This window comes from Methylobacterium ajmalii, from assembly GCF_036448855.1.
In the GTDB taxonomy this organism is placed as follows: domain Bacteria; phylum Pseudomonadota; class Alphaproteobacteria; order Rhizobiales; family Beijerinckiaceae; genus Methylobacterium; species Methylobacterium ajmalii.
The window spans coordinates 170,910-227,706 of the sequence record NZ_JAZFXT010000068.1 but is presented as its reverse complement, the minus strand read 5'-3'; the positions used below and the strand labels follow the sequence as shown (position 1 = coordinate 227,706).

The 56,797-nt window shown below is 72.0% G+C and carries 51 protein-coding genes and 1 tRNA gene (1 of these 52 running past the window's edge); 33 read left to right on the top strand and 19 right to left on the bottom strand.

Features of this window, described 5'->3' with window-relative positions; genetic code table 11:
• Positions 1-18 precede the first annotated feature (18 nt).
• The 5 genes from V3T34_RS28495 (at position 19) to V3T34_RS28475 (ending at position 4,799) form a co-directional block, all read left to right on the top strand.
• Positions 19-849, top strand: a complete 831-nt coding sequence (locus V3T34_RS28495; RefSeq protein ID WP_091747593.1) for a ParA family protein — start codon at positions 19-21, stop codon at positions 847-849.
• Positions 850-971: 122 nt separating this feature from the next.
• Positions 972-2,522, top strand: coding sequence for an RluA family pseudouridine synthase (locus V3T34_RS28490; RefSeq protein ID WP_305079463.1), 1,551 nt, complete (start codon positions 972-974; stop codon positions 2,520-2,522).
• A gap of 273 nt (positions 2,523-2,795) precedes the next feature.
• Positions 2,796-3,212, top strand: a complete 417-nt coding sequence (locus tag V3T34_RS28485) for a hypothetical protein (protein ID WP_305079464.1) — start codon at positions 2,796-2,798, stop codon at positions 3,210-3,212.
• An 89-nt stretch (positions 3,213-3,301) separates the two neighbouring features.
• Positions 3,302-3,964, top strand: coding sequence for an HAD-IA family hydrolase (locus V3T34_RS28480; RefSeq protein WP_305079465.1), 663 nt, complete (start codon positions 3,302-3,304; stop codon positions 3,962-3,964).
• A gap of 43 nt (positions 3,965-4,007) precedes the next feature.
• On the top strand, positions 4,008-4,799 hold the full coding sequence (locus V3T34_RS28475; protein ID WP_305079466.1) for an ATP12 family chaperone protein: 792 nt from the start codon (positions 4,008-4,010) through the stop codon (positions 4,797-4,799).
• Positions 4,800-4,870: 71 nt separating this feature from the next.
• Here V3T34_RS28475 and V3T34_RS28470 read toward each other — a convergent pair whose 3' ends face one another.
• Positions 4,871-5,176: a hypothetical protein gene (locus tag V3T34_RS28470; protein WP_305079467.1), complete on the bottom strand. Its 306-nt coding sequence runs from the start codon at positions 5,174-5,176 to the stop codon at positions 4,871-4,873.
• Between the two features lie 92 nt (positions 5,177-5,268).
• Complete coding sequence (locus V3T34_RS28465; RefSeq protein ID WP_060847964.1) at positions 5,269-5,556, bottom strand: hypothetical protein; 288 nt, start codon at positions 5,554-5,556, stop codon at positions 5,269-5,271.
• A gap of 489 nt (positions 5,557-6,045) precedes the next feature.
• Here V3T34_RS28465 and V3T34_RS28460 point away from each other — a divergent pair, with 489 nt between their 5' ends.
• From V3T34_RS28460 to V3T34_RS28415, 10 genes are all read left to right on the top strand, one after another.
• The gene (locus tag V3T34_RS28460) at positions 6,046-7,236 is read left to right on the top strand and encodes an aminotransferase class V-fold PLP-dependent enzyme (RefSeq protein WP_060847963.1); all 1,191 of its coding nucleotides are present in this window, start codon (positions 6,046-6,048) and stop codon (positions 7,234-7,236) included.
• Between the two features lie 169 nt (positions 7,237-7,405).
• Positions 7,406-8,344, top strand: a complete 939-nt coding sequence (locus V3T34_RS28455) for a D-2-hydroxyacid dehydrogenase (RefSeq protein ID WP_305079468.1) — start codon at positions 7,406-7,408, stop codon at positions 8,342-8,344.
• An 80-nt stretch (positions 8,345-8,424) separates the two neighbouring features.
• Positions 8,425-9,285: an NADP-dependent methylenetetrahydromethanopterin/methylenetetrahydrofolate dehydrogenase gene (locus V3T34_RS28450; protein WP_091883865.1), complete on the top strand. Its 861-nt coding sequence runs from the start codon at positions 8,425-8,427 to the stop codon at positions 9,283-9,285.
• The gene (gene fchA / locus V3T34_RS28445; RefSeq protein WP_060847960.1) at positions 9,285-9,923 is read left to right on the top strand and encodes a methenyltetrahydrofolate cyclohydrolase; all 639 of its coding nucleotides are present in this window, start codon (positions 9,285-9,287) and stop codon (positions 9,921-9,923) included. The genes V3T34_RS28450 and fchA overlap by 1 nt, the downstream gene beginning before the upstream one ends.
• A gap of 196 nt (positions 9,924-10,119) precedes the next feature.
• Positions 10,120-11,289: a malate--CoA ligase subunit beta gene (locus V3T34_RS28440; RefSeq protein WP_060847959.1), complete on the top strand. Its 1,170-nt coding sequence runs from the start codon at positions 10,120-10,122 to the stop codon at positions 11,287-11,289.
• A 14-nt stretch (positions 11,290-11,303) separates the two neighbouring features.
• Entirely contained in the window at positions 11,304-12,203 is a 900-nt protein-coding gene (sucD, locus tag V3T34_RS28435; RefSeq protein WP_060847958.1) for a succinate--CoA ligase subunit alpha, read from the top strand.
• A gap of 196 nt (positions 12,204-12,399) precedes the next feature.
• Positions 12,400-15,159 carry a phosphoenolpyruvate carboxylase gene (locus tag V3T34_RS28430; protein ID WP_305079469.1) on the top strand — a complete coding sequence of 920 codons (2,760 nt, stop codon included), beginning with the start codon at positions 12,400-12,402 and terminating at the stop codon, positions 15,157-15,159.
• A 217-nt stretch (positions 15,160-15,376) separates the two neighbouring features.
• A complete protein-coding gene (locus V3T34_RS28425) occupies positions 15,377-16,351 on the top strand; it encodes an HpcH/HpaI aldolase/citrate lyase family protein (RefSeq protein ID WP_305079470.1) in 975 nt (324 codons plus the stop codon).
• Between the two features lie 381 nt (positions 16,352-16,732).
• Entirely contained in the window at positions 16,733-17,953 is a 1,221-nt protein-coding gene (locus V3T34_RS28420; protein WP_305079471.1) for an efflux RND transporter periplasmic adaptor subunit, read from the top strand.
• A 1-nt stretch (position 17,954) separates the two neighbouring features.
• Positions 17,955-21,137 (top strand): multidrug efflux RND transporter permease subunit, encoded by a 3,183-nt coding sequence (locus V3T34_RS28415; RefSeq protein WP_305079472.1) that lies wholly within the window; start codon positions 17,955-17,957, stop codon positions 21,135-21,137.
• A gap of 3 nt (positions 21,138-21,140) precedes the next feature.
• Here the strand turns inward: V3T34_RS28415 and V3T34_RS28410 are convergent, their stop codons facing one another.
• From V3T34_RS28410 to V3T34_RS28395, 4 genes are all read right to left on the bottom strand, one after another.
• Positions 21,141-21,995 (bottom strand): alpha/beta fold hydrolase, encoded by an 855-nt coding sequence (locus V3T34_RS28410; RefSeq protein ID WP_305079473.1) that lies wholly within the window; start codon positions 21,993-21,995, stop codon positions 21,141-21,143.
• Between the two features lie 56 nt (positions 21,996-22,051).
• Entirely contained in the window at positions 22,052-22,447 is a 396-nt protein-coding gene (locus tag V3T34_RS28640) for a transposase (RefSeq protein ID WP_407942794.1), read from the bottom strand.
• 670 nt (positions 22,448-23,117) lie between these two features.
• Positions 23,118-23,193 (bottom strand) — tRNA-Ala (locus tag V3T34_RS28400).
• Between the two features lie 224 nt (positions 23,194-23,417).
• Positions 23,418-23,804, bottom strand: a complete 387-nt coding sequence (locus V3T34_RS28395) for a TIGR02300 family protein (protein WP_060849478.1) — start codon at positions 23,802-23,804, stop codon at positions 23,418-23,420.
• A gap of 171 nt (positions 23,805-23,975) precedes the next feature.
• Between V3T34_RS28395 and aroA the strand changes: the two genes are divergently transcribed.
• The 3 genes from aroA (at position 23,976) to V3T34_RS28380 (ending at position 27,855) form a co-directional block, all read left to right on the top strand.
• Complete coding sequence (aroA, locus tag V3T34_RS28390; protein WP_305079742.1) at positions 23,976-25,325, top strand: 3-phosphoshikimate 1-carboxyvinyltransferase; 1,350 nt, start codon at positions 23,976-23,978, stop codon at positions 25,323-25,325.
• An 8-nt stretch (positions 25,326-25,333) separates the two neighbouring features.
• Positions 25,334-25,960, top strand: a complete 627-nt coding sequence (gene cmk / locus V3T34_RS28385) for a (d)CMP kinase (RefSeq protein WP_305079741.1) — start codon at positions 25,334-25,336, stop codon at positions 25,958-25,960.
• A 272-nt stretch (positions 25,961-26,232) separates the two neighbouring features.
• Complete coding sequence (locus V3T34_RS28380; RefSeq protein WP_305079740.1) at positions 26,233-27,855, top strand: ABC-F family ATP-binding cassette domain-containing protein; 1,623 nt, start codon at positions 26,233-26,235, stop codon at positions 27,853-27,855.
• 85 nt (positions 27,856-27,940) lie between these two features.
• Here the strand turns inward: V3T34_RS28380 and V3T34_RS28375 are convergent, their stop codons facing one another.
• From V3T34_RS28375 to hrpB, 5 genes are all read right to left on the bottom strand, one after another.
• Positions 27,941-30,382 carry a sensor domain-containing protein gene (locus V3T34_RS28375; RefSeq protein ID WP_305079739.1) on the bottom strand — a complete coding sequence of 814 codons (2,442 nt, stop codon included), beginning with the start codon at positions 30,380-30,382 and terminating at the stop codon, positions 27,941-27,943.
• Positions 30,383-30,489: 107 nt separating this feature from the next.
• A complete protein-coding gene (locus V3T34_RS28370; protein ID WP_305079738.1) occupies positions 30,490-31,716 on the bottom strand; it encodes a peptide-binding protein in 1,227 nt (408 codons plus the stop codon).
• Positions 31,717-31,836: 120 nt separating this feature from the next.
• Positions 31,837-32,085 carry a helix-turn-helix domain-containing protein gene (locus V3T34_RS28365; protein WP_305079737.1) on the bottom strand — a complete coding sequence of 83 codons (249 nt, stop codon included), beginning with the start codon at positions 32,083-32,085 and terminating at the stop codon, positions 31,837-31,839.
• Between the two features lie 13 nt (positions 32,086-32,098).
• Positions 32,099-32,695 (bottom strand): hypothetical protein, encoded by a 597-nt coding sequence (locus V3T34_RS28360; RefSeq protein ID WP_305079735.1) that lies wholly within the window; start codon positions 32,693-32,695, stop codon positions 32,099-32,101.
• Between the two features lie 83 nt (positions 32,696-32,778).
• A complete protein-coding gene (gene hrpB / locus V3T34_RS28355; RefSeq protein WP_331369337.1) occupies positions 32,779-35,274 on the bottom strand; it encodes an ATP-dependent helicase HrpB in 2,496 nt (831 codons plus the stop codon).
• Between the two features lie 224 nt (positions 35,275-35,498).
• Here hrpB and V3T34_RS28350 point away from each other — a divergent pair, with 224 nt between their 5' ends.
• The 4 genes from V3T34_RS28350 to V3T34_RS28335 all read left to right on the top strand — a co-directional run bounded on the left by V3T34_RS28350 (position 35,499) and on the right by V3T34_RS28335 (position 38,397).
• Entirely contained in the window at positions 35,499-35,795 is a 297-nt protein-coding gene (locus tag V3T34_RS28350; RefSeq protein WP_091883838.1) for a hypothetical protein, read from the top strand.
• A gap of 220 nt (positions 35,796-36,015) precedes the next feature.
• Positions 36,016-36,510, top strand: coding sequence for a YbaK/EbsC family protein (locus V3T34_RS28345; protein WP_091747664.1), 495 nt, complete (start codon positions 36,016-36,018; stop codon positions 36,508-36,510).
• 154 nt (positions 36,511-36,664) lie between these two features.
• Positions 36,665-37,660 (top strand): magnesium transporter CorA family protein, encoded by a 996-nt coding sequence (locus V3T34_RS28340; RefSeq protein ID WP_060847944.1) that lies wholly within the window; start codon positions 36,665-36,667, stop codon positions 37,658-37,660.
• 11 nt (positions 37,661-37,671) lie between these two features.
• A complete protein-coding gene (locus tag V3T34_RS28335; RefSeq protein WP_060847943.1) occupies positions 37,672-38,397 on the top strand; it encodes an SOS response-associated peptidase in 726 nt (241 codons plus the stop codon).
• A 291-nt stretch (positions 38,398-38,688) separates the two neighbouring features.
• On the opposite strand, the gene V3T34_RS28330 is transcribed toward V3T34_RS28335, so the two are convergent.
• The 3 genes from V3T34_RS28330 to V3T34_RS28320 all read right to left on the bottom strand — a co-directional run bounded on the left by V3T34_RS28330 (position 38,689) and on the right by V3T34_RS28320 (position 42,177).
• Entirely contained in the window at positions 38,689-40,071 is a 1,383-nt protein-coding gene (locus tag V3T34_RS28330) for an MFS transporter (RefSeq protein ID WP_060847942.1), read from the bottom strand.
• A 199-nt stretch (positions 40,072-40,270) separates the two neighbouring features.
• Complete coding sequence (locus tag V3T34_RS28325; RefSeq protein ID WP_091883832.1) at positions 40,271-41,128, bottom strand: shikimate dehydrogenase; 858 nt, start codon at positions 41,126-41,128, stop codon at positions 40,271-40,273.
• 110 nt (positions 41,129-41,238) lie between these two features.
• Positions 41,239-42,177, bottom strand: coding sequence for a LysR family transcriptional regulator (locus V3T34_RS28320; protein WP_091883829.1), 939 nt, complete (start codon positions 42,175-42,177; stop codon positions 41,239-41,241).
• A 193-nt stretch (positions 42,178-42,370) separates the two neighbouring features.
• Between V3T34_RS28320 and V3T34_RS28315 the strand changes: the two genes are divergently transcribed.
• On the top strand, positions 42,371-42,961 hold the full coding sequence (locus tag V3T34_RS28315) for a DUF1203 domain-containing protein (protein ID WP_331369336.1): 591 nt from the start codon (positions 42,371-42,373) through the stop codon (positions 42,959-42,961).
• 97 nt (positions 42,962-43,058) lie between these two features.
• The gene (locus V3T34_RS28310) at positions 43,059-44,447 is read left to right on the top strand and encodes an HD-GYP domain-containing protein (RefSeq protein WP_305078340.1); all 1,389 of its coding nucleotides are present in this window, start codon (positions 43,059-43,061) and stop codon (positions 44,445-44,447) included.
• Positions 44,448-44,470: 23 nt separating this feature from the next.
• On the opposite strand, the gene V3T34_RS28305 is transcribed toward V3T34_RS28310, so the two are convergent.
• On the bottom strand, positions 44,471-44,842 hold the full coding sequence (locus tag V3T34_RS28305; protein ID WP_305078339.1) for a hypothetical protein: 372 nt from the start codon (positions 44,840-44,842) through the stop codon (positions 44,471-44,473).
• Between the two features lie 100 nt (positions 44,843-44,942).
• Between V3T34_RS28305 and V3T34_RS28300 the strand changes: the two genes are divergently transcribed.
• From V3T34_RS28300 to V3T34_RS28290, 3 genes are all read left to right on the top strand, one after another.
• On the top strand, positions 44,943-45,875 hold the full coding sequence (locus V3T34_RS28300) for a LysR family transcriptional regulator (protein ID WP_060847939.1): 933 nt from the start codon (positions 44,943-44,945) through the stop codon (positions 45,873-45,875).
• 114 nt (positions 45,876-45,989) lie between these two features.
• Entirely contained in the window at positions 45,990-47,153 is a 1,164-nt protein-coding gene (locus V3T34_RS28295) for a dimethylmenaquinone methyltransferase (RefSeq protein ID WP_305078338.1), read from the top strand.
• A 58-nt stretch (positions 47,154-47,211) separates the two neighbouring features.
• Complete coding sequence (locus V3T34_RS28290) at positions 47,212-47,586, top strand: VOC family protein (RefSeq protein WP_305078337.1); 375 nt, start codon at positions 47,212-47,214, stop codon at positions 47,584-47,586.
• An 8-nt stretch (positions 47,587-47,594) separates the two neighbouring features.
• Here V3T34_RS28290 and V3T34_RS28285 read toward each other — a convergent pair whose 3' ends face one another.
• The 4 genes from V3T34_RS28285 to V3T34_RS28270 all read right to left on the bottom strand — a co-directional run bounded on the left by V3T34_RS28285 (position 47,595) and on the right by V3T34_RS28270 (position 51,459).
• Positions 47,595-48,521: an MBL fold metallo-hydrolase gene (locus V3T34_RS28285; protein ID WP_305078336.1), complete on the bottom strand. Its 927-nt coding sequence runs from the start codon at positions 48,519-48,521 to the stop codon at positions 47,595-47,597.
• 369 nt (positions 48,522-48,890) lie between these two features.
• A complete protein-coding gene (locus V3T34_RS28280) occupies positions 48,891-49,934 on the bottom strand; it encodes a DUF2865 domain-containing protein (protein WP_305078335.1) in 1,044 nt (347 codons plus the stop codon).
• 144 nt (positions 49,935-50,078) lie between these two features.
• Positions 50,079-50,804: a sigma-70 family RNA polymerase sigma factor gene (locus tag V3T34_RS28275; protein WP_091883726.1), complete on the bottom strand. Its 726-nt coding sequence runs from the start codon at positions 50,802-50,804 to the stop codon at positions 50,079-50,081.
• A 373-nt stretch (positions 50,805-51,177) separates the two neighbouring features.
• Complete coding sequence (locus tag V3T34_RS28270; RefSeq protein WP_060847933.1) at positions 51,178-51,459, bottom strand: hypothetical protein; 282 nt, start codon at positions 51,457-51,459, stop codon at positions 51,178-51,180.
• A gap of 336 nt (positions 51,460-51,795) precedes the next feature.
• On the opposite strand from V3T34_RS28270, the gene pstS reads away from it, so the two are divergent.
• The 6 genes from pstS to phoB all read left to right on the top strand — a co-directional run.
• Positions 51,796-52,833 carry a phosphate ABC transporter substrate-binding protein PstS gene (pstS, locus tag V3T34_RS28265; RefSeq protein ID WP_305078334.1) on the top strand — a complete coding sequence of 346 codons (1,038 nt, stop codon included), beginning with the start codon at positions 51,796-51,798 and terminating at the stop codon, positions 52,831-52,833.
• Positions 52,834-53,056: 223 nt separating this feature from the next.
• Positions 53,057-54,031 carry a phosphate ABC transporter permease subunit PstC gene (gene pstC, locus V3T34_RS28260; RefSeq protein ID WP_060847931.1) on the top strand — a complete coding sequence of 325 codons (975 nt, stop codon included), beginning with the start codon at positions 53,057-53,059 and terminating at the stop codon, positions 54,029-54,031.
• Positions 54,032-54,057: 26 nt separating this feature from the next.
• Positions 54,058-54,975, top strand: coding sequence for a phosphate ABC transporter permease PstA (pstA, locus tag V3T34_RS28255; RefSeq protein ID WP_082742584.1), 918 nt, complete (start codon positions 54,058-54,060; stop codon positions 54,973-54,975).
• 119 nt (positions 54,976-55,094) lie between these two features.
• Positions 55,095-55,907, top strand: coding sequence for a phosphate ABC transporter ATP-binding protein PstB (gene pstB / locus V3T34_RS28250; RefSeq protein WP_091747710.1), 813 nt, complete (start codon positions 55,095-55,097; stop codon positions 55,905-55,907).
• 86 nt (positions 55,908-55,993) lie between these two features.
• Entirely contained in the window at positions 55,994-56,719 is a 726-nt protein-coding gene (gene phoU / locus V3T34_RS28245) for a phosphate signaling complex protein PhoU (protein ID WP_060847929.1), read from the top strand.
• A gap of 67 nt (positions 56,720-56,786) precedes the next feature.
• Positions 56,787-56,797, top strand: the beginning of a protein-coding gene (gene phoB / locus V3T34_RS28240; RefSeq protein WP_060847928.1) for a phosphate regulon transcriptional regulator PhoB. It continues 691 nt past the right edge of the window; only the first 11 of its 702 coding nucleotides appear in the window; its start codon is at positions 56,787-56,789; its stop codon lies beyond the right edge, outside the window.

The following is a 56,797-nucleotide window of genomic DNA, read 5'->3' as shown; positions in this document are numbered from 1 at the left end:
TCCGGGTCGGGAGCGGTGATGACCACACGCATTCTGTCCATCGCCAACTGCAAGGGCGGCACCGGCAAGACGACGACCACTGTCAACCTCGCGGCCGAGTTCGGCAGCCGGGGCTATCGTGTTCTGGTGATCGACCTCGATCCCCAGGGTCACAGCGGCCTCGGCTTCGGGGCGCTGGCCGAGCTCGGCCTGCCGAACGCCCACACGCCGCTGCGTCAGCGCGGCGGCGGCTTTTCCGGGGCGGTCCAGGCGACGGACGAGGACGGGGTGGCCATCATCCCGGCCGACCGCAGCTTCAACGGGCAGTTGGGCCACGACGACGGTCATTGCCTCGACGCGGCGCTGGCGCCGCTCCTGCCGGATTACGACCTCGTCCTGATCGACGTGCCGCCCTCCGCCCGGGCGGTGATGATCTGCGCGCTGCTGCCGAGCAGCGGCGTGGTGGTGCCGACCACCCTCGATCCCCTCGGCCTCGACGGCGTGCGCCAGTTCGCCCGCTCGTTCCACGACACGATGCTGCGCTTCCGCGCCGCGCCCCTCGGCCTCGCCATCGCGCCGATGCGGATCGATTTGCGCACCAACGTCGAGAAGGACACCCTGGCCCAGCTCCGCACCGGCTTCGGTCCGGGGCAGATGGTCCGCGGCGTGCGCACCGACGTGGCGGTGAGCGAGGCCTTCGCCCGGCGCCAGCCCCTGCGCCGCTGCCGCCCGAACGCCCGCGCGGCCGCCGACTTCGCCGCCCTGGCCGACGACCTGATCCAGCGCTTCGGCATCGAGCAGGACGCCCACGGCGCCGCCGAGGCCCACGGCCGCAGCGAGGGGTTTTCCCGGGCCTGCTCGTGGGCGTGAGAATTACGGGGCGTGAGAACTCCCGGGCGCGAGGGTTCGAGCCGGGCCACGGCTTTAAATCCGGACGAGACGGTGATTCGCCGGGCGTGACGGATGCGCGCGCCGATGGTACGAGCCCGGTCATGACGAAGCCTCCTCATCGCGGCGGTTCCGGGCGGTCGCGGACCGGCCCGGGCGGATCGCCCTCGGGCCGCCCGCCGCGGGCCCGCACCGGACCGCGCAACACCGCGCGCGACGCCGCCGAGCGCGCCGCCGGCCTGGTCGTGTCCAACCGCGCCCCCTTCGGCCGCGACCGGACCGACGCCGCCCCCTGGGAGCGCGACGAGGCCCCGGCCCGCGCGCCGGCGAGACCTGCTTTGCCCAAGCCTGCTTCTTCCAGGCCTGCTTCCGCCAAGCCCCGCGCCGAGCGACCGCGCTCCGGCCCGCCGGCCGAGCGGGTGGCCGGAAGCGCGTCCGAGGACCGTCCGCCGCGCCGGCCGCGGCGCGAGGAGCGTCCGGAGACCGGCGACGCGCCGCGCAGCCGCCGGGCCGCGGAGATTGACGCGCCGGAGGCCGAGACCCGCGCGCAAGCCACGGCCCGGTCGGGGACCAAGACCATTGCGGAAACCAGGACCCGCGCTCCCGACGCGAAGCCGCCGACCCGGAGGGCCCTGCGCGAGGCGACCGCCGAGGCGCTGGCGACCGGCGTGCAGACCCTCGAGGTGACGGCCGACGAGGCCGGGATGCGGATCGACCGCTTCCTCTCGGCCCGCTTCCCGCAATTGCCCTTCACCCGCATCCAGAGCCTGGTGCGCAAGGGCGAATTGCGGGTGAACGGCAAGCGCGCCAAGGCCGCCGACCGGGTCGAGCCCGGCGCCAGCGTGCGCGTGCCACCCTTGAGCCTGGAGGCCCGCCCGCCGGCCCCGAACTCGCCGCGGGCGGAGGGCGACCTCGCCTTCCTGCGCTCCCTGATCCTCTACGAGGACCAGGACATGATGGTGCTCAACAAGCCTTTCGGCCTCGCGGTGCAGGGCGGCTCGGGCACCACCCGCCACGTCGACGGGCTCCTGGAGGCGATGCGCGACAAGGACGGCCAGAAGCCGCGCCTCGTCCACCGCCTCGACAAGGACACGGCGGGCTGCCTCATCATCGCCAAGACCCGGCTCGCAGCGGCGACGCTCGCCAAGACCTTCCGGTCGCGGGCGGCGCGCAAGATCTACTGGGCGCTCGCGGTCGGCGTGCCGAAGGTGCGCCAGGGCCGGATCTCGACCTACCTCGCCAAGGAGGAGATCGGCGACGCCGACGCCCGGATGCGGGTCGCCAAGCACGGCGACGAGGGGGCCAGCCACGCGCTGACCTACTACGCGCTGGTCGACCAGGCCGGACAGAAGCTCGCCTGGCTGTCGCTGAAGCCGGTGACCGGGCGCACGCACCAGCTGCGCGCCCATGCCGCCCATATCGGCCATCCGCTGGTCGGCGACCCGAAATACTTCGACATCGAGAACTGGGAGCTGCCCGGCGGCATCCAGAACCGGCTGCACCTGCTCGCCCGGCGCATCGTGATCCCGCATCCGCGCACCGCCAAGCCGGTCGACGTGACCGCGCCGCTGCCGCCCCACATGGTGCAGAGCTGGAACCTGCTGGGCTTCGACGCCTCGCGCTACGACCCGATCGTCGAGGCGCCGGAAGCCTGACGCATCCGGGCTCCCCGCCTCGGCGGGGAGCCCGCCCGAGAGGAAGACCTGCGCGAGAGCGGGGCTCCGCACGGGCAGGTACCGGTTCGGGAGGCCTTGGCAGGCGGCCCGTGCGCCTTATTCTCGATGGCGTCGCGAACACGGCACCAGCGGGGCCCGCGGCCCGTCCGGAGTGAGACCAGTCGCATGAGACCCGCCCGCAAGAATCCTAACCCTCAGAATCCTCACCCTCAGAATCCTCCCCGCCGGCATCCTGCCGGCCTTGGACGCGCCGTGCTCGCCGGTCTCGGCCTGGTCGGCCTCCTCGCCTGCACTGGTACGGCGCTGGGCCAGACCGCGCCCGCCGCGCCCGCGGCGACGGCTCCGGCTACCACACCGGCCACCCCCGCCCCCCGCCCGGACGGCAAGCCTCCGGCGACGCGGCAGGAAGGACGCCAGGACGGGCGGCAAGAGGGACGGCAAGAGGGACGACAAGACGGGCGCGCCGCCCCGGCGGACGCGACAGCGGCCCGGCCGGCGACGCAGGAGCGCGCCGCGGCGCCCCGGCGGCGGCGCCCGACCTATGCTGCCTGCAACCGCGCCTCGCAGCGCCGCAGCCTGAAGGGCGGCGCACGGCGCCGCTTCCTCATCCGCTGCCGCCTGGGCTATGAGCGGATCCAGCCGGGCCAGCCGGCCCGCACCCGTCCCTGAGGCGCCCGTCCGCAGGGCCCGGGCAGAGTGCCGGTCCCGGCCGGACGAGGCGGCCCCAGCCATGATCGCGCAGCCACAACCCCGCAGCCATGACCCTGATCGTCTTCGACGTCGACGGCACCCTGGTCGACAGCCAGCACATGATCGTGGCGGCGCAAGCCGAGGCCTTCGCGGCGGTCGGGCTGCCGGCGCCGAGCCGGGCGCGGTCGCTCTCCGTGGTCGGGCTGTCGCTGCCGCAGGCCTTCACCGCCCTCGTCGGCGCCGACGGGCCGGTCGAGGCGTTGTCCGAGGCCTACAAGCAGAGCTTCGGCCGCCTGCGTGCCATGGCGGAGATCCGCGAGGCGCTGTTTCCCGGCGCCGCCGACCTGCTGGCGCGTCTGAACCGCGAGGCCGCGGTGCAGCTCGGCATCGCCACCGGCAAGTCGCGCCGCGGCGTCGACCACCTCGTGGCGGTGCACGGCTGGGAGGGCTGGTTCTCCACCGTCCAGACCGCAGACGACGCTCCCTCGAAGCCCCATCCGGCCATGCTCCACCAGGCGATGGCGGAGGCCGGGGCCGAGCCGTCCCGCACGGTGATGATCGGCGATACGAGCTACGACATGGCGATGGCCCGGGCCGCCGGCGTCACCGCCCTCGGGGTGAGCTGGGGCTACCACTTGCCCGAAGCGCTGCACGAGGCCGGGGCCGACGCAGTGGTCGACAGCTTCGCGGACCTCGACGACGCCCTGCGCCGGCACATCGCCGCCGGGTGAGGCCGGCTCGCAACCGCCCCCGACAGGCCCTATCTCTGCACGCATGACGAACGACGACGTGACCCGCGACTGGCTCGGCGACCCGGACGGCACCGCCGATCCGGTGCGCGCCGCCCGCCAAGGGGCGAAACCCGCCCTGCCGAAGCGATTCTACAAGGAGGCGGGAATCGTCGAGGCCGAGGACGGCTTCCGCCTCGTCCTCGACGGCCGTCCGGCCCACAGCCCGACCCGACGCCGGATCGCCGTGCGGCAGCGGGCGCTCGCCGAGGCCCTGGCCGCGGAATGGGGGGCGCAGGAGGAGGTCATCGACCCGACCCGGATGCCGCTGACCCGCCTCGTCAACTCGGCGATCGACGGAGTGGCGGACCGGCGCGAGGCGGTGGTCGACGACCTCGCGGCCTATGCGGGCACCGACCTCCTGGCCTACCGGGCCGGCGATCCGGCCCGCCTCGTCGCCGCGCAGGCCGCCGCCTGGGACCCGGTGCTCGACTGGGCCCACGAGACCCTGGGCGCCCGCTTCGTGCTGAGCGAGGGGGTGATGCACGTCACCCAGCCGGAGGCCTCGCTCCAGGCCGTGCGCCGCAGCGTCGAGGCGGTGGAGAGCCCGACCGCGCTCGCGGGCCTGCACTCGATGACGACCCTGACCGGTTCGGTGCTGATCGCGCTCGCCGTCCTGCACGGCCGGCTGACGCCCCGGGAGGGCTGGGCCGCCGCCCATGTCGACGAAACCTTCCAGGCCGAGGTCTGGGGCCGCGACGCCGAGGCGGAAGCGCGCCTCGACAAGCGGTGGAGCGAGTTCGAGGCGGCGGCAAGGGTCGCGGCCTTGAGCGCGTAAGGTCCGGTGCGCCCGGGATCCGGGCGCCCCAAGAAGGACGGACCGGGGCCGAGGCCCCGGTCCCGGTCCGGTTACTTCCGCAGCGAGCCGGTGGCGATGTCGGCGTTCGGATCCATCGCCTGCGGCACCGACGGGGTGAAGACGACGAGGCCGCTCGTGTCGATGCCGCGTACGTTCACCTCGGCGCCGGGCGCCATGCTGGGCAGGGCGGCGAAGAGCGGCATGCCCGCGGGCACGCTCGCGGAGAAGCCCGGCACGTCGAGGGCCGGGATGCCGGCCTGGTCCAGCGTGGTGCCTTCGGCACGGGCGGCCAGGGTGCCGGCCGAGAGGGCGCCGGCCATGACGAGGCCGGCGGCGACGACGGTCTTGAGGATCATCTTCGCGTCTCCTGTGCTTGCCAGATCATGCGACTCGGCAGATCCGCCAAGGTGTATCTTGCGGAGATAATGCGCGAGACCGCCGGCGGTTCTCAGGAAACGCGCGCGATGACGCCTCGCTTCGGCGCAGCCGGCGCGGCGCCCGCCGGGAGCTGGTGGAACAGGTGAAATCCGCAGGTCTCGGCGCCGTGCTCGGCGATCTCGGCGCGGAAGCCGGGAGGGCCCGCAGAAGCGGCGGCGAGGCTGCCGGCATAGGTCCAGGCGCTGCCGGCGAGGAAGGCCGGCACCGGAAAGTCGTTGGGCACCGCGCAGATCAGGTCCGGCTCCGCGCGGCGGCGAAACAGGTTGTAGGTCGGCCGGCGCTGCGACCGGCGCGGCACCGCACAGCGAGGTCCGGCCAGGGAAACGTCGCTGCGTCTCCATCTCGTGGTCATCGGCGCTCCCCGGCTCCCGATCCATCGCGTCTCGGGGATCTTCGTAGCTGTCTCGTCGAGAAACCGCGATGACATACGATAAGTGCCAGCCACCGATCCGGAGATACTGTGGAGACGGCTCGGCACCTGAAATGCTGCGGCGCACCAAGTCGAGCCTGATTACCACTTTAGGCCAAAGGCTCGACGGATCTCCTTGGTCTTTTCAAAATTTTGAATACCCGCTCAAGTTTTTTCAGTTTTCCTTGCGGCGGGGGCATCCCCATAGTCGCCCTCGACACGGCGATCCGGGCCGGTCGGCGGCGCGCCGCCCTCTCTCCGGGATCCGGTCGTCCAATCATCGCGCCCGCCGCCCCCCGGCGGCCGTGGCGCGGGAACCGAGTTCACGAGGCCGGACGCAGGGTCCCGGCCCGAAGCCCGCAGGGCTGGAGGAGACACATGGCTGGATCGAGACGCCCGGGGCGCAACTTCCTCTTCGTTCCGGGGCCGACCAACATTCCCGACCGCGTGCAGCGCGCGATGATCGTGCCGTCCGAGGACCACCGCTCGTCGGCCTTCCCCGAGCTGACCCTGCCGCTGTTCGAGGAGACGAAGAAGATCTTCAAGTCCCGCGAGGGCCAGATCTTCCTCTTCCCGGCCACCGGCACCGGCGCCTGGGAGGCGGCGCTCACCAACACCCTCTCCCCGGGCGACCGGGTGCTGGCGCCGCGCTACGGCCAGTTCAGCACGCTGTGGATCGACCTCGCCCGCCGGGTCGGCCTCGACGTCGAGGTCCAGGAGGAGGAGTGGGGCAAGGGCGCCGACCCGGACCGGATCGAGGAGGCCCTGCGGGCCGACCGCGAGCACCGGATCAAGGCGGTCCTGGTCGTCCACAACGAGACCACCACCGGCGTCACCTCCGACATCGGCGCGGTGCGCAAGGCGATCGACGCGGCGGGCCACCCGGCGATGCTGTTCGTCGACGGCGTCTCGGCGATCGGCAGCATCGACTTCCGGGCCGAGGAATGGCGGGTCGACTGCGCCATCACCGGCTCGCAGAAGGGCCTGATGCTGCCGGCCGGCCTCGGCATCGTCTGCGCCAGCAAGCGGGCGCTCGAGGCCTCGAAGACCGCCGAGTGCCGGCGCGTGTTCTTCGATTTCGGCGACCAGGCGAAGGCCAACGCCACCGGCTACTTCCCCTACACGCCGGCCCTGCCGATGCTCTACGGCCTGCGCGAGGCGCTGCGCTGCGTCGAGGACGAGGGACTGGAGAACGTCTTCGCCCGCCACCGGCGGCTGGCCGACAGCACCCGCGCCGCCGTCGAGGCCTGGGGCCTGACGCTCTGCGCCAAGGAAGAGAAGTGGTACTCCGACACGGTGAGCGCCGTGATGGTGCCCGACGGCGTCAACGGCGCCGAGGTGATCGACATCGCCTACAAGCGCTACAACCTGGCCCTCGGCGCCGGCCTGTCCCAGGTGGCGGGCAAGCTCTTCCGCATCGGCCATATCGGCGACCTCAACGAGCTGATGCTGCTGGGCGCGCTCGCCGGCGTCGAGATGGCGATGCTGGACGCGGGCATCCGGATCGAGCCGGGCAGCGGCGTCGCGGCGGCCCAGAAGTCGCTCCGCGGGAGCCAGGAGGCGCGCTGACGGCGCGACAATCCGGCCGTGCGGCGGACGCGCGCCTCGTGAGGGGTTGCGGGGCGGACGGGGGAAACCCCGGAGCGTCCCGCCCCGACCGGCTGCCAGGCCGCGCCCGTCGTGCCATTGTGCCGCGCCGTGCCCCAAGGGAGGGGTACAAGAGCGACCGGAGACCCGAATGTCCCACCGTATCGTCTTCCTCGACCGCGAGACCCTCGACGCCGAGTTGCGGCACCCGAACTTCCCGCACGACTACGCCGAGTACCCGGTGACCGCGCCCGGCGAGATCGTCGAGCGGCTGGCGGGCGCCCAGATCGCCATCCTCAACAAGGTGCCGATGCGCGAGGCGACCCTGCGCCAGCTGCCGGACCTGAAGCTGATCGCGGTCGCAGCCACCGGGACCGACGTGATCGACAAGGCCGCCGCCAAGGCGCAGGGCATCACGGTCGTCAACATCCGCAACTACGCCTTCAACACCGTGCCCGAGCACGTCATCGGGCTGATCTTCGCGCTGCGCCGCGCGATCGTGCCCTACGCCAACTCGGTGCGGCGGGGCGACTGGGGCAAGGCGCGCCACTTCTGCTACTTCGACTACCCGATCCGCGACGTCGCGGGCTCGACGCTCGGCATCGTCGGCTACGGGGCGCTCGGCAAGTCGATCGGCAAGCGGGCCGAGGCCCTCGGCATGCGGGTGATCGCCTACGACGTGATGCCCCAGGACGGCCTCGTCGACCTCGACACGATCCTGCGCGAGAGCGACGTGATCACGCTCCACGCCCCGCTGACGCCCGAGACCCGCAACATGATCGGGCGGGACGAGCTGGCGCGGATGAAGCGCGACGCGATCCTGATCAACACCGCCCGCGGCGGCCTCGTCGACGAGGCGGCGCTCGCCGAGGCCCTCACCGCCGGCACGATCGGCGGCGCCGGGTTCGACGTGCTGACGAGCGAGCCGCCGCGGGACGACAACCCGCTGCTCGCCCTCGACGTCCCGAACCTCATCATCACCCCGCACGTCGCCTGGGCGAGCCAGCAGGCGATGCAGATCCTCGCCGACCAGCTCGTCGACAACATCGAGGCCTTCGTGGCCGGCCGGCCGCAGAACGTGGTGGAGTAGGGCGGGCGCGAGCGCTAACCCGCACTTCCTGCGCAACCCCCCCGCGCGGCCCTCGGGCACCCGCGGCGGAAAGGACGACGATGAAGAAGCTCCTGTTCCAGTTCGATACCGACCCGATGCCCAGCGTGTTCGACGTGGTGGTGGGCTATGACGGCGGCGCCGACATCATCACCGGCTACCCGAACGTGACCCCCGACACCGTCGGGGCGCTGGTCGACGGCACGATCTACACCCGCGGCGGCGCGGAGAAGAAGTCGACCGCGATCTTCGTCGGCGGCGGCAGCATGGCGGCCGGCGAGGCGGTGTTCAAGGCGGTGCGCAAGCGCTTCTTCGGCCCGTTCCGCGTCTCCTGCATGCTCGACTCGAACGGTTCGAACACCACGGCGGCCGCCGGCGTGGCGCTGGTCGCCAAGGCGGCGGGCTCGCTCCAGGGCAAGCGCGCCCTGGTGCTTGCCGGCACCGGCCCGGTCGGGATGCGCTCGGCGGCGCTGCTCGCCAAGGAGGGCGCGAGCGTGACGCTGGCCGGGCGCCAGCTCGCCAAGGCGCAGGAAGCCGCCAAAGCCATCGAGACCCGCTTCAAGGTCGAGATCAAGGCGATCGAGACGCCCGACGCGGACTCCCGCGGCGCGGCGCTCGCCGAGACCGACGTGGCCTTCGCGGCCGGCGCGATCGGCCTCGAGCTCGCCTCCGAGGCGCAGTGGAGCGAGGCGAGGGGCCTCGGCTTCATCGCCGACTACAACGCCCAGCCGCCGCTCGGCTTTGCCGGCATCGAGGCGACCGACAAGGGCAAGGAGCGCCACGGCAAGGTGGTGTTCGGGGCGCTCGGCATCGGCGGCCTGAAGCTCAAGCTGCACCGGGCCTGCATCGCCCGGCTGTTCGAGAGCGCCGAGCTCGTCCTCGACGCGGAAGAGATCTACGCGCTCGCGAAAGAGATGGCGTGATGACGGACGCACCCGCTTCCGAGGATACGATCCGCGGCTTCCTCGACGGGCTGGCGAGCGAGCGGCCGACGCCGGGCGGCGGCGGCGCGGCGGCGATCTCCGGCGCCATGGGGGCGGCGCTGGTCTCGATGGTCTGCAACCTCACCATCGGCAAGAAGAAGTACGCCGAGGTCGAGGCCGAGATGATCGCGACCCGCGACCGGGCGGAAGCCCTGCGGGCCCAGCTCACCGGCATGATCGCCGAGGACGTGAGCGCCTTCAACGCGGTCATGGGCGCCTACGGCCTGCCGAAGGCGACCGACGAGGACAAGGCGGCCCGGGCCGCCGCGATCCAGGATGCCCTGCGGCTCGCCACCGACGTGCCGCTGGCCTGCGCCCGGACCTGCCGGGCGGTGATCGACCTCTGCGAGGGCGTCGCCGAGCGCGGCAACCTCAACGTGGTCAGCGATGCGGGCGTCGCGGTGCTGGCCGCCCAGGCCGGCCTGCGCAGCGCCGCCCTCAACGTCTACGTCAACGCCAAGGCGATCGAGGACCGCACCTTCGCGGAGGGGCGCCTCGCCGATCTGGCCCGGGCCCTCGACGGCGCCGACGCCCTCACCGAGCGGGTCTACGGCCTGGTGAAGGCCAAGCTGACCTGAGCCGAACCCGGCCCGGCGCGAAGCCGGGCCGGCCGAGACGATCCAGGACCGGCCTTGCGCCTGGCAAGATGATCGAAGACCGGCGAACCGCCGGGCAAGACGAACCGAAGCAACGCACCGGGCTGTCGAGCCGGGCGCGAGGACCCCCCTCGCGCCCGGGACGGGGAGCCTTTGCCCAGAACCCAAGGAGGACGCCATGGACGTGCACGAGTACCAGGCCAAGGAGCTGCTCGCGAGCTTCGGGGTGCCGATCCCGAAGGGCGCGGTGGCCTTCAGCCCCGACCAGGCGGTCTACGCCGCGACCGAGATGGGCGGCGGGCACTGGGCGGTGAAGGCGCAGATCCATGCCGGCGCCCGCGGCAAGGCCGGCGGCATCCGGCTGTGCCGCTCGACCCACGAGGTCCGCGAGGCCGCCAACGACCTGCTCGGGCGGCGCCTCGTCACCCACCAGACCGGTCCCGAGGGCAAGCCGGTGCAGCGGGTCTACATCGAGTGCGCCGACGCCTTCGAGCGCGAGCTGTATCTCGGCATCGTGCTCGACCGGAAGGTCGAGCGGGTGCGGGTCGTGGCCTCGAAGTCCGGCGGCATGGACATCGAGGAGATCGCCGCGACCGATCCCGACGCGCTGCTCCAGGTGGTGGTCGAGCCCGCGGTCGGCCTCCAGGCCTTCGAGGCGCGCGAGCTCGCCTTCCAGCTCGGCCTGAACATCAAGCAGGTCGGCGCCGCCGTGAAGACGATCATGAGCGCCTACCGGGCGTTCCGCGATTGCGACGCCACGATGCTAGAGGTCAACCCGCTCGTCGTCACCCGGGACGACCGGGTCCTGGCGCTCGACGCCAAGATGTCGTTCGACGACAACGCGATGTTCCGCCGCCGCGCCATCGCGGACATGCACGACCCGTCGCAGAGCGACCCGCGCGAGGCCCAGGCCGCCGAGCACAACCTGAGCTATATCGGCCTCGACGGCGAGATCGGCTGCATCGTCAACGGCGCCGGCCTCGCCATGGCGACCATGGACATGATCAAGCACGCCGGCGGCGAGCCGGCGAACTTCCTCGACGTCGGCGGCGGCGCCTCGCCCCAGCGCGTCGCGACCGCCTTCCGCCTCGTCCTGTCCGACCAGAACGTCCGGGCGATCCTGGTCAACATCTTCGCGGGCATCAACCGCTGCGACTGGATCGCCGAGGGCGTGGTCCAGGCGGCCCGCGAGGTGAAGATCGGGGTGCCGCTGGTGGTGCGGCTCGCCGGCACGAACGTCGAGGCCGGCAAGGCGATCCTGGAGAAGAGCGGGCTCGACCTCATCACCGCCGACACCCTGACCGAGGCCGCCGAGAAGGCCGTCGCCGCCGTCCGCGCGGCGCACTGAGGAGGATTTTCCCGATGAGCATCCTGATCGACGAGAAGACCCCGATCCTGGTCCAGGGCATCACCGGCGACAAGGGCAGCTTCCACGCCCGCGAGATGGTCGAGTACGGCTCCCGGGTCGTGGCCGGCGTCACCCCGGGCAAGGGCGGGCGCAGCGAGCACGGCGTGCCGGTCTTCGACACGGTGCGCCAGGCGGTGCGCGAGACCGGCGCCGAGGCCAGCATCACCTTCGTGGCCCCGCCCTTCGCGGCGGACGCCATCATGGAGGCGGCGGATGCCGGCATCCGGCTGATCTGCTCGATCACCGACGGCATCCCGGCCCAGGACATGATGCGGGTGAAGCGCTACCTGCGCCGCTACCCCAAGGAGCGCCGCCCGATGGTGGTCGGCCCGAACTGCGCCGGCATCATCTCGCCCGGCAAGTCGATGCTCGGCATCATGCCCGGCCACATCTACCTCAAGGGCAACATCGGGGTGATCTCGCGCTCCGGCACGCTCGGCTACGAGGCCGCCGCGCAGATGAAGGCGGTGGGACTGGGCATCTCGACCTCGGTCGGCATCGGCGGCGACCCGATTAACGGCTCGTCCTTCCTCGACCACCTGGCGCTGTTCGAGGAGGATCCCGACACCGAGGCCGTGCTGATGATCGGCGAGATCGGCGGCCCGCAGGAGGCAGAGGCCGCGGCCTGGATCCAGAAGAACATGTCGAAGCCCGTCGTCGGCTTCGTCGCCGGGCTCACGGCGCCCAAGGGCCGCAAGATGGGGCATGCCGGCGCGATCATCTCGGCGGCCGGCGACAGCGCCGGGGAAAAGGCCGAGATCATGCGCTCCTACGGCCTCACCGTCGCCCCGAGCCCGGGTGCCTTCGGGACGACCATGGCCGAGGTGATGGCGACCCGGCGCAAGGCCGCGTGACGCTCTCTCCTCCCCCGGCGATCTCGGGCTTGCCCGAGACCGCTCAAGCTTGTGGGGAGGAGCCGGAGGCGGGGGTGGTGCCGGACAGAGCGCTGCGGTGCCTCCTGCACCACCCCCACGCGGGATCTTCGATCCCCCCAACCCCTCCCCACAAGGAGGAGGGGAAACTCCCTCGACCCCCACCGGGGAGCTTCCGATGATCCACACTCCCGTTCCCGACACGCCCTTCGTTCCCCCGCTGATCACCGGCACCGACGACCGGGTGGCGCTCGACGTGCTGTTTCGCTCGCTGGTGGACGTCTGCCGGCGCCACCAGCCGGAGCTGGAGGCGGTTCTGCGCGGGCAGGCGGACATCGCCGGGCTGACGCCGGGGCTGACGGCGCGGGCGCTGCAGGTGCAGGGCATCTGGTTCCAGCTCATCGCCATCGCCGAGCAGAACACCGCGATGCGCCGGCGCCGCCACGTCGAGCGCAATGCCGGCCGCGACCGGCTCAAGAACTCCTTCAGCGCGGTGCTGGCCCGGGCCGCCGCCCAGGGCGTGCCGCCCGAGACCGTGCACGGCGTGCTGTCGTCGCTGCGGGTGCGCCCGACCCTGACGGCGCACCCGACCGAGGCCAAGCGCGTCACGGTGCTGGAAAAATTCCGGCGCATCTACCTGATCCTGAAGGAGCTGGAGATGCCGCGCTGGACCGAGCGCGAGCGCCACGCCCTGATGGACGACCTGCGCGACCAGGTCGAGCTGGTCTGGATGACCGGCGAGCTGCACCTCGAGAAGCCGACCGTCGACCGCGAGGTGGCCTGGGGCCTGCACTTCTTCGACGAGACCCTGTTCGAGATGCTGCCCGAGACCCTGGGCTCGCTGGAGGAGGCCTTCGCGGCCTCCTATCCGGGGTCCCGGTTCGAGGTGCCGGCCTTCTTCCAGTTCGGCTCGTGGATCGGCGGCGACCGGGACGGCAACCCCTTCGTCACCGCCGAGGTGACCCGGCGCACGCTGCGGCGCAACGCGCTCGCGAGCCTCAGGCGCTACCGCGACGGCATCACCGCGCTCGCCCGCACCCTCTCGATCAGCGCCCGCTCGCTGCCGGTGCCCGAGGCCTTCGCGGCGGCGCTCGCCGACCAGCTCGCCCGCCAGCCGGACGGAGAGGCGATCGCGAAGCGCAACCCGGGCGAGCCCTACCGACAGTTCCTCACCTGCCTCAGCCGGCGCCTGGAGGCGACGGTCGCGGGACTCGAGGGCACCGGAGCGGAGGGGCCGCGCGCCGGCGCCTACGCCGATGCCGACGAGCTGATCGGCGACCTGCGCGACCTCGAGGACGGGCTGTCGGAGGCACGCTGCGGCTCGCTCGCCGCCAACATGGTGCGGCCGGTGCGCCGGATGGTCGAGATCTTCAGGTTCTCGACCGTGCGGCTCGACATCCGCGAGAACACCACCCGCACCACCCGGGCGCTCCAGGCCCTGTGGCGGCGCCAGCACGGCGAGGGCGCGGGCGAGCCGCCGGACGTCGATTCGCCGGCCTGGATGGCCTGGCTCGAAGCGGAGCTCGCCCGCCCCCTCGACGGCCTGCCCGACCTCGACGGCCTGTCCGAGGAGGCGCGCGAGACGCTCGCCACCTTCCGGCTCGTGGCCGAGATGCGCGGCAGCCTCGACCGCGAGGCCTTCGGCGCCTTCGTGCTGTCGATGACCCATTCGGTGCCCGACATCCTGGGCGTCTACCTGCTGGCGAAGACCGCGGGCGTCTTCCTCGACGCGGCCGGCATCGAGGTCTGCCCGTTGCCGATCGTGCCCCTGTTCGAGACGATCGACGACCTGCGGGCGGCCCCCGCGATCATGCGGGCGCTCCTCAAGGTGCCGGTGGTGCGCCGCTCGGCCCGCCAGCAGGGCGGGGTGCAGGAGGTGATGATCGGCTACTCGGATTCGAACAAGGACGGCGGCTTCGTCGCCTCGAACTGGGAGCTCGCCAAGGCCCAGGGCAAGCTGACCCAGGTCGGCGAGCAGGCCGGTCTCGCCATCGCGTTCTTCCACGGCCGCGGCGGCTCGGTCAGCCGCGGCGGCGCTCCCACCGCACGGGCCATCGCGGCCCAGCCGCGGGGCTCGATCCGGGGCCGGTTCCGCACCACCGAGCAGGGCGAGGTGGTCTCGTTCAAGTACGCCAACCGCGGCACCGCCGCCTACCAGATGGAGCTGCTCGCCTCAGCGGTGCTCGACCACGTCCTCGACGCCGCCCCGCGGCCGGGCCAGGCCGCGGCGACCGCCGAGTTCGACGACGCGCTGGAGGCCTTCTCGGGCGCTTCGCGGGCAGCCTATGCCCGGCTGATCACGCATCCCGACCTCGTGACGTATTTCGGCGCCGCGAGCCCGCTCGACGAGATCGCGCTCCTCAACATCGGCTCGCGGCCGGCCCGGCGCTTCGGCGCCCGCAGCCTCGCCGACCTGCGGGCGATCCCGTGGGTGTTCGCCTGGAGCCAGAACCGGCACGGCATCACCGGCTGGTACGGGGTCGGCAGCGGCTTGAAGAGCCTGCTCGACGTGCGCGGGGAGGGCGGCCGGGCGCTGCTGCGGCGGATGTTCGAGGACTCGCCGCTCTTCCGGCTGATCCTCGACGAGGTGGAAAAGACCCTGCTCACCGTCGATCTCGGCATCGCCCGCGAGTTCGCGACGCTCTGCCCGGACGAGGGCGCCCGCGAGGCGATCTTCGCGATGATCGAGGCGGAGTACCGGCTGACCTGCGCGATGGTGCTGGAGGTGAGCGGCGCGGCCGGCCTCGCCGAGCGCTTCCCGCTCTATCGCGGCCGGCTCGCCGCGCGGCTGCCGGTGCTCAACCAGGTCGGCCGCGAGCAGGTCGACCTCCTGCGCCGCTTCCGGGCCGAGGCCGACGAGAACCGGCGCGAGACGCTGAAATCGGCGCTGCTGCTGTCGATCAACTGCGTCGCCGCGGGATTCGGGGCGACGGGGTGAGATCGTCCCGCTCGATCTCCGATCCATCGGAGACGTCATCCATCGGAGACGTCATGGCGCGGGCTTCTCCCTCCCCCCTCTGCGGGGGAGCGGGAAACCCGCGCCTGTCGGTCCCCCCGGCACCAACCCGCACCCCACCGGGCCGACACCCCCCACCTTCCGCCACGTTGCGTCCGTCACCGACGGAACGCCAAGATCTCTCCCAGGAGGAACCCCAATGAGCTTCACCCTCGTCCAGCAAGCCACGCCCCGCCTGCACCGCTCCGAGCTGGCGGTGCCGGGCTCGAACCCGACCTTCATGGAGAAGTCGTCCAAGTCCTCGGCGGATGTGATCTTCCTCGACCTCGAGGATGCGGTCGCGCCCGACGACAAGGAGCAGGCACGCAAGAACATCGTCCAGGCCCTCAACGAGATCGATTGGGGATCGAAGACGATGATGATTCGCATCAACGGCCTCGACACCCACTACATGTACCGGGACGTGGTCGACATCGTGGAGGCCTGCCCGCGCCTCGACATGATCCTGATCCCCAAGGTCGGCGTGCCGCAGGACGTCTACGCCATCGACGTGCTGGTGACGCAGATCGAGCAAGCCAAGCGCCGCGAGAAGAAGCTCGGCTTCGAGGTGCTGATCGAGACGGCGCTCGGCATGGCCAACGTCGAGGCCATCGCCCAGTCCTCGAAGCGCCTCGAGGCGATGTCGTTCGGCGTCGCCGACTACGCCGCCTCGCTGCGCGCCCGCTCGACGGTGATCGGCGGCGTCAACCCGGACTACTCGGTGCTGACCGACAAGGACGAGGCGGGCGCCCGCCAGACCCACTGGCAGGATCCGTGGCTGTTTGCCCAGAACCGGATGCTGGTGGCCTGCCGCGCCTACGGTCTGCGCCCGATCGACGGCCCGTTCGGCGACTTCTCGGACCCGGACGGCTACACCTCGGCGGCCCGGCGCTGCGCGGCGCTCGGCTTCGAGGGCAAGTGGGCGATCCACCCCTCGCAGATCGATCTGGCCAACGAGGTCTTCACCCCGAGCGAGGCCGAGGTGACCAAGGCGCGCCGCATCCTCTCGGCGATGGAGGAGGCGGCCAAGGCCGGCCGCGGCGCCGTCTCGCTGGACGGGCGCCTCATCGACATCGCGTCGATCCGCATGGCCGAGGCGCTGATCGGCAAGGCCGACGCCATGGCGAGGGCCTGAAAGCCACGGGCGCGCCCCGACGACAGGGACGCGGGGGCCAGCCGCAAGGCCGGCCCACCGCCGGAGAGCAAGTCCGCAAGGTCTCCGATCCATCCACGGTGCCGGCCAGCCCTGCACCGTGGATGGATCAGCTTTGTCCGCCGCGCGCAGACGACGCACGGTCCTCGCACACGCTAGAAACAGTCGAGTGGCATACGCTCGGAGGATGCCGGCCCGTGCAGCCGCCTCGGCGGCCCAGTGACGGGCGCCGCGACCGGCTCCGGATCAGGTTTTGCGCGCCGCATGACGCTGCACGCGGCCTTCCGGTCTTCGACAGTGCCGCATCGTCCGGCGGGTCTCTCCCGCAAAATCGGACGATGCCCGAGTGGAAGCGTGCGACCGATGAGATCAGAACAGGGCGCCGACGCACCGAAACGCCGGCGCGGCGGGTGGCTTCTGGCCCTCGCGATCCTGGCGGGCGCCGGCGGGGCCTATGCATGGCAGCGCGAGCACGCGCAGCCGCCGAAGACCGCGGCGTCCCGCGGCCCCGCCCCGGTGCCGGTCACCCTGGCCAAGGTCGAGCAGGGACCGCTCGCCGTGGTGCTACCCGGCCTCGGCACCGTGCAGGCCTACAACACCGTGCAGGTGCGCAGCCGGGTCGACGGCGAGATCCTGAAGATCGGCTTTCGCGAAGGCCAGGTGGTGAAGAAGGGCGACCTCCTCGCCCAGGTCGATCCGCGCCAGTACCAGGCCGCCCTCGATCAGGCGAAGGCGAAGAAGACCCAGGACGAGGCGAACCTCAAGAACGCCAAGGTCGACCTCGAGCGCTACACCAAGCTCGGCGACTACGCCTCGCGCCAGCAGACCGAGACGCAGGGCGCGCAGGTGAGCCAGCTCACCGCCCAGGTCGCGTCCGACCAGGCGGCGATCGACAACGCGACGACTCAGGTCTCCTACGCCACGATCCAGGCGCCGATCGACGGCGTCACGGGATTCCGCCAGATCGACGTCGGCAACATCGTCAACGCCGCGCAACAGACCGCGATCGTCACCATCACCCAGGTCGAGCCGATCTTCGTGGTCTACACCGCCCCCGAGGAGCAGCTGCGCGAGGTGTCGAAGGCGCTCGCTGCCGGCCCGGTGCCGGTGGAGGCCTGGAGCACCGACGGGATGGCTCGACTGTCCGACGGACGCCTCGACCTCGTCAACAACCAGGTCGACACCGCGACCGGCACGATCCGGCTCAAGGCCTCGTTCGCCAACCGGGATCACGCCCTGTGGCCCGGCCTGTCGGTCTCGACGCGGATGCGCACCGCGACGATCCCCGACGCCGTCACGATCCCGGACGACGCCGTGCAGCACGGGCCGAACGGGCTCTACGCCTTCGCGGTCGACGACCAGATGAAGGCCCACATGCAGCCGATCGTCGTCGGCCGCGCCAATGACGGCCGCATCCAGGTGCTCAAGGGTCTGTCGCCCGGCCAGACCGTGGTCTGGCGCGGCCAGTCGCGGGTGCAGGAGGGGGCGCTCGTCGCCGAGGCGAAGCCCGCGGCCGACGCGAAGCCCGGGGCGCCCGCCCGCCAGGCGGACAACGCCGCCCTGACCCAGAGCGAGGCACGCTGACATGCAGATCGGCAGCGGGCAGGGGGAGGCCGCGCGCGGCGGCATCTCCGGCTACTTCATCCGATTCCCGATCGCGACCTCGCTGATCATGGCCGGGATCCTGTTCGTCGGGATCGTGGCCTATCCGCTGCTGGGCGTCGCGCCCCTGCCGCAGGTCGACTTCCCGACGATCCAGGTCACCGCCCAGCTGCCCGGCGGCAGCCCGGAGACCATGGCCTCGACGGTGGCCCAGCCGCTGGAGCGCCAGTTCGCGCAGGTTCCGGGCGTCAGCCAGATGACCTCGACGAGCGCGCTCGGCATCTCGTCGATCACCGTGCAGTTCGACCTCGGCCGCAACATCGACGGCGCGGCGAACGACATCCAGGCGGCGATCAACGCCGCCGGCGGGCAATTGCCCAAGAGCCTGCCGAGCCCGCCGACCTACCGCAAGGTGAACCCGGCCGATTCGCCGATCCTGCTGCTCTCGGTCACCTCCGACTCCCTGCCGCTGATCGAGGTCGACGACGCCGCGGACGTGCAGCTGGCGCAGCGCATCAGCCAGGTCACCGGCGTCGGCCAGGTGCTGATCGGCGGCCAGCAGAAGCCGGCGGTGCGGGTGCAGATCGACCCGGCCAAGCTCGTCGCCAAGGACCTGTCGCTGGAGGACGTGCGCACCCAGCTCTCGATCACCACGGTCAACAGCCCGAAGGGCAGCTTCGACGGGCCGACCCGCAGCTACACGGTCTACGCCAACGACCAGCTTACCCGCGCCAGGGACTGGAACGACGTCATCATCGCCTACCGCAACGGCGCGCCGCTGCGGGTGCGCGACATCGGCCAGGCGGTGGCGGGGCCGGAGGACGCCAAGCAGGCGGCCTGGGCCAACGGCCAGCGCGGCGTGTTCCTGGTCATCTTCAAGCAGCCCGGCGCCAACGTCATCGACACGGTGGACCGGATCAAGGCCGAGCTGCCGCGCATCACCGCCTCCCTGCCGGCGGGCGTGAAGGTCCAGACGCTCAGCGACCGGACCCAGACCATCCGCGCCTCGGTCGAGGACGTGCAGTTCACCCTGGCGCTCACCATCGCGCTCGTCGTCGCGGTGATCTTCGTGTTCCTGCGCTCGGTCTGGGCCACCATCATCCCGAGCGTGACCGTGCCGCTGGCGCTGCTCGGCGCCTGCGCGCTGATGTGGATGGCCGGCTACACCCTCGACAACCTGTCGCTGATGGCGCTCACCATCGCGGTCGGCTTCGTGGTCGACGACGCGATCGTGGTCCTGGAAAACATCGCCCGCCACATTGAGGAGGGGATGAAGCCGATGCAGGCCGCGCTCAAGGGCGCCGGCGAGATCGGCTTCACCATCGTGTCGATCTCGGTCTCGCTGATCGCGGTGCTGATCCCGCTGCTGCTCATGGGCGGCATCATCGGCCGGCTGTTTCGCGAATTCGCCGTGGTGCTGTCGATGACGATCGGCGTCTCGGCCTTCGTGTCGCTGTCGCTGACCCCGATGATGGCCTCGCGCTTCCTCAAGGAGCACAAGGCGGAGGCGCACGGGCGCCTCTACCGCTGGAGCGAGCGCCTCTTCGACGGATTGCTCCGGGCCTACGAATCGGCCCTCGACGTGGCGCTGCGCCACCACGTCGTCACGTTCCTCACCTTCCTCGGCACGGTGGCGCTCACCGGCTACCTGTTCGTGATCATCCCGAAGGGCTTCTTCCCGCAGCAGGATACCGGCCTCATCGTCGGCATCACCGAGGGTGGGCAGGACATCTCGTTTGCCGCCATGGAGGACCGACAGAAGGCGGTCGGCGCGGTGATCCAGGCCGATCCGGACGTGGCGAGCGTCGCGATGTCGATCGGCGGCAGCGGCCAGGCGCTCAATTCCGGCCGGATGTTCATCACCTTGAAGCCCCGGGAGGAGCGGGAGGCCGACGCCTTCCGGATCATCGGCCGGCTGCGGCCCAAGCTCGCCGAGCTCGAGGGCGTGAAGGTCTTCCTCCAGGCCTCGCAGGACGTGCGCACCGGCGGGCGCGCCTCGCGCACCCAGTTCGAGTACACGCTGCAAGACCCGAACCTCGACGAGCTCAACGCCTGGTCGCCGCGCCTGCTCGACAAGCTGAAGACCCTGCCCGAGCTGCGTGACGTCGCCACCGACCAGCAGACCAGCGGCACGACGCTGACGCTGGCGATCAACCGCGACGCCGCCTCGCGCTTCGGCATCACGCCCCAACTGATCGACGACACGCTCTACGACGCGATCGGCCAGCGCCAAGTGGCGCAGTACTTCACCCAGCTCAACAGCTACCACGTCGTCATGGAGATCCTGCCGGCGCTCCAGGGCAACCCGGACAGCTTGCGCAACATCTACGTGAAGTCGCCGGCGACCGGCAGCCAGGTGCCGCTCGCGGCCTTCGCGACCTGGAGCACCGAGCCGGTGCGCCCGCTCTCGATCAGCCACCAGGGCCAGTTCCCCTCGGTGACGATCAGCTTCAACTTGGGCCCGAACGTCGCGCTCGGCCAGGCGACCGCGGCGATCGACAAGGCGGCCAAGGACCTCGGCGTGCCGGCGACGCTGGCGACCGGGTTCCAGGGCACCGCGCAGGCGTTCCAGCAATCGCTCTCGACGGTGCCGCTCCTGATCGTGGCCGCCCTGGTGGTGGTCTACCTGATCCTCGGCATCCTCTACGAGAGCTACATCCACCCGCTGACGATCCTCTCGACCCTGCCCTCGGCCGGCGTCGGCGCGCTCGCGATGCTGCTGTGGTTCGGCTACGACTTCAGCCTGATCGCGCTGATCGGCGTCATCCTGCTGATCGGCATCGTGAAGAAGAACGGCATCATGCTGGTCGACTTCGCGATCGTGGCCGAGCGCCAGGAGGGCATCGGCCCCGAGGAGGCGATCCGCAAGGCGGCCAGCTTGCGCTTCCGCCCGATCCTGATGACCACGATGGCGGCGCTGCTGGGCGGCATCCCGCTGATGTTCGGCACCGGCACCGGCTCGGAGATCCGCCAGCCGCTCGGCTACGCCATGGTCGGCGGGCTGGCGGTCAGCCAGGTGCTGACGCTGTTTACCACGCCGGTGATCTACATCTACCTCGACCGGCTCTCGACGTGGCTGTCCGGCGGCTCGCACGGAGCGGAGGCGAAGGATGAAGCGCCGGAGGACAGGGAGGCACCGTCGCGGTTGCGGGAGGCGGCAGAATAGGGCTCAAGGCACCATCTCGATGAACTCCCGCAGGACGGCGAAGGCGCGCTCCGGCTCGTCGCCGAACAGGTCGTGGCTGCTGTCCCCGAAACACTCGAAGCGCACGCGGTCGGGCGGCAGGGCGGCCACGAGCGCCTCGCTCACGGATGGCGGCACCAGCGGGTCGTTCGCGCCGGCCATGACCAGGACGGGGCAGCGCACGCCCCCGAGCACGGGGCGGAAATCCATGCGTCCCTGCTCGTTGCCGGGCCCGTTGAAGTGGAGCGCGGTGTCGTTGCGCATTAGAACGCGCCGCAGCTTGTCGGGATCGACCGGCTTGCGCCGGTAGAACGGGACGCAGGTGCGAAAATACTCGGCCCGCTTCTCGGCGGTCGGCGCCGTCCAGTAGGTTTCGGCGATGCGCGCGACCTCGGGGCCGCCCAGCTCTCCGAACCGCGCAAAGATCGCCGGAAAATCGACCTTGGCGGCGGTGCTCGCGAGAATGAGCCGGCCCGGATGGTCGGGATAGCGCGTGGCGTAAGCCTGGGCGACGTAGCCGCCGAAGGACATCCCGAGCACGATCGGCCGGACGAGGCCGAGGGCGTCGCACAGGCCCCTCACGTCGTCGCCCCATTGCGCCAGCGTCCAGCCGGCGCGGTCGCCGTCCTCGCTGCGGCCGTTGCCGCGATGGTCGTAATAGACCACCTGTGCCACATCGCTCAGCCCGGAAAAGAAGGGCTTGAAGGCGCTGTGATCGAAGCCCGGACCGCCATGCAGGAGCAGCAGGGTCGGCTTCTCCCGCATCGTGTCGCCGACGGGAACGAGCCCGGCATTCTCGACGTCGACGAAGAGGCGAATGCCATTGACGGCGACGAACATGCGGTTTTCCTCGCTGCCGGTGAGCCCCGGCCGCGCCAGGCCCGTGCGGCGCCCGCTCAGGCCACCGCCTGCTGCCGCTGCACGCTGAGCAGCATGTTGGCGATCTGGCGTACCTGCAATTCGCTGTCCTGGAGCTCCTTCTTGCGGGCACCGCCATAGGCGAACTCGTCGTGGTCGATCCCCGGCACCGGCAGGCCCGCTTCCGCGAAGGACTGCTCGAGGCGCGCGAGCAGCTGCTCCCAGACGCCGAGGCGCGACCAGCGGATGAAGGTCTGCGCCGCCATCCACCACGGGCCGTACTGGGCCGGGACGGCGCGCCAGTTGGTGTCGTGCCAGTGGCGCCAGAGGATCGCGTCGATGGTCCGCTTGAGGTCGTGGGGCTGAGTCTTGCCACGAGGCCGGCACCCTTCGAGCAACGGCGAGAGCATAGACCACTGTGCCTCCGTCAACATCAACATCCCCCGCGCTCACGTTTCCACCTGGGATCATATTACCAAGGGTAACATGCTTCTTCAATCACCTCACCGCGCGACGGTTGAAGTTTGTGATCCAGGCTTACCGGGTGGAACGGCGCGGATCGTTTGTGTTCGAACATGAATCGAGCGAGGACATTCGGATCGCGACTTGAAAGATTAGATATTTCGGTTCGCAAAAACTTGTTAGAATTTAAATCGTAAATGTAAGTAGAAACGGCCCTGCTCAGCGGCCTGGCGACGCGTCACACGTCCCAGCGTCAATGCCGACGGCAAAGAATATGATCCCGACACCCGCAGGAGGCTGCCGGACGGTTATTCCAATTCGAAAACAGAGGAAAACAGAGCGCGAAATACCGTTATCGAGGGTTGCATCACTCCCGCTGCGTCGCAACGTGCAGTGCCCGCTTCGACCACTAGGGCAACCAGGACCGGCATCGCGGAAGCGAGCGAGGCCGTTGCCGAAATCCCACGGCGAACGGCGACGTGCCGCGCAAAAGAAAGGACACCCCGCCGTCGGCGCCCGTCGCGTCGCCACGGGCCGGAGGCCCGCGCTCGCGCACCGAGAACCGGACACAAGCCCGGATCGCTCGGCGGCGACGTCGAGAGCGAAGAGACGTAGCGATGTTTGAAGGAAGAGTGGGGAGGATGGTGGAGCTTAGCGGGATCGAACCGCTGACCTCCTGCATGCCATGCAGGCGCTCTCCCAGCTGAGCTAAAGCCCCACGCTTCACAGGACGTTTGGGTCCGTCCAGGAACCGGCCCGCCGCCCTCAGGGAGGGCGCCGCCGCCGGTGAGCGGCTGTATATGAGGGTGCGGCGTTCGACACAAGCCCTCGGGGCGGGTCTTCGCGAAGTTTTCGTGACTGTCGCGAATTCCCCAACATCATCAGGGAGTTGCGGGCAACGACCGCGGATCCCGCGCCCGTCGCCCGACCCTCCCGCGACGATCAGGATTCCTCGTCGCTCTCGATGTCGCTGTCGATGAGGTCGGAGACGTCGTCGCCGCTCTCCTCGTCCTCCTCCAGGAAGGTGTCGTCGTCGCCGCCGGCATCGGAGACGTCGGCATCGTCGTCGACCGAGACGTCGTCGCCGCCCTCGGCAGCCTCGACCTCGTCGAGGGAGACCATCTCGGGGGCGCCGGCCTCCTCCTCGGTCTCCTCCTCGCGCGGGGCGCGGTTGGCGATGGCCGGGGCGGGGACGCGGCTGGAGGTGAGGGCGGCGACCTGATAGACGGTGCCGCATTTCGGGCACACGGCAGGATCCCTGCTCAGGTCGTAGAATTTGGCGCCGCAGCTCATGCACTGGCGCTTCAAGCCGAGTTCCGGTCTGGCCACGGTGGTCACGTTCCTGTCGATGTCGGTAAGAGTGGGTTCGGTTAGTCTCGCCCGCCAGCGCTGTCAAATAGCCGTGTGTCCGGCGGATGACGGGGCGGCGCCCGCATGGTAACGACCCCGCCGTTTTCCCCGCGCGTCCCTCGCGATTCTCGAGAACCAGGCCCTCTGCCCGTGTCGCACGATTCCCCTCCGTCCCCGATCACCGCCCAGGCCGGGACGGCCCTCAAGGGCCGGCTGCGGCCGCCCGGCGACAAGTCGATCTCGCACCGCGCGATCATCCTCGGCCTGCTCAGCCTCGGCGAGACCCGGATCGAGGGCCTGCTGGAGGGCGACGACGTGCTGCGCACCGCCGCCGCCGCCAAGGCGCTCGGCGCAGGGATCGACCGCGACGGGGACGGGCGCTGGCGGGTGCGCGGCGTCGGCATCGGCGGCCTGTCCGATCCGGCCGGCGTGCTCGATTTCGGCAATGCCGGCACCGGCTCGCGCCTGATGATGGGCGTGGTCGGCGGCCACCCGGTCACCGCGACCTTCGACGGCGACGCCTCGCTGCGCAAGCGGCCGATGCGCCGGATCCTCGACCCCCTGGTCGAGATGGGCGTGAGCGTGGTCGAGCAGGCCGAGGGCGGCCGGGTGCCGCTCACCCTGCGCGGCCCCCGCGAGGCGGTGCCGATCACCTACGAGAGCCCGGTCGCCTCGGCACAGGTGAAGTCGGCGGTGCTTCTCGCCGGGCTCAACGCGCCCGGCGTCACCACGGTGGTGGAGGCCGCCGCGACCCGCGACCACACCGAGCGGATGCTGCGCCTGTTCGGCGCCACCGTCGAGGTCGAGGCGATCGGCCCCGGCGGGCACGGCCGGCGCATCGCGCTCACCGGCCAGCCGACCCTCACCGCCACCGACGTGGTGGTGCCGGCCGATCCGTCCTCGGCCGCCTTCGCCATGGTGGCCGGCCTGATCGTCCCGGGCTCCGAGGTGGTGATCGAGGGGGTGATGATGAACCCCCTGCGCACCGGCCTCATGACCACGCTGGTCGAGATGGGCGGCGACATCGAGCGCCTCAACGAGCGCGAGGAGGGCGGCGAGACCGTGGCCGACCTGCGGGTGCGCCACAGCCGCCTGAAGGGCGTCGCGGTGCCGCCCGAGCGGGCACCGGCGATGATCGACGAGTTCCCGGTGCTCGCCGTGGCGGCGGCCTGTGCGGAGGGCACCACCCGGATGCAGGGCCTGCACGAGCTGCGGGTCAAGGAATCCGACCGCCTCGCCGCGGTGGCGGCGGGCCTGAAAGCCAACGGCGTCTCCCACGTGGTCGAGGGCGACGACCTGATCGTCCACGGCGACGGCGGCGCGCCGCAGGGCGGCGGCACGGTCGAGACCCATCTCGACCACCGCATCGCCATGGCGTTCCTGGTGCTGGGCATGGTCGCCCGCGCGCCGGTGACGGTCGACGACGGCGCGATGATCGCCACCAGCTACCCGGCCTTCCTCGCCGACATGCGGGCGCTCGGCGCCGGGCTCGCCGCGTGAGGCGCGCGATGGTGATCGCGATCGACGGCCCGGCGGCCTCCGGCAAGGGCACGCTGGCCAAGCGCCTGGCGGAGCATTACCGCCTGCCGCACCTCGATACCGGGCTGCTCTACCGGGCGGTGGCGCTGACCCTCCTCGACGCCGACCGCGACCTCGCCGACGCCGATGCGGCGGCGGCCGCCGCCCGTGGCCTCGACGCGGCCTTCCTGTCCGATCCGCGCCTGCGCGGCAGCGCCATGGGCGAGGCCGCCTCGATCGTCTCGGCCCAAGGGGCGGTGCGCGCAGCGCTCCTCGACTGGCAGCGGCGCTTCGCCGGCGCGGCCGAGGGCGCGGTGCTGGACGGGCGCGACATCGGCACCGTGGTCTGCCCGGATGCCGCCGTGAAGCTGTTCGTCACCGCCTCGGCGGAAGAGCGCGCCCGGCGCCGCCACCGCGAGCTCGACGGACGCGGCGAGGCGGTGGCCTACGAGGCGGTCCTCTCCGACATCCTGCGCCGCGACGCCCGCGACGCCGACCGGGCGGCCGCCCCCTTGCGGGTGGCCGAGGACGCGGTGGTGATCGACACCACGGCGCTCGACGCCGACGCGGCCTTCCAGGCCGCCACCGGCGTGGTCGACGGGCGGGACCGGGCCTAGGGGCTGAGCGCTCGGACGCGCCCATCCCACCTGCGACCTCATCCCGAGATGTCGGTCCATCATCGATGGACCGGCCTCGAAGGCGACCTCCGGAAAGCACCGCGATCCCTGGAGCCCTCATCCTGAGGTCGGGGATGGGATGAAGCGTGACGACACGGCATCAGCCGGTCGAGAATCCCGCCCGACACCACGCCGCCACGAATCCGTGGCATGCCTCTCCAACGACACCGCGCGCGATCCGCTGCGCCCGCCACTTCGGACCTCCGCCTCCCATGATCCGCCTCGACAAGATCGCCAAGCAGAACGGCAACCAGATCCTCTTCATCGAGGCGTCCGCCGCGCTCCAGCGCGGCGAGAAGGTCGGGCTCGTCGGCCCCAACGGCGCCGGCAAGACGACGCTGTTTCGCATGATCACCGGCGAGGAGCAGCCCGACGAGGGCCAGGTCTCGTCCGATCGCGGCATCACCATCGGGTATTTCAGCCAGGATGTCGGCGAGATGGCCGGTCGCTCCGTCCTGTCCGAGGTGATGGACGGCGCAGGTCCCGTGAGCGCGATCGCCGCCGAGCTGCGCGAGATCGAGACCGCGCTCGCCGATCCCGACCGGGCCGACGAGATGGAGGCGCTGGTCGAGCGCTACGGCGAGGTGCAGGGCCGGTTCGAGGAGCTCGGCGGCTACGCGCTCGAGGGCCGGGCCCACGAGGTGCTGGCGGGCCTCAGCTTCTCGCCCGAGATGGTCGAGGGCGATGTCGGCGCCCTGTCGGGCGGCTGGAAGATGCGCGTCGCGCTCGCCCGCATCCTGCTCATGAACCCCGACGTGATGCTGCTCGACGAGCCGAGCAACCACCTCGACATCGAGAGCCTGATCTGGCTCGAGGACTTCCTGCGCGGCTTCGACGGCGCCCTGCTGATGACCTCGCACGACCGGGCCTTCATGAACCGGATCGTCGGCAAGATCATCGAGATCGATGCCGGTTCGCTCACCACCTATTCGGGCGACTACGCCTTCTACGAGCAGCAGCGGGCCCAGAACGAGGCGCAGCAGCAGGCGCAGTTCGAGCGCCAGCAGGCGATGCTGGCCAAGGAAATCAAGTTCATCGAGCGCTTCAAGGCGCGCGCCTCGCACGCCGCCCAGGTCCAGAGCCGGGTGAAGAAGCTCGACAAGATCGAGCGCGTCGAGCCGCCCCGGCGGCGTCAGAGCGTCGCCTTCGACTTCCCCGCCGCGCCCCGCTCCGGCGACGACGTGATCAGCCTGAAGGCGGTCTCCAAGAGCTACGGCAGCCGCACGATCTACGACGGGCTCGATTTCGGCATCCGCCGCAAGGAGCGCTGGTGCGTGATGGGCGTCAACGGTGCCGGCAAGTCGACGCTGCTCAAGCTCGCCACCGGGACCACGGAGCCGGATTCGGGCAGCGTGACCATCGGCGCCAGCGTCAAGCTCGGCTACTTCGCCCAGCATGCCATGGACACGCTGGTCGGCGAGCAGACGGTGTTCGAGTTCCTGGAGGAGGCGTTCCCGCAGGCGGGCCAGGGCTCGCTGCGCACGCTCGCCGGCTGCTTCGGCTTCTCGGGCGACGACGTCGAGAAGCGCTGCCGGGTGCTGTCGGGCGGCGAGAAGGCCCGTCTCGCCATGGCGAAGATGCTCTACGACCCGCCGAACTTCCTCGTCCTCGACGAGCCGACCAACCACCTCGACGTCGGCACCAAGGACATGCTGATCGCCGCGCTCGCCCAGTACGAGGGCACGATGCTGTTCGTCTCGCACGACCGGCACTTCCTCGCCGCGCTGTCGAACCGGGTGCTGGAGCTGACGCCCGAGGGCATCCACCTTTATGGCGGCGGATACTCGGAATACGTGGAGAAGACCGGGCAGGAGGCGCCGGGCCTGCGGCACTGAGGCGAAGGCGCGTTCGCTTCCCATCCGCTCCGTCGTTCCCGGGCCGCGTCGCGGAGCCCCGGGACGGCGGGAGAAAGGGCGCGGGTCAGGCGCGTCGAGGCCATCCGCAGGCGACGTCGTTTCCCAGCATCGGCGCCACCGCCTCCGCCGGCACCGGCCGGCTGATGAGGTAGCCCTGCACCTCGGTGCAGCCCGCCCCGCGCAGGTGGGCCAGCTGCTCCTCGGTCTCCACGCCCTCGGCGGTGGTGGTCATGCCCATGCTGTCGGCGAGCGTCGTCACCGCCCGCACGATGGCCAGCGCGTCGGGGCGCAGCGAGAGGTCGGCCACGAAGGCGCGGTCGATCTTGATCTTGTCGAACGGGAAGGCCCGCAGGTAGCCGAGCGACGAGTAGCCGGTGCCGAAATCGTCCATGGCGATGCGCACCCCGAGGCCCTTCAGCCGGTGCAGGATCGCCAGCGTCGAGGCGTTGTCCTGCAGGAGCACGCCCTCGGTGATCTCGAGCTCGAGCCGGTGCGGGTCGAGGCCGGCGTCGCGCAGGGCCGCGATCACGGTGGCGTCGATGTCGCCGCTGCGGAACTGGACCGGCGAGAGGTTGACCGAGACCCGGATTCCTGTCGGCCAGCGCGCCGCCTCGCGGCAGGCCTGGCGCAGGACCCACTCGCCGAGCGGCACGATCATGCCGGTCTCCTCGGCGATCGGCACGAAGGCGGCGGGGCTCACCACGCCGCGCACCGGATGGTGCCAGCGCACCAGCGCCTCGAATCCGGCGATCCGGTTGTCCGACAGGCCGAGGAAGGGCTGGAACGCCAGCGCGAATTGCCGTTCGGCGAGGGCCGTGCGCAGATCGAGCTCGACGCTGCGCCGGGCCTGGACCTCGACGTCCATGGCGGGCTCGAAGAAGCGGTGCGTGCCCCGCCCCTCGCCCTTGGCGCGGTAGAGCGCCATGTCGGCGGCTCGCAGCAACCCTTCCGGGTCCTGTCCGTCCGCCGGCGCCAGGGCGATGCCGATGCTGAGCCCGACGCTGACCCGCGCGCCGTCGATGTCGTAGTCGCGCTCGACCGCCGCGATCAGCCGTCCGGCGAGGCGGCCGGCCCGGAAGCGCGAGGCCGGCCGCAGGACGAGGGCGAACTCGTCGCCGCCGAGCCGCGCCAGGATCGCGGGCCCGTCGCCCGCCTCGTCCCGGACCTCGGCGGCGAGCCGCGCGGTGACGAGGCGCAGGAGCTTGTCGCCGACGGCATGGCCGAGGGTGTCGTTCACCGTCTTGAAGCGGTCGAGGTCGAGGCACAGGACCGCCAGGCCCCTGCCCTCGGCGACCCCGCCGCCGGCCGCCAGCGCCTCCGCCAGGCCCTCGTGCAGCAGGGCGCGGTTGGGCAGGCCGGTCAGCGCGTCGTGGCGCGCCATGTGGACGATCTGCGCCTCGGCGCGCTTGGCCGCCGTCACGTCCTCGTGCACCGTCACGAAGCCGCCCTCCGGGGTCGGCGCGTAGGTCACGGCGATGACCCGGCCGTCGAGCAGGGTCTGGTCGAGGCGGTAGCGGGTGCGGGTCGCCAGCCGCTCTCGCACCTGCTCCCAGGCCTCCTCGGGCCGCAGGCCCGGGAAGTTGCCGGCCTCGGTGCGGCGGTGGATCAGCTCCTCGGCGGAAATGCCCGGATGCACCGTCTCGGGCGACAGGCCGTAGAGGTCGAGGAACTGCCGGTTGACGACGGTGATGCGGTGGTCGGCGTCGAACAGCACGAGGCCGTGCGACATGTGGGTCAGGGCGTGGTCGAGCCAGCGGTTCTGCTCGGCGAGCCGCCGATCGGCCCGCGCCCGGTCGGTCGCGTCCTCGTGGATCACCATCGTGCCGCCGTCCGGCAGCGGGGTGATGGTGGTCTTCAGGAGAACGCCGTTCGGCAGGTGCCGCTCGCGCTGCAGCCGGACCCGCTGGGCGATGCGCTCGGACACGAAGGCCCAGGCCTCGTCGGGACCGAGGCCCGGATAGTTGCCGGCGGCGGCGCTCGTGCGGATCATGCGCTCGAGCGGCGTGCCGAGGCGCAACAACTCCTCGGGCAGCCCGAACAGGTCGCGCAGCCGGCCGTTGACGAGGATCAGCCGCAGGTCCGGATCGAAGACGCTGATCCCGACCGGCAGGCCCTCCAGCACGGTCTCGCAGCGGCGCACCCGGTCCTCCAGGCACGGCACCGTCCCGGCCTCCGCGGACGGGACCTCGGCGCAGATCCCGCGCCAGCCCGCGACGCTCCCGTCCGGACCGGTGACCGGCGCGCCGCCGAACCGGAACCAGCGGATCCGCCCGTCGGAGTGCCGATGCGGCAGGACCACGTCCCGGAACGGCCGCCGGCCGGACAGCACCGCCGAATGTCCCGATCCGTCCAACCCGTCGCCGTCGAGGCCCGGCCAGGGCCGCCCGAGCGGGTCGGGGAGGCCCGTCAGGGCCGCGTAGCGCCCGCGCACGGCCGTCAGCCGAAGCGCCGCATCGGTCTGCCACGACCAGTCCGCGGCGATGATGTCGAGGTCTTCAGGCAGCATGCAGCGGTCTTCTTCGCATGGCCGTGGATCTCACGAATTTGCTGCGATTTCCTTTCTCAAATTGTCGAGACGACAACCGCTGCGCGAGAGGGCCCGGGCTCGCCCCGTCACCGCAGCGCGACCGCGAGGGCCTCGACGGTGACCGGGGCGCCGTCCCGGTCGAGATCGAGCACCCACCGCGCCCCCGCCGGCCCGGCGAGGGCGGCGACGACGGCCTCGGGAGCCAGGCCGGCGACCAGCCGGCCGTCGACCCGGCGCAGGACGTCTCCCGGCGCGACGCCCGCGACGAGCGGCCGTCCGTCCCGGGTCGCGATCCGGCCGACCGCGTAGCCGTCCCCGGCCCGCACGAGGGTGAGCCCGATCCCGTCGAGGTCGTCCGGGTCGGCGGGGCGCCGGCGCTCGAACCGGGCCCAGCCGGCGGGGTAGTCGATGGTCAGGAGGCCGTCGCCGAGCGCGTTGTTGCCGAGCCAGCCGTCGACCGGCATCCCGACCGGCTCCTGCCAGCGGTCCCAGAAGACCTCGCCGAGGAGCGCCTCCGCGACGGCACCGCCGAACGGCGCGGTCGCGAGCGCGCCGAGCCCGTCCCACCGCAGCGACCCGAGCCGCAGGTCGGGCAGGCGCAGCACAGTGCCGTCCTGCTCGAGGGCGAGATCCGCCATCGCGGCGGCGCTGCGGCCGACCGCGCCGCGGACCCGCGCCCAGCCCGGATGGCGCGCGAGCCATCCCGCCGCCCGGCGGCCGCGCAGCCAGGTATAGGGGGCGCCGGGATCGAGGACGAGGGTCAGACGCTCGCCGTCGGCGACGGCCTCGACGCTCACGAGGCCGCTCCCCGGCGCGATCCGCACGGGAATCGCCGCGCCGCGGGCCGGCAGGCTGCCGGAGGGGCCGATCGTCAGCGTCCGGGCCGAGGGATCGAGGGCGATCGCGAAGGCGCGCAGCACGCCGGCGGGCAGCAGCGCATCGACGCGGCGCGGGGCGAAGAGCTGCACCAGGAGGCTTTGGCCGCCGGGAAGGCGCGGGTTCTCGGCGACGGCGGCGCCCGCCACCGTGACGGCGAAGCCGCCGAGGTCGAAGGTGAGGTCGCGCCCGTCATCGAGCCCGAGCTCGCGGGCGAGCGCCGGCGACAGGACCGGCGCCGGGGTGCCGGGATTGACCCAGGCGAGCGCCCGCCGCTCGCTCCCGTCCGGACGCCGGAAGGGCAGCTCGACGAGCCAGCGGTGCGAGCCCGGTATCAGGGGCAGCGTTACCGGCCGCACGGGGCCCGCCGTCCAGGCGACGGCCACCCGGCCGTCGATCGGGGCCGGTGGCCGGCAGGCCCCGAGGAGGATGGCCACGGCGGCGGCCCCAAGGCCTGCAACGATACGGCGGAACCGAGGGGATGCTCGCATGCGTGCGTCTCCGGCTCGCCGCGCGACGGGCCGGCGAGGAGGTGGACCCCGAAAGGAACGGGGCGGTCAGCCGACCCGGTCGAGGCCGGGATCGTGTTCTGCGGCCTCCACGTCGGGCTCGAAGTCGAGGAGGTCGCCGGGCCGGCAATCGAGCTCGCGGCACAGGGCCGCCAGGGTGGCGAAGCGGACGCCCTGGACCTTGCCGGATTTGAGCAGCGAGAGGTTCGCCTCGGTCATTCCGATGGCGCGGGCGACGTCCTTCGCGCGCCGCTTGCGCCGGGCCAGCATGACGTCGAGACGGACGATGATCGGCATGACGCGGTCGGCCTCAGACGAATCCGTCCCGGTCGCGCTCGATCGCGCCGCCGACCCGCAGCAGGGCCGCCAGCACGGCGAGGAGCGCGGCGAAGAGCAGCGCGTAGGCCGACCCGGCATGGAACCAGGCGCGGTCGACGCCGTGGCCGGCGGCCGCGACCAGCCCCTCGCCGAGGGCGGGCGCCAGGGCGCTGGCGACCAGCCAGAGGGCGATCCGGTGCAAGCGGTCGGCCTGCGCCGGCGCGAAGGCCGCCCCCTCGGCAAAGCCCCGCAGGAGGCCGCGAAGGCTCGCCAGGGCGAGGAGGAGGGGCGCCTGCGCCAGCACGAGCTTCGACGCGTAGGCGAGGCGGGTCGGCCGGGGCAGGGCGCCGAATGGCACCAGCCCGGCGACGCCCTCCGGCGGCGCGCCGAGATAGGCGGCGCCCGGGGCCAGCCACAGATGGGCGCCGCCGCAGGCGAGACCGAGGACGAGGACCGCGCTCCCGAACACCGCCAGCAGGACGGCGAGGGCGCCCGAGAGCCGCGCGAGCCCGGCCGCGAGGCGGCGCAGCCGCGCCCGGGAGGCGGGCTCGTCGTCGGCAGCGGCTGGGTGGATCACGGCGTGGGGCAAGGGAAAAGCCTCCGTTGGACCCTCGTCGCACAGCTAGTAATTTCTGTAAAACAATAATTTTCCGGTTCGCTCGGTCCCCGGCGTCAGGTCCCCCGCGGCTTGGCCCGGCGGGTCGGGGGGGCGGTGGTCGGGTCCTCGGGCCAGGGGTGTCGGGGATACTGGCCGCGCATGTCGGCCCGCACCGCCGCCCAGGAGCCGCGCCAGAAGCCCGGCAGGTCGCGGGTGATCTGGATCGGGCGCTGGGCCGGCGAGAGCAGGTGGAGGACGAGCGGCACCCGGCCGCCGCCGATCGTCGGGTGGCGGGCGAGGCCGAACAGCTCCTGCACCCGCACGGCGAGCGCCGGGCCGCCCTCTGCGGCGTAGTCGACCGGGATGCGCGAGCCGGTCGGCACTTCGAGATGGGTCGGCGCCTCGGCGTCGAGGCGCGCGCGCAGCGACCAGGGCACGAGGTCGTGCAGGGCCTCCGACAGGCGGTCGGCGCCGATCTCGTCGAGGCGTGTGAGGCCGGAGAGGTGCGGCCCGAGCCAGTCGGGCAGGGTCTCGGCGAGATGGGCGTCCGAGAGGTCGGGCCAGGGCTCGCCCTCGGCGCTTCGGAGAAACATCACCCGCTCGCGCCATTGCTGGGCCGCCTTCGACCAGGGCAGGGCGGCGACGCCGAGGCCGGCGAGGCCGCAAGCGAGGATCGCGGCGCAGTCGGCGTCCGTCGGGACGGGCAGGATGCGCTCGGCGAGCGAGACCGCGCCGAGGCGCCGCTGCGCCCGGGCCCTGAGGGCGCGGGACTCGGGGTCGAACTCGACCCGGGTGCGGGCCTCGATCCGGTCGGAGAACAGCGCCTCGATGTCGGGGAGCGCGATCGGCGCGGCGGCCAGGATGCGGGCGGAGGAGGCTTTCCCGACGATCTCGGCCACCGCCAGGAACGGCTCGCGGGCGAGCGCAGTGGCGGGGTCGAGGGCGGCGCCGCGGCCGTTCGCCAGGACGTACTCGCCGGCCTTGCCCCGGGCCCGGGCGATCCGGTCGGGATAGGCCAGCGCCAGGAGGGTGCCGGCCTCGGGCCGGCCGGCGGCACCGGGCGGGGCGGCATGCGCCGACGCGATCCTCGCCCAGCCGGCGGCGAGGCGGCGCATGTCCTCGGCCCGGGCCGAGCGGTCGCGGCGGAAGCGCTCGGCCCGCTCGGCAAGATCGACGGAATCGCCGCCGAGGCCGCGCTCGACCAGCACCGCCGCGAGGTCGGCGGCGTCCCGCGCCGCCTCCCGCCCGCGCGCGGCGGCGCTCACCACCATCCGGGCGAGGCGCGGCGGCAGGGGGAGGGCGCGAAGCGCCCGGCCGGCCGGGGTCAGGCGGCCGTCGCCGTCGAGGGCATCGAGGCCGGACAGCAGCGCCCGGGCCTCGGCCAGCGCCGGGGCCGGCGGCGGATCGAGGAAGGGAAGCGTCGTCGGATCGGACACGCCCCAGGCAGCGCAGTCGAGGACCAGCCCGGCGAGGTCGGCGGCCAGGATCTCGGGCCGGGTGAACGGGTCGAGCGCCCCGGTAGCGGCCTCCGGCCACAGGCGGTAGCACACGCCGGCTTGCGTGCGCCCGGCGCGGCCCCGGCGCTGGTCGACCGAGGCGCGCGAGGCGCGCTGGGTGACGAGCCGGGTGAGCCCGAGATCCGGCTCGTAGACCGGCACCCGGGCGAGGCCCGAATCGACCACCACCCGCACCCCCTCGATGGTGAGCGAGGTCTCGGCGATCGAGGTGGCGAGCACGACCTTGCGGCGCCCGGCCAGGCTCGGGCGCACCGCCCGGTCCTGCTCGGCCCGGTCGAGGGCGCCATAGAGCGGCGCGAGGTCGACCTCGGGGAAATCCGAGAGGCGCTCCGCCAGGCGCTCGGCGGTGCGGCGGATCTCGGCCTGGCCCGGCAGGAAGGCGAGGACCGAGCCGGGCTCGGCCCGCAGCGCCCGCATCACCGCGTCGGTCACCGCATCCTCGATGCGCTCGCGCGGATCGCGGTCGAGGTGGCGGGTCTCGACCGGGAAGGCCCGCCCCTCCGAGACGATCACCGGGGCCCCGCCCATCAGGGCGGCGACCCGGGCGCCGTCGATCGTCGCCGACATCGCCAGCAAGCGCAGGTCCTCGCGCAACGCGCCTTGCGCGTCGAGCGCCAGGGCCAGGCCGAGATCGGCGTCGAGCGAGCGCTCGTGGAACTCGTCGAACAGCACCGCGGCGATGCCGTCGAGCTCGGGATCGTCCAGGATCATCCGGGCGAAGACGCCCTCGGTCACCACCTCGATCCGGGTGCGGGCCGAGACCTTGGAGCCGAGGCGGACCCGGAGGCCTACCGTCTCGCCGACCGGCTCGCCCAGGGTCGCGGCCATCCGCTCGGCCGCCGCCCGGGCGGCGAGGCGGCGCGGCTCCAGGAGGATGATGCGCCGGTCGCCGCGCCAGGGCGCCTCCAGCAGGGCGAGGGGCACCCGGGTGGTCTTGCCGGCGCCGGGGGGGGCCACCAGCACGGCGTTGGGGCGGTCGCCCGACGGTTCGGCGAGGGCCGCCGCGAGGTCGCCGAGGACGGCATCGATCGGCAGGGAGGGGACGGAGCGCATGCAGGCCGGGATGGCGGAGCCGGTCCGGCCGCGCAAGCCCGCAAGCCCGCGAGCCTGAAAGCCGGACGGGGTCGGGCCCGCCGCCGCGCTGACCCAGTGTCGCGCCGGGCGAAACGTTGCGAAAGTTTTTCTTAACGATTTCCGCTGCCGTGGAGGAACCGGTCGCGCGGCAGATGATTGACGCACGGGTTGGCCGAGGGGCCACCGGCTGGAGTTGCACCGCGATGAAGTCCCTGTCCCTGGCCCTGGCGGCGAGCGTTGTTCTGGGCGGTCTCGCCCTCACCCCGGCCTCGGCCGCCGTGACCGCCCCGGCCCCGGCCGTGGCCGGCGCGGAATCGACCGTCGAGCACGTCGCCATGCGGCGTCACTACCACTACCATCACATGAAGCGTCACGACCGCCACATGCGCCGTCACATGCGCCGCAACCACATGCGCGCCGGCGACCCGAACGCCCGCAACCCGTCGCGCCCGGGCTACCAGCAGCAGCTCGGCAACACCACGGGCGGCCCGCGCTACTGAGCCTCGAACCCGTGAGTTGAACGAGCGCGTGTCCCCTCCGCCGAACGGTCGGGGGCACGCGCTTCGTGCCGTCGGACCGCCCCTGCGGATCATCGGGAGAGGGATCCGTCCCCGGGGCTTGCGCACGCGGCCCGGCCGGGCGAGGGGAGCCTGACCGGCATCCTTCGCATCCGAGAGCCCGCCCCGTGACCGCCTGTCCGTTTCCCCGCGAGGCCGCCCGATGAGCCTCGCTTCCGTCAAGGCCGACCTCGCCGCCCGCGCGCCCGATCTCACCGTGCTGGAGACCGAGGCGAGTTCCGCCACCGTGGCGCTGGCGGCCGCCGCCCACGGCGTCGAGCCGGCCCGCATCGCCAAGACCCTGTCGCTGCGCCTCGGCGAGCGGGTGGTGCTGCTGGTGGCACGCGGCGACGCCCGCCTGGACAACCGCAAGGCCAAGGCCGCCTTCGGGGTCAAGCCCAGGATGCTGGGAGCCGAGGAGGTCGAGGCGATCACCGGCCATCCCGTCGGCGGCGTCTGCCCGTTCGGCCTCGCCACGCCGCTGCCGGTCTATTGCGACGTCAGCCTGAAGGCCTTCGAGGAGGTCGTGCCGGCGGCCGGCTCCCCCCACAGTGCCGTGCGGATCACGCCCGAGCGCATGGCGGCGCTGACCGGCGCGGAGTGGATCGACGTCTGCCAGCCGCCGGCCGGCGAGGGCGACGCCGATCCGGCGCCCTGACCCCGCGCGACGCCGTCTCGCGCGAAAACACCCGGCGGCTGTGGATCGGGCGGCATCGACAAGCGGGGCGTCCGTGACCTAGCTGTCACGGAGCCTTCAAGCGGCCGGGCCACAAGGCCCCTCCGTCGCGTCATCAGCCGTCCGAGACCCGCCCTTGATCTTCGTCCATCAGCCGAATGCCTGCGCCAGCACCGGGCAGCCGCTCCTCGAGCGCCGCCTGCTCGAGATGTCGGAGCCGATCCCGCCGGACGCGCTCTGGATCGACCTGATCGAGCCGACCCGTCAGGAGGACCACAAGGTCGAGGCGTTCCTCGGCATCTCGATCCCGACCCGGGAGGAGATGCAGGACATCGAGCCCTCGGAACTCCTCTACGTCGAGAACGGCGCCCGCTACATGACCGGGCGGCTCCTGTGCCGGGTCGATACCGACGACGCGCGGCTCACCGGCGTCACCTTCATCCTGCGCGACAACAAGCTCGCCACGGTGCGCTACGACGATCCGCAGGCGTTCCGGATGTTCGTCCACCGCGCCGCGCGGCCGGCGGGTGTGATGCTGACCGGCGAGGCGATCCTGGCCGGCCTGATCGAGACCGTGATCGACCGGGCCGCCGACGTGCTCCAGCTCCAGGGCGAGCGGATCGACCGGCTGTCGCGCCAGATCTTCGCCGAGCACACCGACCCGAGCGCCCGCAACGCCGAATTGCAGGACACCCTGCGGGCGCTCGGCCGCCACAACGAGCTCTTGTCGCAGCAGCGCGAGAGCCTGGTCTCGGTCGAGCGCATCCTGCTCTCGCTCTCGGCGAGCTACCGGGCCAGCAAGGCGCCGCGCGAGATCCGCGAGGAGGTCCGCTCCACCCTGCGCGATCTCCAGTCGCTCGAGGAGCATGCGAGCTTCCTGTCCGGCAAGATCCAGTTCCTGCTCGACGCGACGCTCGGCCTCGTCAACCTCGAGCAGAACAACATCATCAAGCTGTTCTCGGTCATGGCGGTGGTGTTCATGCCGCCGACCCTGATCGCCTCGATGTACGGCATGAACTTCAAGGTGATGCCGGAGCTCGACTGGGGCTTCGGCTACCCGATGGCGGTGGTGATGATGGTTGTGGCGGCGATCCTGCCCTACGCCTTCTTCCGCTGGAAGCGCTGGCTGTAGGGGGCAAGGAGATGTGCGGCCGGTTCTTCGTCACCTCCTCGCCCGAGACCTTCCGGGAGGCCTACGGCTACGACGACCGGCCGAACTTCCCGGCCCGCCACAACGTGGCGCCGACCCAGCCGGTCGCCGTGGTGACGTCCGAGCACGGCCGGCGGCGCTTCGTGCTGATGCGCTGGGGCTTCCTGCCGGCCTGGGTCAAGGACCCGGACGACTTCCCGCTGGTCATCAACGCCCGGATCGAGACCGCGGCCGAGAAGCCGAGCTTTCGCAACGCCCTGCGCTACCGGCGCTGCGTCTTCCTCGCCGACGGCTTCTACGAGTGGCGCCGCGGCGGCCCGCGCGGGCAGGCGCCCTACGCGATCCGCCGCGCCGACGGCCGGCCGATGGCGCTCGCCGGCCTGTGGGAGACCTGGAGCAGCCGCGACGGCTCGGAGATCGACACCGCGGCGATCGTCACCTGCGGCGCCAACGGGCTGCTCGCCGCCATCCACGAGCGCATGCCGGCGATCCTCTCGCCCGAGGCCGTGGATCAGTGGCTCGACATGCGGGACGTCGATGCCGGACGGGCGAGCGCGCTGTGCCGGCCGGCGCCGGAGGCGTGGCTGTCGCTCGCCCCGGCGAGCCGGCAGGTCAACGACGTGCGCCACGACGCGGCGGACCTGCTGCGCCCGGACGAGGACGCGCCGGCGCCCCCGCCGCCGGAGCGACCGAGCGAGGCGCAGGGATCCCTGTTCTGAGGGGCCGATGGTCTCGAGGGGCGAGCCCGCTCCCGTGACCCCGTTCCGCCACCCGGCGGGTCGTTCGGGGCCGGGAGCACGGAGCCCCGACGCAGAGGGCGCGAGCGAGCAGGGCGGAACGCGGTCCGCTCGCCCCGGGGGCCCGGATCGGGATGTCCCGGCGCGGGTGGTATCCGCGCGCGAGGGCGTCTGGCTCGCCGTCGAAACGAGGCGGGCCGGAACGCCATCCCGCGCCCGGCCCGCTCCTGAATGCGGATCCGGCCCGGGATCGCCCCGGGCCGTCTCGTGTCGTCAGGCCATCGCCTGGTTGCGCAGCCGGTCGTACTCGGCCTGCGGCATCGGCACCGCTCGGGGCTGGCCGAGGTCCTTCATCGGGATGCGGTAGGTCTCCCGGGCGCTGAACGCCGCGACCGCCGAGATCGCCGTGATCGCCAGGGCGATCGAGCCGATGGTGAGCGGGATGTTGGCCGAGCCGGGGGGCGCCACGGTGGCGAACAGGGCCGGCAGCATCGCGGTGATGGCGGTGCCGACGTTCTGCGAGATCGCCATCGCGGAGACGCGGGTGCGGGTCGGGAACAGCTCGGGGTAGAAGCTCGGGAAGACCGCGTTGTAGCCCTGGTAGACGATGCCCCACATGAGCAGCGACATCACGATCGCCAGCGGCACGTTGGCGATGCTGATCGCGTAGAGGTAGCCGAAGGACAGGAGACCGGAGCCGAGCGCGCCGAGGATGATCGGCGGGCGGCGGCCGATCTTGTCCGACAGGTTGCCGACCATCGGGATCACCACCACCGCCAGGATGTTCCCGAGCACCGGGATCCAGAGGTAGACGTCCTTGTGGAAGCCGATGCCGTAGGCGGCCTGGACCGCGTAGGCGGCGCCGAAGATGGTGGTGACGACCGGGATCACGTTCATCAGCGCCATGCACACCACCCGCAGCATGTCGGGCCAGGAGGTGGTGAAGGCCTCGACGATCGGCGCGCGGGCGACCTCGCCCTGCTTCTCCTCGGCGGCGAAGGCCGGGGTCTCGTCGACCTCGCGGCGGATGATGTAGCCGACGATGATGACGATGAAGCTCAGGAGGAACGGGATGCGCCAGCCCCAGGAGTTGAACGCCTCGGTCGGCATGTAGGCGGCGAGCGGCAGGAACACCGCGGCGGCGAGGATCTGGCCGGCCTGCACGCCCTGCAGGGTGAAGCTGGCGAAGAAGCCGCGGCGGCCGAACGGCGCGTGCTCCATGGTCATCGAGCTCGCGCCCGAGATCTCGCCGGCGACGGCGAAGCCCTGGATCAGCCGCAGGATGACGAGCAGGATCGGGGCGAGGATGCCGACCTGGCTATAGGTGGGCAGGAGCCCGACCGCGATGGTCGAGAAGCCCATCAGGAACATGCAGAGGACGAGCACCTGCTTGCGGCCGTGGGTGTCGCCCCAATGGCCGAGCACGAAGGCGCCGATCGGCCGGCTGACGTAGCCGACGCCGTAGGTGGCGAGCGAGGCCACGATCGCCACGGTCGGGTTGTTGGACGGGAAGAACAGCTGCGGGAAGATCAGCGAGGCTGCCGTCGCGTAGATGAAGAAGTCGTAGTATTCCAGCGCCGAGCCGATCCAGGCGCTCGCGGCGGCCTTCTTCGACTGTTGCCGGTCGTGGGGATGTCCTGCCGTAGCGGCACTCATCGGGATTTCCTCCTGTGGTTGGTGTGGCCGTTGCCGCTTCCACGATCCGGGCGGCATTGGGTCAGCTTTGCTTATCTAAGAATGTACCGGGGGCAATCGCGTAAAGTAAATCTCAATCAAGCAGCATCGTGCGCAATTCCACATCCGCCCCCGCAGCGCAAGGGCAGGGCGCGCGGGCGGTCCCGCTTGCCCACCGGCATCAGCCGGCGGGCGGGGTCACCGCGCGGTCGAAGGCCCGTGCCATCGCCTCGGCGGGCGCCTCGCGGCCGGTGAACAGCGCGAAGGCGTCGAGGGCCTGGTGGATGGCGAGCTCGCGTCCGGTCATCGTGCGGGCGCCGATCCGCGCGGCGTCGACGAGGAACGGCGTCCAGAGCGGGGAATAGACCGCGTCGGCCACCCACATCCCGGGCCGCAGCAGCTCCGCCGGGACCGGGGTGCCACGATCCGGCAGCATCCCGACGGGAGTGCCGTTGACGACGCCCCGCGCCCCGTCGAGCGCCGCCGCGACGCTCCCGCAGACCCGCACGGCGGCGTGGCCGGCCAGCGCGGCCGCCACCGCCTCGGCCTTGGCCGGGTCGGCGTCGACGAGGCGGACCTCGATCCCCTCGAACTGCGCCAGGGCCACCGCGACTGCCTTGCCGACGCCGCCGGCGCCGACCAGCGCCACCGGACCCTCGGGCCGCGGCCCGAAGGCCTCGATGAGGGCGCGGGCGAAGCCCGTCGTGTCGGTGTTGTGGCCGGTGAGGCGGCCGTCGCGCACCACGATCGTGTTGACGGCGCCCACGGCGCGCGCGCCCGGCGACAGGTCGTCGAGGAGCGGCAGGACCCGTTCCTTGTACGGGAAGGTGACGTTGACGCCCGAGAATCCGATCGGCGCGAGGGCGGACAGCAGGGTGCGCAACTGCGCGCCGTCTGCCCCGGGCACGTCGATGAGCTGGTAATGGGCCCGCAGACCGACCGCCTCGGCGGCGGCCTCGTGCATCGCCGGCGAGGCGGAGTGGGCGATCGGCGATCCGATCAGGCCGAGCAGGATGGGTCTGGCGTGTCCGTGAGCCATGGTGTGCGGCCCCTCGATGTTGCGCCCGCCCGTGGCGAGCTCTCCCTGGGCTGCACGATATCTCCACCATGCCCGCATCCTGAGTACCAAGTTGCGTGCCGATCGTAACATCATGTTACGATCGGGCGCGGCTTTGCGGCAGGCGACCGGCCGTCGACCTGTCCCGGCCGCGCCATCTCCTCGCGCAGGAAGCGCACGAAGCTTCCCGCGAACATGCTGAGCGCGGTCCCGGCCTTCATGGCGATCCAGGTCTCGAAGACCGGCGCCTCGTCGATCGGCAGGACGCGGATGCCCGGGAAGGCGTCGTCCGCGATGGTGAACTGGTCGATCACCGCGATGCCGAGGCCCGCCCGCACCAGCGAGCACACCGTCGAGCCGAACCGGGCCCGGATGGTGATCCCGTAGGACAGGCCGCGCTCGCGGAAGATGTCGGACATGATCCGCCCGTAGGGGTCGTTCGGGTCGATGCCGATCAGGGGATGGCGCACGATCTCCTCGGCCGAGATCGAGGTCCGGGCGGCGAGCGGATGGTCGAGCGGCACGATGCAGAACAGGCCGCCGCGGGCGAGCGGCTCGAAGGTGAGCGCGGGGTGGTCGAGGCGATAGCTCATCGCCACCACCTCGCCCTTGCCGAGCAGCAGGTAGTCGATCGCCTCCTCGAGCTTGAGGATGTTGATGTCGATGACGAGGTGGGGATAGGCCGCCCGCACCCGCTCGATCGCGCGGGGCACCATCACGTGCGAGATCGACGGCACCGAGCCGATCAGCAGCTCCTGGCCCGCGCCTCCTTGGGTACGCTCGAGGACGAAGCGCAGGTCCTCGACCTTGTCGAAGACCGCGTTGATCTGCGCGAAGACGTGGCGTGCCTGCTCGGACGGGACCAGGCGCCCGGCCCGCCGGTCGAACAGCCGGATGCCGAGCGAGGTCTCGGTGTACTTCATCAGCCGGCTGATGCCCGGCGCCGAGACGTTGAGGAGCCGGGCCGCGCCGGCGATCGTGCCCGTCACCATCACGGCGCGGGCGACCTCGATCTGGCGCAGGGTCAACATCGGGCATCCTCGTCGCGGCCGGGCTCTGGTCCGCCGCACGGTACATGATCGAGGAGGGGGCGGGGCAGGCGGGCTTCCGGCTCGTCACCGGCCGCGGACGGGCACGCCGCCGGACGAGGCGCGATTCGACCGCAAGAAGCGGGATGCGGCGGGGGGCCGCCGCGCCGTAGGGCGCATCCGAGGAGGTGCCGCCATGACCCTGATTCCCATGACCCTGATTCCCATGACCCTGATTCCCATGACCCCGATTGCCACGACCCTCGTGCCCGTGACTCCCATCGCCGTGAATCACGGCTCCATGCTCCCGTTCCGCTGCGAGGCGATTCCCACGGAGACGGCCGACCGCTTCCGCCGCACCGGACGCGACGACCGGGGCAATGCCGTCCGGCGGATCGTCGCGACGCCGGACGGCGGGTTTCCCTGCCGGCACTGCCTGCGCCTGGCCCGGCCCGGCGAGACCGTCCTGCTCGGCTCCTACGACCTGCCGCGGCCGCTCGGGATCTACTGGACGCCGAGCCCGATCTTCCTGCACGCCGCCGATTGCCCGCGGGCCGAGGCGGTGAACGAGGTCGCCCCGATCGTGCGGGCGAACCCCCTCGTCTCCATCCGGGCCTACGACGCGGCCGACCTCTGCCTGTACGATCTCGGGCACGTCTGCTCCGGCGCCGAGGTCAACGCGCCCCTCGACCGGGCGCTGGCCGATCCCCGCACGGCCTTCGTCAACATCCACACCGCGCGGCCGGGCTGCCTGCTGACGCGGGTGGTCCGATGGATCGGCTGTTGAACCCCGGGAGATCCTCGTCTTTCCTCTGTGAGTTGATCAGCAATCCTTCATGTCCGGATGCGATCCCGGCGGCAACGAGAGGGGAGGGAGTAGCCCGATGTCGCCGAGCCTGCATGCCGTCGGGGAGACGCCCGATGCCGGCATCCCGCTGTCCGAGTTGCTTGGGGCGCTCAGCCACGCCCTCGACCTCACCGAGGGCCAGCCGCCGGGCCACTGCGTCCGCGCCACCTGGATCGGCATGCATGTCGGCCGGGAGATGGGGCTCGATCCCGACAGGCTGTGGGAGCTCTACTACACGGTGATGCTGAAGGACCTCGGCTGCTCCAGCAACGCCGCGCGGATCTGCGAGCTCTACCTCTCCGACGACATCGGCTTCAAGCGCGACTTCAAGTCGGTCAGCGACAGCCTGCCTCAGGTGCTGGGTTTCGTCTTCTCGCATACGGGGCTCAAGGCCGGCCTCGCCGAGCGCTTCCGGGCCGTCCTCAACATCCTGCAGAACGGCGGCGAGATCGTCGACGACCTGATCCAGACCCGCTGCCAGCGCGGGGCCGAGATCGCCGCGCGGCTGCGCTTCCCGCCCGCCGTCTGCGAGGCGATCCACGCCCTCGACGAGCATTGGAACGGCAAGGGCCGGCCCGACCGCCGCGCCGGGGCGGAGATCCCGCTCTACGCCCGGATCGCGCTCCTGGCGCAGGTGGTCGACGTGTTCCACACCAGCGCCGGCCCGGCGGCGGCGCTCGCCGAGGCGCGGGCCCGGGCCGGCTCCTGGTTCGATCCCGACGCGGTGGCGGCCCTGGAGCGGGCGGCGCGGGGAGCGGGCTTCTGGGACGTGCTCGCCTCCGACGCGGTGGCGGATGCGGTCGCCGCCCTCGAGCCGGCCCGGGCCGGCCTCGTCGTCGACGAGGACTACCTCGACGACATCGCCCGCGCCTTCGCGCAGGTGATCGACGCCAAGAGCCCCTTCACCTCCGGCCATTCCGAGCGGGTCGCGGTCTATGCCGACCTGATCGCGGCCGAGCTCGGATACGCGCCCGAGCGGCGACGCTGGCTGCGCCGGGCGGCGCTCCTGCACGACGTCGGCAAGCTCGGGGTGTCCAACGCCATCCTCGACAAGGCGGCCAAGCTCGACGACGCCGAGTGGCGCGACATGCGCAACCACGCCCTCCTGTCGGAGACGATCCTGGCCCGGGTCGCGGCCTTCCATGCCATCGCCCGGATCGGCGGCGCCCATCACGAGCGCCTCGACGGCAAGGGCTACCCCCGCGGCCTGACGGGGGACGCCATCGCGCCGGAAACCCGCATCGTCTCGGTGGCGGACGTGTTCGACGCGCTCACCGCGGACCGCCCCTACCGCGCCGCGATGCCGATCCCGAAGGCGCTGGGCATCATGCGCCAGGACGTCGGTACCGCCTTCGACCCGGCCTGCTTTTCGGCCCTGGAGCGGGTGATCGCCGGGCTCGACGGCGACCTGTCGCGGGCGGCCTGACCGCCGCCCGCGCTCGAGGAGCGTCACTCGACCGAGGCGGTCCCCTCGACGGTGTCCCAGCCCCGCAACGGCGTCACCGCGACCGCATCGCCGGTGCGGGTGATCGCCACCGCACGGGCCGGGGCGCCGGCTTCCTGCGGTGTCGAGACCGTGACGCTCTGGCCGGGGGCCAGCACCGCCTCGAACCGGGTGGCGGGGGTGGGCGCGCGGTAGGCCAGGGTCACCACCACCCGGTAGCCCGCGGGCTCGGGCAGGTAATAGGCCACCCCGGCGAGCGGGCCGAGATCGAGGCTCGCCGCGACGGTCGGCCGCAGGTCCTGCGCGGAGGCGGCGGAGGCGGCCGCCAGCGTGGCGGCGGCCAGGAGCGTCGTGCGCATCGTCGTGAACAGGGTCATGATCGCGTGGTCCGTGTCGTGACGGGGCTCGGTGCGGCCCCGCATCCATGGCCGTGATATGCGCTGCAGTGCAGCATGGATCAAACAGATCGCATCGATAATGACTATTGATCATATCGATCTATCGCGGATCGACCTCAACCTGCTGGTGGCCCTCGACGCGCTGCTCGCCGAGCGCAGCGTGACCCGGGCGGCGGCCCGGATCGGCATCGGCCAGTCGGCGATGAGCAGCGCGCTGGCGCGGCTGCGGGTCCTGTTCGGCGACGAGCTCCTCACCCGCGCGCCCGACGGGATGCGGCCGACCCCGCGGGCGCTCGCCCTTTCCGAGCCGCTGCGGGCGCTGCTGCGCCAGGTCCAGGGCCTGGTGCGCCGGGACGAGGCGTTCGATCCGCGCACGGTGGTGCGCACCTTCACGATCAGCCTGCCCGACAGCACCGAGGTGCTGCTCGCCACGCGGCTCCTCGCCCATCTGCGGCGGGAGGCGCCGGGGATCAGCCTGCTCCTGCGCGCCGTCGACCGGGCCCACATCCTGGAGGAGATCGACGCCGACCGGGTCGACCTCGCCGTCGACCTGTCGTTCCGCGGCCAGATGCACCACAAGCAGCGCCTGCTCTACCGCGACAGCTACGTCTGCCTGTTCAACGCCGCGCAGGTGGGGCTGACGCCGCCGATCTCGCTCGACGATTACCTGCGCTTCCCCCACGTGCTGACCAGCCTGCGCGGGACCGCCCACGGCGTGGTGGACGACGCGCTGGCCAGGCTCGGCCTCGCCCGCACCCTCGCGGCCACCTCGCCGCGCTTCGTCGCGGTGCCGTTCCTGGTGCGCGCCGCGCCGGTGCTCACCACCATGCATGCCCGCCTGGCGCACCTCTTCGCCGAGACCCTCGGGCTGACCGTGAGCCCGGCCCCGGTCGCCCTCGACGAGGTGGCGGTGGCGATGCTCTGGCACGCCTCCTACGACGACGATCCGGCCCATCGCTGGCTGCGCGACCTGCTGCGGCGCCTGGCCGACGAGCCTGCGGTCCTGTCCTGACCAGCCCGCACGCCCCCTGCCGGGACGGCGCCGATGCCGCTATGCTGGCGGGATTCGCCAGGGCCGGTCCGCGACGGACCGACCCGACCTGAACCGACCGTTGGACCTCTTCCCGTGCGCCTGACCCAGATCACCCACCACGACCTCGACGGCTACGGCGCCGCGACCCTCGTCGCGGCCCATGCCGAGCCGGCGCGCATCGTGCACGTGCCGCGCTACGGCGATGTCGGGCCCGTGGTCGACGACGAGCTGAAGCGCCTGGCGAAGACCAAGGCGGCCGAGATGGTGCTGATCACCGATCTCGGCATCGAGGAGCCGACGATCGCGTTCCTGCGCCGCTTCGCCGCCATGAACCGCAAGCGCGAGGGCGACGCGCCGCACCGGCTGGTGGTGCTCGACCACCACACCTCCTCGATCGACCAGATGCGCCGCCAGGGGCTGGAGCCGAAGGCCGACGCCGACAACCCGCGCCTGTCACGGTTCGACCTCGGCGATCCGGCGGTGACCGTGCTGATCGACGAGAATTCGAGCGCCACCCGGATGGTCGCGACCCATCACGCCCTGTTCGCCACGAAGGCGCCCGACCCGGCCCGGGCCGAGGACCTGGCCCTGCTCGTCGCCTCGGTCGACGCCCTCGACCTGTGGCGCAAGGAGGACCCGCACTTCCCCGGCGGCTTCGCCCTCGACGAGATCTTTTGGGACAACGTCGGCACCCTGGTGCCGGTCGGCCACCCGGCGCACGATCCCTTCGTGGCCCGCCTGCTCCTCGACGCCACGGCGACGCTGCGGGCCGGCGCCACCCCGGCCGAGCTGGAGCGGGCCGTGCCGGCGATCCGCGGCGCGATCGTCGACGACCTGATGCGCGAGGAGCCGAGCGACGATCCCCGCCTCACCACCCGCCAGCGGATGGCCCGGGCGCTCGCCCGCTCCGACGCGCTGTTCCACGCGCTGCCGGACGGCACGCTCCTGTCCTTCGCCCTCGATGCCGGCACCTTCCAGCGGGTCTCCGACCTGGTGATGGCGAGCGGGCGCGCCCAGCGCCTCGTCAACGTGCAGCGCACCGGCACCCTGTCGTTCCGCTCGATCAACGGCACCGCCCTCGACGGCGCCCGCCTGTTCCGCGGCGGCGGCCACCAGGACGCGGCCGGCGGCAAGCTGCCGAGCGGCACCGCCTTCTCGCTCGCCGACGCCGTCGCCCAGGTCGAGCCGGTGCTCACCCCGCCGAAATCGGCGGCTGCCGACAGCCCGTTCGCGGCCCTGAAGAACTGGAAGGGCTGAGGGAAGGCCCGGGGCCGTCCGGGTTCGGGCCCGGTCGGCTCCCGTCCGGAGGGGACGCATGTTCACGCACGTCATGATCGGCAGCAACGACCTCGCGCGGGCGCGGCTGTTCTACGACGCCACGTTCGCCGCCCTGGGCGGCGGGCCCGGCGCGACGGATGCCCGCGGCCGGCTGATCTATGCCCATGCGGCCGGCCGGCTGATGGTCACGACCCCGATCGACGGCAACCCGGCGACCGCGGCCAATGGCGGGACCATCGGCCTCGCCGCCGCGAGCCGCGACCAGGTTCTCGCGTGGCACCGGGCCGGCATCGCGCAGGGCGGGACCGCGATCGAGAGCCCGCCGAGCGAACGACCGAACGGGGCCTTCGTCGCCTATCTGCGCGACCCGGACGGCAACAAGCTCACCGCCCGCACGGCCGCGACGCGGTAGCGCCGCGGTCAGGCCGGCCGATACTCGGAATCGAGCGCCGGCGGGCCGTCGGTCGCGATCCGGCCGCGCTCCACCAGGTCTTCGAGATGGGCGAAGACCGAGAGGGCGGCGGCGGGCCGCAGCATCGGATCGAGGCCGGAATAGAGGGCGGCGACGAGGCCCGAGATGGTGCGCTCGCCGGCCGACACGCGCTCCAGGATGCCGGCCTCGCGGGCACGGCGATGGCCGAGGAGCCCGCGCACGAAGCGCTGGGGATCGCGCACCGGGCCGCCATGGCCGGGCCAGTACACCGTCTCGGACCGCCCGCGCAGCTTCTCCAGGGAGGCCATGTAGGGGCCCATGGCGCCGTCGGGCGGTGCCACGATGCTGGTCGACCACGCCATGACGTGGTCGCCGGAAAACAGCGCGTCCTCCTCCGCGAAGGCGAAGGCGAGGTGGTTCATGGTGTGGCCGGGGGTCGCGAGCGCCGTCAGGGTCCAGCCCGGCCCGGTCGCGCTCTCGCCCTCGGCGAGCTCCCGGTCGGGCCGGTGGTCGGCGTCGCCCGCGGCGTCGAGGCGGCCCTGCTCGAGACCGCGCACGGCGCGGGCCGGTCGGTGCGGCCCGCAGCCGACGATCGGCGCGCCGGTCGCCGCCTGGAGCGGGCGGGCGCCGGGTGAGTGGTCGCGGTGGGTGTGGGTGACGAGGATCGCCGCGATGGTCTCGCCGTCGAGCGCCGCCAGCAGGGCCGCCCGGTGCTCCGGGTGGTCCGGGCCGGGATCGATCACCGCGACGTGGCCGTGCCCGACCACGTACGTGCAGGTGCCGCTCTGGGTGAAGGGCCCGGCATTGGGGCAGACGAGACGCCGGACGAGCGGCGAGACCGCCTCGACCCGACCGCTCGCCGGGGCCTCGCGCTGGAAGGCGGGCGCCGCCTCGGTTGGCTCAGATTCGCTCACCGGACCGGCTCCTGACGCGGCGTGGACGGGGACGCGTCCGGGTTAGCCGGCGTGGCCCCGCCCTGTCGAGGCCCGGCCCGGTCTTCGCCGCGAGCCCGTCAGCTCACCATCCAGGCCCAGCAGAGCAATCCTGCGAAGAACAGGCCCGAGCTCAAAAACACGGCCGCGACTTCGCGGTACTGCAGCAAACGATTCTCGAGCGCGGGCGACATGGCGGGCGACAGCATGTTAGGGGGGAAGCCGGAGCAGCCGGAACCGGAACATTGTCCTCCCGCGGGCCTGTGAATCGCAAGCGCCGCGTGGGGGCGGAGCCGCGGAAGACCGGCCCTGTCTCCGGACCGCAACAGGCGGCCGGGCCGGCCTGCGCGCCTACCGGAACGGGGAGGGCGCCACGACCCGGACCGGCAGGAAGCCGGCATCGCTCACCACCTCGGCAAAGCCGACCGCGCGCGAGGCGTAGCGCAGGCGTCCGGCGTCGCCCTGACCTTGGCCCTTGGCGGCAGCCGCCAGGGTGCGGCGGAACTCGGCCCGGGCGCGCTCCTGGCGCGTCACGTCGAGGGTGCGGTCGAGGTCGCGTCGCGCCGTGGCCGAGAGGGCGCCGGCGCGGCGGAACTCGACGAAGCGCGCCTCCCCGGCGCGGTCGCGGCCGGCGAAGATCGTCGCGCCGACGGCCCGGGGGCCGGGCCCGGCCGCCACCGCGTCGCCGGGCCGGAGGGTGGCGTCGCGCAGGAGCAGCCGGGCGTAGCCGCCCTCGCCGGGCCGGCAGGCGCAGCTCTGCACCTGGCGCGTCCGGTAGATGTAGGCCGCCGCGAGGCTGCGGTATGGGCGGCCGTCGAGGCTGACCGCCCGGTCGAGCTCCTGGCCGGCGCGCAACGTGTAGAGGGCGGTCTGGGCGCCCGGGCAGGCGGCCTGGCAGGCCTCCTGATGCGCCGGCAGGGCGTCGCGCCCCTCGAGGTTGGCGAGCGGGAACATGTAGCCGTCGCAGGTGCGCACGCAGACGGTGCGGTCGTGGCTGCCGGCGACCCCGCCCGGCGTGTCGGTCCGTTCGACCGCGAGGCGCAGGCGGGGACGCTGCGGGGCCTGCGGCGAGGCCGATCTCGGCAGGGACGCCTGCGGGCGGTGCACCGGGGTGACCCAGCGCGGCGCATCGACGGCTACGGTCGCCGGGCGGCTGGTCCAGCGGATCCGCCGCTCGCGCAACGCCGCCTGGGGCCGGGGCGCGCGCGCCGGCAGGCCGAGGCTGCGCGGCACCTCGCCGAGGAGAAAGTCGAGCACGCCGGCATCGTCCGCGGCCTGCACCAGGGTGGTGCCGGCCCCCACGCCGCCGAGGCCGAGCAGCAGGCCGAGGGCGAGGCTCCGCACGAGGGCGCGCGAGCGGCCGCCGCCGGGCTTCATCAGGTTGGGGACGGTCACGGGGGAGCCTCACCGAAGGTTAAGGCCAATTAACCCCTCGCCCCGGACCCCCGCAACTGCGGAGAACCGCTGAGATAACAGCTTCATGACTCGCGGGCGCGGGCGTCTCGACTCCGCCCGGCGCCCGCCCGGGGCTGCGCCCGTTCAGGCGCCCTCGCCCATGGCCGACTGCATCATGCGGTCGCCGGTGAGGTCGTCGTCGCCGTAGCCGAGGAGTTCGGCGAGGCGGTTGCGGGCGCGGTTCACGCGGCTCTTGATCGTGCCGATCGCGACGCCGCAGATGCCCGCCACCTCCTCGTAGGACAGCCCCTCGGCACCCACCAGGATCAGCGCCTCGCGCTGGTCGGGCGGCAGCTTGGCGAGACCGGCGCGCAGGTCCTGCACGTCGAGGCGGTGGCCCTGGTCGGGGGCGGTGAACAGGCGCGCGGCGTAGGAACCGTCCTCGTCCTGGACCTCGCGCATCCGCTTGCGCTGCTCGGAGTAGAAGGCGTTGCGCAGGATGGTGAACAGCCAGGCGTTCAGGTTGGTGCCGGGCTGGAAGCGGTGCTGGTTCTGCCAGGCGCGCAGGATCGTGTCCTGGACGAGGTCGTCGGCCCGGGCGGCGTTGTTGGTGAGCGAGAGCGCGAAGGCGCGCAGCGACGACAGAGCCGCCAGCATCCCCTCGCGGAAGGCCGGCTCGACCGCCCGGCCCTGCTCGGCGAGCGCCGCCTCGAGCCGCTCGATCAGGGCGAGGAAGACCTCCGGGGTCGCCGCGGTCTCGAGCGGCGCGTAGGCCGCGCGCAACTGGTGGCCGAGATGGCGCTGCACGGTCGGCGGCAGGCCGGGCTTCGACTCGGGCGTGGCCAGGATGGGATTGTCGGTGGACGCCATGCGACTCTCACGTTCTGAAGCGGGGAGGTGGGGCGGCGCGGGTCCGGGCCGCGCGCCATACCCCGCCGGAGCTTCCTTCAAGCGGGAAGGTGGGGCGCGGCGGCGCGCTGTCGACCGGTGCGCAACGCCGCGGGGCGGGTCAGCGGAGCGGCGGGCGATGCCGTGTCCGGTCGCGCGCTCCGTCGCGCGGCGCATGCCTGGTCCGCCCTTCGCTCCACCGCATCGCCAATGCTCCAGCTCGCCGCGCGAGGGCGCGGCCGCGCCCGGGCCGGCGGCCCGGGTCGCCGGGGGCAACGGTCTCGTACGGCCCAGGTTCCCACCTCCGTGGTCGCACGCGGGCGGGAGCGTCACGGCCGCCTGCGTCCCGCGGGCCCTACCAGGTCCGTGCGCCGGGCTGGCTGCGGTATTCGGCGGCGCGGATGCGCGTCATGATGCGGTCGAGATCGGCCAGCAGGGTCGTCTCCTCGGCCTGCGCGGCCGCGACGGCGTCCGGATCGGCGAGGTAGAGGCGCTCCTGCTCGGCGCGGGCGAGCCGCTGCTCCAGCGCGGCGCGCTCGGCATGGAGGTCGAGCAGCGCCCGCCGCCCCGGCTCGTCGGGGTGCCCGGGCGCCTCGCCGTCCCGGGCCGCATCGGTCTTCGTGTCGAGGTCCTGCACGGGATCGCGTCCTGCTGTGGATGAGGGGCGAGGGGTGATGGGCAGCGATGATGGGCAGCCCTGCCGGATCATCGCCCTTTCCAACGCGCGAGGCGGCCGAAACGTCGCATCCGGGCGGGCGCTGTCATCCAACTGTCACCGGATCGTCATAGGGCCGGCGTGAGGCCTAGAGTATCCGTCGCGCCGCGACGACATACGGCCTGGCAAGCATCAGGACGGGGTCCAGCGCAGCCCGGGGAGGCCGGTCGCGTCCTCACCGGCCGTCGACGGCAGGATGTCGGGACGACGAATCGTCCCCGCATCGGGCCGGCCCGATCCGAACACGGAGAGAACCCAGTGAAGCCTTTCTCCTACGCGCTCGTCATCGGGCTCGCGACTGCCCAGATCGCGACCTCGGCGCTCGCCCTCGACATCACCGGCGCCGGCGCCACCTTCCCGTTCCCGATCTATTCCAAGTGGGCCGAGGCCTACCGCAAGGAGACCGGCAACGGCCTCAACTACCAGTCGATCGGCTCGGGCGGCGGCATCAAGCAGATCCAGGCCAAGACCGTCGATTTCGGCGCCACCGATGCGCCGCTGAAGGGCGAGACCCTGACCAAGGACGGCCTGGTCCAGTTCCCGACCGTCATGGGCGGCGTCGTCCCGGTGGTGAACATCGCCGGCATCAAGCCGGGCGAGGTCAAGCTGACCGGCGAGGTCCTGGCCGAGATCTACCAGGGCAAGATCAAGAAGTGGTCCGACCCGAAGATCGCCAAGCTCAATGACGGCGTGAAGCTGCCCGACGCCCCGATCACCCCGGTCTACCGGTCGGACGCGTCCGGCACCACCAACATCTTCACCACCTACCTGTCGGACGTGTCGGCGGCCTGGAAGTCCGAACTCGGCGTCTCGACCACGGTCAGCTGGCCGGCCGGCCAGGGCGGCAAGGGCAACGAGGGCGTCACGGCCGTCGTCAAGCAGGTCCCGAACGCCATCGGCTACGTCGAGTACGCCTACGCCAAGCAGAACAACCTGCCGGTCGCGCTGATCCAGAACAAGGACGGCCAGTACCCGATGCCGGGCGACGAGGCGTTCCAGGCTGCTGCCGCCAACGCGGACTGGAAGGCCGCCCCGGGCTTCGGCATCTCGCTGACCAACCAGCCCGGCGCCAAGGCCTGGCCGATCACCGCCGCGACCTTCATCCTGGTCCACAAGAACCCGGCCGACGCGGCCCGCACCGCCGAGGTGCTGAAGTTCTTCCGCTGGGCCTACAAGAGCGGCGACAAGATGGCCTCCGACCTCGACTACGTGCCGCTGCCCGACAAGGTCGTCGGCCTGGTCGAGGACGAGTGGAAGTCGGTCGCCAAGGACGGCAAGCCGGTCCTCGGCCAGTAAGCCGCGCCGCGGCCGACAGATCCCGGGAGGGCGGTCCCCGCCCTCCCGTCCGCCGGCGCGGGGCGCCGGCCGGACGCTCCGATCCCCGCGCGATGCCGGGCAGGCATGCGCGGGGATCAAGCACAGCCGAGATTCCGCCGCCCGCCGGGCCCTGGCGGATCGCGTCCGACTCGCCTCGATCCGCCGAGCGCGCTAGAGGCCGCTCACTCCAAGGGAAACCCGGATGGTCGCGTTGTCTGAGAACGTCGCAGTGGCAGCGAGGCGCGAAGTCGCCCGCCGCGCCCCCAGCCCGGTGGGCGATCGCATCTTCCGCGCCGCCGCGTTCGCGTCGGCGCTGCTCGTGCTGCTGGTGCTCGCCGGCATCCTGGCCTCGATCGCCTATGGCGGCTGGCCGGCCTTCCAGGCCTTCGGCCCCGGCTTCCTGGTCTCGAGCGCCTGGAACGTCGGGCGCGAGGAGTACGGCGCGCTCGTCGCCATCATCGGCACCCTGGTCTCGGCGCTGCTCGCCCTCGTCATCGGCGTGCCGATCTCGCTCGGCATCGCGATCTACCTGACCCAGCTCTGCCCCGGCTGGGCCCGCCGCCCGGTCGCGATGACGATCGAGCTCCTCGCCGCCGTGCCGAGCATCATCTACGGCATGTGGGGCCTGTTCATCTTCGCACCGCTCTTCGCGCGCTTCGTGCAGATCCCGGTCTCGAACGTCGTCGAGGGGATGCCGATCGTCGGCACCCTGTTCTACGCCCAGGTGCCGTCGGGCGTCGGCGTGCTCACCGCCGGCATCATCCTGGCGATCATGATCGTGCCCTTCGTGGCCTCGATCACCCGCGACATGCTCGACCAGATCCCGACGGTGCTGCGCGAGAGCGCCTACGGCATCGGCTGCACCACCTGGGAGGTCGTGCGCCACGTCCTGATCCCGCAGGCCTCGGTCTCGATCATCGGCGCGGTGATGCTGGGCCTCGGCCGCGCGCTCGGCGAGACGATGGCGGTCACCTTCGTGATCGGCAACGCCAACCGGCTCTCGGCCTCGATCTTCGATCCGGGCTCGACCATCGCCTCGCGCATCGCCAACGAGTTCAACGAGGCCGACGGCCTCCAGCTCAACTCGCTGATGGCGCTCGGCTGCATCCTGTTCGTCGTCACCTTCATCGTGCTCATCATCGCCCGGCTGCTGGTGCGCCGCGCGAAGGTGGCCTGATCCCGCTCCCGCACGGACGTTTCCCGATGAGCGCCTCCCCCGCCGCGGTCTCAGGGTCCGCCCCCGCCGCTCCCGCCCGCCCCGCCCCGCCCGAATGGGGCCGGGTCCGCGCCGGCCGGCGCACCGCCGACAAGGTCCTGATCGTCGGCTGCACCCTCGCCACCGCCCTCGGCGCGATCGTGCTCGGCTCGATCCTGCTGATGCTGATCATCCAGGGCGTGCAGGGCTTCTCCCCGGCCCTGTTCACGCACGTCACGCCGGGCCCCGGCTCCGAGGGCGGCGGCATCGCCAACGCGATCCTCGGCAGCCTGGTGATGACGGCGCTCGGCATCGTCGTGGCGACGCCGGTCGGCGTGCTCGCCGGCACCTACCTCGCCGAGTACGGCCGGACCTCGCACCTCGCCAACCTGATCCGCTTCCTCAACGACATCCTGCTCTCGGCGCCCTCGATCCTGATCGGCCTGTTCGTCTACACCCTGATGGTGCGGCCGATGGGCGGCTACTCGGGCTGGGCCGGCGCGGTCGCCCTCGCGATCATCGCCACCCCGGTGATCGTGCGCACCACCGAGGACATGCTGCGCCTGGTGCCCGGCACCCTGCGCGAGGCCGGCGCCGCCCTCGGCGCGCCGCTCTCGATCGTCATCCGCAGCGTCACCTGGCGGGCGGCGCAGTCGGGCATCGTCACCGGCGTGCTGCTGGCGCTCGCCCGCATCGCCGGCGAGACCGCGCCGCTGCTCTTCACCGCGCTCAACAACAATTCCTGGTTCAGCCCGAACCTGATGGGCGGCGTCGCCAACCTCCCGGTCATGATCTACCAGTTCGCGCTCTCGCCCTACGAGAACTGGCGCCAGCTGGCCTGGGCCGGCGCGCTCCTCATCACCGTCACCATCCTGGGCCTGTCGATCGTGGCCCGCCTCGTCCTGAGCGGCCCGAAGGGGCGCTGATCCGCATCTCCGGCAGCACGCGGGTCGCTCCGCGACCGGGTGCTGCTCTCCTTATCCGACTTTGCCGCATTTCCTTCGACGGCTTTCGTCGAAAAATGCTCCTGCCCGGAGACACACCGATGAGCGCCACCGCCACCGCCGTGCCGGTCGTGGGCCAGAGCACGGCCGACGAATCCGCCGCGATCCGCCTCGCCGTGAAGGACCTCAACTTCTACTACGGCGACTTCAAGGGGTTGAAGAACATCAACCTCAACTTCCTCGACCGCCAGGTCACGGCGCTGATCGGGCCGTCGGGCTGCGGCAAGTCGACGTTGCTGCGCACCTTCAACCGCATCTACAGCCTCTACCCCGAGCAGCGCGCCGAGGGGCAGATCCTGCTCGACGGCCGCAACATCCTCGACCCCTCGATCGACCTCAACGAGCTGCGCGCCCGGGTCGGCATGGTCTTCCAGAAGCCGACCCCGTTCCCGATGTCGATCTACGACAACATCGCGTTCGGCATCCGGCTCTACGAGCGCCTCGGCAAGGCCGATCTCGACGTCCGCGTCGAGGAGGCCCTGCGCAAGGGCGCCCTGTGGGACGAGGTGAAGGACAAGCTCAAGCAGTCCGGCATGGGCCTGTCCGGCGGCCAGCAGCAGCGCCTGTGCATCGCCCGCACGGTGGCGCAGCGCCCGGAGGTGATCCTGTTCGACGAGCCGACCTCGGCCCTCGACCCGATCTCGACCGGCCGCATCGAGGAGCTGATCGAGCAGCTGCGGGGCGAGTTCACCATCGCCATCGTCACCCACAACATGCAGCAGGCGGCGCGCATCTCGCAGTTCACCGCCTTCATGTATCTCGGCGAGCTGATCGAGTTCGGGCCGACCAACCGGCTGTTCATGAACCCTTCGAAGCGCCAGACCCAGGACTACATCACCGGCCGGTTCGGCTGAGGCGTCCCGCCCTCGTCCCACCGGTCCGGCCCCCTGCCGGGCCGGCTCGATCCCACGCTCCACTTCATCGCGGGGAGTCTCACTCCATGTCGAACCACATCGTCACCTCCTACGATCAGGAGCTGCAGAACCTGCGGCGCAGCATCGCCGAGATGGGCGGCATCGCCGAGAAGCTGGTGGCCGATTCCGGCCTCGCGCTCCTGCGCCGCGACACCGCGCTCGCCCAGTCGGTGATCGCCGCCGACCAGCGCCTCGACGGGCTGCAGCGCGAGATCGAGGAGAAGGCGATCCTGCTGATCGCCAAGCGCCAGCCGATGGCGATCGACCTGCGCGAGACGATCTCGGCGATCCGCGTCTCGGGCGACCTCGAGCGCATCGGCGACCTGGCCAAGAACGTCGCCAAGCGCGTCGTCGCCATCGCCGACCAGGTCCAGCTGCAGAAGATCGTCGTCGGCGTGGAGCACATGAACGAGCTGGTCCAGGGCCAGCTCAAGGACGTGCTCGACGCCTACGCCACCCAGGACACCGTGGCGGCCCTCGACGTCTGGGCCCGCGACGGCGGCATCGACGCGCTCTACACCTCGCTGTTTCGCGAACTCCTGACCTACATGATGGAGGATCCGCGCAACATCACGTTCTGCACGCACCTCCTGTTCTGCGCCAAGAACGTCGAGCGCATCGGCGACCACACCACCAACATCGCCGAGACCATCCACTACCTCGCCACCGGCGAGACGCTGACGACCGACCGGCCGAAGAACGACGGGTCGAGCTTCGCCACCGTGGATCCCCAGTCCTCGTCCAAGGCCTGACCGGATGGCCTGCCCGGCCGCGAGGCCGGGCCGGCCGTCCCGGCGGCGACGACCCTGAAGTGCCCCGATGAGTACCCG

Bases quoted from the DNA above. Each gene is read 5' to 3' on its own strand.
- V3T34_RS28495 (WP_091747593.1), top strand. From the start codon at position 19: ATGACCACACGCATTCTGTCCATCGCCAACTGCAAGGGCGGCACCGGC.
- V3T34_RS28490 (WP_305079463.1), top strand. From the start codon at position 972: ATGACGAAGCCTCCTCATCGCGGCGGTTCCGGGCGGTCGCGGACCGGC.
- V3T34_RS28480 (WP_305079465.1), top strand. From the start codon at position 3,302: ATGACCCTGATCGTCTTCGACGTCGACGGCACCCTGGTCGACAGCCAG.
- V3T34_RS28475 (WP_305079466.1), top strand. From the start codon at position 4,008: ATGACGAACGACGACGTGACCCGCGACTGGCTCGGCGACCCGGACGGC.
- V3T34_RS28470 (WP_305079467.1), bottom strand. From the start codon at position 5,176: ATGATCCTCAAGACCGTCGTCGCCGCCGGCCTCGTCATGGCCGGCGCC.
- V3T34_RS28460 (WP_060847963.1), top strand. From the start codon at position 6,046: ATGGCTGGATCGAGACGCCCGGGGCGCAACTTCCTCTTCGTTCCGGGG.
- V3T34_RS28455 (WP_305079468.1), top strand. From the start codon at position 7,406: ATGTCCCACCGTATCGTCTTCCTCGACCGCGAGACCCTCGACGCCGAG.
- V3T34_RS28450 (WP_091883865.1), top strand. From the start codon at position 8,425: ATGAAGAAGCTCCTGTTCCAGTTCGATACCGACCCGATGCCCAGCGTG.
- fchA (WP_060847960.1), top strand. From the start codon at position 9,285: ATGACGGACGCACCCGCTTCCGAGGATACGATCCGCGGCTTCCTCGAC.
- V3T34_RS28440 (WP_060847959.1), top strand. From the start codon at position 10,120: ATGGACGTGCACGAGTACCAGGCCAAGGAGCTGCTCGCGAGCTTCGGG.
- sucD (WP_060847958.1), top strand. From the start codon at position 11,304: ATGAGCATCCTGATCGACGAGAAGACCCCGATCCTGGTCCAGGGCATC.
- V3T34_RS28430 (WP_305079469.1), top strand. From the start codon at position 12,400: ATGATCCACACTCCCGTTCCCGACACGCCCTTCGTTCCCCCGCTGATC.
- V3T34_RS28425 (WP_305079470.1), top strand. From the start codon at position 15,377: ATGAGCTTCACCCTCGTCCAGCAAGCCACGCCCCGCCTGCACCGCTCC.
- V3T34_RS28420 (WP_305079471.1), top strand. From the start codon at position 16,733: ATGAGATCAGAACAGGGCGCCGACGCACCGAAACGCCGGCGCGGCGGG.
- V3T34_RS28415 (WP_305079472.1), top strand. From the start codon at position 17,955: ATGCAGATCGGCAGCGGGCAGGGGGAGGCCGCGCGCGGCGGCATCTCC.
- V3T34_RS28410 (WP_305079473.1), bottom strand. From the start codon at position 21,995: ATGTTCGTCGCCGTCAATGGCATTCGCCTCTTCGTCGACGTCGAGAAT.
- V3T34_RS28640 (WP_407942794.1), bottom strand. From the start codon at position 22,447: ATGTTGACGGAGGCACAGTGGTCTATGCTCTCGCCGTTGCTCGAAGGG.
- cmk (WP_305079741.1), top strand. From the start codon at position 25,334: ATGGTGATCGCGATCGACGGCCCGGCGGCCTCCGGCAAGGGCACGCTG.
- V3T34_RS28380 (WP_305079740.1), top strand. From the start codon at position 26,233: ATGATCCGCCTCGACAAGATCGCCAAGCAGAACGGCAACCAGATCCTC.
- V3T34_RS28375 (WP_305079739.1), bottom strand. From the start codon at position 30,382: ATGCTGCCTGAAGACCTCGACATCATCGCCGCGGACTGGTCGTGGCAG.
- V3T34_RS28365 (WP_305079737.1), bottom strand. From the start codon at position 32,085: ATGCCGATCATCGTCCGTCTCGACGTCATGCTGGCCCGGCGCAAGCGG.
- hrpB (WP_331369337.1), bottom strand. From the start codon at position 35,274: ATGCGCTCCGTCCCCTCCCTGCCGATCGATGCCGTCCTCGGCGACCTC.
- V3T34_RS28350 (WP_091883838.1), top strand. From the start codon at position 35,499: ATGAAGTCCCTGTCCCTGGCCCTGGCGGCGAGCGTTGTTCTGGGCGGT.
- V3T34_RS28345 (WP_091747664.1), top strand. From the start codon at position 36,016: ATGAGCCTCGCTTCCGTCAAGGCCGACCTCGCCGCCCGCGCGCCCGAT.
- V3T34_RS28335 (WP_060847943.1), top strand. From the start codon at position 37,672: ATGTGCGGCCGGTTCTTCGTCACCTCCTCGCCCGAGACCTTCCGGGAG.
- V3T34_RS28330 (WP_060847942.1), bottom strand. From the start codon at position 40,071: ATGAGTGCCGCTACGGCAGGACATCCCCACGACCGGCAACAGTCGAAG.
- V3T34_RS28325 (WP_091883832.1), bottom strand. From the start codon at position 41,128: ATGGCTCACGGACACGCCAGACCCATCCTGCTCGGCCTGATCGGATCG.
- V3T34_RS28320 (WP_091883829.1), bottom strand. From the start codon at position 42,177: ATGTTGACCCTGCGCCAGATCGAGGTCGCCCGCGCCGTGATGGTGACG.
- V3T34_RS28315 (WP_331369336.1), top strand. From the start codon at position 42,371: ATGACCCTGATTCCCATGACCCTGATTCCCATGACCCTGATTCCCATG.
- V3T34_RS28310 (WP_305078340.1), top strand. From the start codon at position 43,059: ATGTCGCCGAGCCTGCATGCCGTCGGGGAGACGCCCGATGCCGGCATC.
- V3T34_RS28305 (WP_305078339.1), bottom strand. From the start codon at position 44,842: ATGACCCTGTTCACGACGATGCGCACGACGCTCCTGGCCGCCGCCACG.
- V3T34_RS28300 (WP_060847939.1), top strand. From the start codon at position 44,943: ATGACTATTGATCATATCGATCTATCGCGGATCGACCTCAACCTGCTG.
- V3T34_RS28290 (WP_305078337.1), top strand. From the start codon at position 47,212: ATGTTCACGCACGTCATGATCGGCAGCAACGACCTCGCGCGGGCGCGG.
- V3T34_RS28275 (WP_091883726.1), bottom strand. From the start codon at position 50,804: ATGGCGTCCACCGACAATCCCATCCTGGCCACGCCCGAGTCGAAGCCC.
- pstC (WP_060847931.1), top strand. From the start codon at position 53,057: ATGGTCGCGTTGTCTGAGAACGTCGCAGTGGCAGCGAGGCGCGAAGTC.
- pstA (WP_082742584.1), top strand. From the start codon at position 54,058: ATGAGCGCCTCCCCCGCCGCGGTCTCAGGGTCCGCCCCCGCCGCTCCC.
- pstB (WP_091747710.1), top strand. From the start codon at position 55,095: ATGAGCGCCACCGCCACCGCCGTGCCGGTCGTGGGCCAGAGCACGGCC.
- phoU (WP_060847929.1), top strand. From the start codon at position 55,994: ATGTCGAACCACATCGTCACCTCCTACGATCAGGAGCTGCAGAACCTG.